General features: G+C 61.8%; 47 protein-coding genes and 5 pseudogenes (2 of these 52 cut by a window edge). 29 read left to right on the plus strand and 23 right to left on the minus strand.

Annotated elements, in window-relative coordinates:
• The 5 genes in view from bioD to bioB are tightly spaced (at most 10 nt apart) and all read right to left on the minus strand, a layout consistent with a single transcriptional unit that may run on beyond the window.
• Positions 1–554: the 5' portion of a dethiobiotin synthase gene (bioD, locus tag P3R38_RS23085; protein ID WP_023382713.1), read on the minus strand. The gene continues 127 nt to the left of window position 1, outside the view; the window shows 554 of its 681 coding nt (coding positions 1–554); the start codon lies at positions 552–554; its stop codon lies off the left edge, out of view.
• A gap of 10 nt (positions 555–564) precedes the next feature.
• Positions 565–1,383, minus strand: coding sequence for a malonyl-ACP O-methyltransferase BioC (bioC, locus tag P3R38_RS23090; RefSeq protein ID WP_277686643.1), 819 nt, complete (start codon positions 1,381–1,383; stop codon positions 565–567).
• Positions 1,376–2,107 (minus strand): alpha/beta fold hydrolase, encoded by a 732-nt coding sequence (locus tag P3R38_RS23095; protein WP_277686644.1) that lies wholly within the window; start codon positions 2,105–2,107, stop codon positions 1,376–1,378. The genes bioC and P3R38_RS23095 overlap by 8 nt, the downstream gene beginning before the upstream one ends.
• Positions 2,100–3,272 (minus strand): 8-amino-7-oxononanoate synthase, encoded by a 1,173-nt coding sequence (gene bioF / locus P3R38_RS23100; protein WP_023382716.1) that lies wholly within the window; start codon positions 3,270–3,272, stop codon positions 2,100–2,102. The genes P3R38_RS23095 and bioF overlap by 8 nt, the downstream gene beginning before the upstream one ends.
• A 2-nt stretch (positions 3,273–3,274) precedes the next feature.
• A complete protein-coding gene (gene bioB / locus P3R38_RS23105) occupies positions 3,275–4,333 on the minus strand; it encodes a biotin synthase BioB (protein WP_027907316.1) in 1,059 nt (352 codons plus the stop codon).
• Between the two features lie 90 nt (positions 4,334–4,423).
• Here bioB and P3R38_RS23110 point away from each other — a divergent pair, with 90 nt between their 5' ends.
• The 4 genes from P3R38_RS23110 to rarD all read left to right on the plus strand — a co-directional run bounded on the left by P3R38_RS23110 (position 4,424) and on the right by rarD (position 8,021).
• On the plus strand, positions 4,424–5,176 hold the full coding sequence (locus P3R38_RS23110) for a ComF family protein (protein ID WP_277686645.1): 753 nt from the start codon (positions 4,424–4,426) through the stop codon (positions 5,174–5,176).
• 55 nt (positions 5,177–5,231) lie between these two features.
• The gene (locus P3R38_RS23115; RefSeq protein ID WP_023382719.1) at positions 5,232–5,996 is read left to right on the plus strand and encodes a TOBE domain-containing protein; all 765 of its coding nucleotides are present in this window, start codon (positions 5,232–5,234) and stop codon (positions 5,994–5,996) included.
• Between the two features lie 98 nt (positions 5,997–6,094).
• Complete coding sequence (locus P3R38_RS23120; RefSeq protein ID WP_023382720.1) at positions 6,095–7,069, plus strand: serine/threonine protein kinase; 975 nt, start codon at positions 6,095–6,097, stop codon at positions 7,067–7,069.
• 64 nt (positions 7,070–7,133) lie between these two features.
• Complete coding sequence (gene rarD / locus P3R38_RS23125; protein WP_027907318.1) at positions 7,134–8,021, plus strand: EamA family transporter RarD; 888 nt, start codon at positions 7,134–7,136, stop codon at positions 8,019–8,021.
• Between the two features lie 224 nt (positions 8,022–8,245).
• Here the strand turns inward: rarD and P3R38_RS23130 are convergent, their stop codons facing one another.
• Positions 8,246–8,764: an ACT domain-containing protein gene (locus P3R38_RS23130; RefSeq protein ID WP_023382722.1), complete on the minus strand. Its 519-nt coding sequence runs from the start codon at positions 8,762–8,764 to the stop codon at positions 8,246–8,248.
• A gap of 441 nt (positions 8,765–9,205) precedes the next feature.
• On the opposite strand from P3R38_RS23130, the gene P3R38_RS23135 reads away from it, so the two are divergent.
• Positions 9,206–11,383, plus strand: a complete 2,178-nt coding sequence (locus P3R38_RS23135) for a malate synthase G (RefSeq protein WP_023382723.1) — start codon at positions 9,206–9,208, stop codon at positions 11,381–11,383.
• Between the two features lie 109 nt (positions 11,384–11,492).
• Here the strand turns inward: P3R38_RS23135 and P3R38_RS23140 are convergent, their stop codons facing one another.
• Entirely contained in the window at positions 11,493–11,936 is a 444-nt protein-coding gene (locus tag P3R38_RS23140; RefSeq protein WP_027907320.1) for a response regulator, read from the minus strand.
• A 186-nt stretch (positions 11,937–12,122) separates the two neighbouring features.
• Here P3R38_RS23140 and P3R38_RS23145 point away from each other — a divergent pair, with 186 nt between their 5' ends.
• The 8 genes from P3R38_RS23145 to P3R38_RS23180 all read left to right on the plus strand — a co-directional run bounded on the left by P3R38_RS23145 (position 12,123) and on the right by P3R38_RS23180 (position 23,317).
• The gene (locus P3R38_RS23145) at positions 12,123–14,060 is read left to right on the plus strand and encodes a putative nucleotidyltransferase substrate binding domain-containing protein (protein WP_186598912.1); all 1,938 of its coding nucleotides are present in this window, start codon (positions 12,123–12,125) and stop codon (positions 14,058–14,060) included.
• Positions 14,057–14,767 (plus strand): 3'-5' exonuclease, encoded by a 711-nt coding sequence (locus P3R38_RS23150; RefSeq protein WP_023382726.1) that lies wholly within the window; start codon positions 14,057–14,059, stop codon positions 14,765–14,767. The genes P3R38_RS23145 and P3R38_RS23150 overlap by 4 nt, the downstream gene beginning before the upstream one ends.
• 214 nt (positions 14,768–14,981) lie before the next feature.
• Positions 14,982–15,500: an RNA polymerase sigma factor gene (locus P3R38_RS23155; RefSeq protein ID WP_104881116.1), complete on the plus strand. Its 519-nt coding sequence runs from the start codon at positions 14,982–14,984 to the stop codon at positions 15,498–15,500.
• A complete protein-coding gene (locus P3R38_RS23160; protein ID WP_104883176.1) occupies positions 15,497–16,453 on the plus strand; it encodes a FecR family protein in 957 nt (318 codons plus the stop codon). The genes P3R38_RS23155 and P3R38_RS23160 overlap by 4 nt, the downstream gene beginning before the upstream one ends.
• Before the next feature lie 160 nt (positions 16,454–16,613).
• Positions 16,614–19,049, plus strand: coding sequence for a TonB-dependent siderophore receptor (locus P3R38_RS23165; RefSeq protein WP_277686646.1), 2,436 nt, complete (start codon positions 16,614–16,616; stop codon positions 19,047–19,049).
• Positions 19,050–19,155: 106 nt separating this feature from the next.
• Complete coding sequence (locus P3R38_RS23170; RefSeq protein ID WP_023382730.1) at positions 19,156–20,268, plus strand: PepSY-associated TM helix domain-containing protein; 1,113 nt, start codon at positions 19,156–19,158, stop codon at positions 20,266–20,268.
• Positions 20,265–20,438: a hypothetical protein gene (locus P3R38_RS23175; RefSeq protein ID WP_023382731.1), complete on the plus strand. Its 174-nt coding sequence runs from the start codon at positions 20,265–20,267 to the stop codon at positions 20,436–20,438. Before P3R38_RS23170 ends, P3R38_RS23175 begins: the two co-directional genes overlap by 4 nt.
• Positions 20,439–20,506: 68 nt before the next feature.
• Positions 20,507–23,317, plus strand: coding sequence for a DUF6543 domain-containing protein (locus tag P3R38_RS23180; RefSeq protein WP_277686647.1), 2,811 nt, complete (start codon positions 20,507–20,509; stop codon positions 23,315–23,317).
• On the opposite strand, the gene P3R38_RS23185 is transcribed toward P3R38_RS23180, so the two are convergent.
• The 8 genes from P3R38_RS23185 to glnE all read right to left on the minus strand — a co-directional run bounded on the left by P3R38_RS23185 (position 23,278) and on the right by glnE (position 33,311).
• Positions 23,278–24,720, minus strand: coding sequence for a lipopolysaccharide kinase InaA family protein (locus P3R38_RS23185; RefSeq protein ID WP_023382733.1), 1,443 nt, complete (start codon positions 24,718–24,720; stop codon positions 23,278–23,280). The two genes, P3R38_RS23180 and P3R38_RS23185, sit on opposite strands and share 40 nt — an antisense overlap.
• Positions 24,720–25,472 carry a lipopolysaccharide kinase InaA family protein gene (locus tag P3R38_RS23190; protein ID WP_023382734.1) on the minus strand — a complete coding sequence of 251 codons (753 nt, stop codon included), beginning with the start codon at positions 25,470–25,472 and terminating at the stop codon, positions 24,720–24,722. Before P3R38_RS23190 ends, P3R38_RS23185 begins: the two co-directional genes overlap by 1 nt.
• Positions 25,469–26,203, minus strand: coding sequence for a lipopolysaccharide kinase InaA family protein (locus tag P3R38_RS23195; RefSeq protein WP_023382735.1), 735 nt, complete (start codon positions 26,201–26,203; stop codon positions 25,469–25,471). The genes P3R38_RS23190 and P3R38_RS23195 overlap by 4 nt, the downstream gene beginning before the upstream one ends.
• A complete protein-coding gene (gene rfaP, locus P3R38_RS23200) occupies positions 26,203–27,009 on the minus strand; it encodes a lipopolysaccharide core heptose(I) kinase RfaP (protein WP_023382736.1) in 807 nt (268 codons plus the stop codon). The genes P3R38_RS23195 and rfaP overlap by 1 nt, the downstream gene beginning before the upstream one ends.
• Positions 27,006–28,130 (minus strand): glycosyltransferase family 4 protein, encoded by a 1,125-nt coding sequence (locus P3R38_RS23205; RefSeq protein WP_027907326.1) that lies wholly within the window; start codon positions 28,128–28,130, stop codon positions 27,006–27,008. Before P3R38_RS23205 ends, rfaP begins: the two co-directional genes overlap by 4 nt.
• Positions 28,130–29,188 carry a lipopolysaccharide heptosyltransferase I gene (gene waaC, locus P3R38_RS23210; RefSeq protein ID WP_027907327.1) on the minus strand — a complete coding sequence of 353 codons (1,059 nt, stop codon included), beginning with the start codon at positions 29,186–29,188 and terminating at the stop codon, positions 28,130–28,132. Before waaC ends, P3R38_RS23205 begins: the two co-directional genes overlap by 1 nt.
• Entirely contained in the window at positions 29,189–30,238 is a 1,050-nt protein-coding gene (gene waaF / locus P3R38_RS23215; RefSeq protein ID WP_023382740.1) for a lipopolysaccharide heptosyltransferase II, read from the minus strand.
• A 139-nt stretch (positions 30,239–30,377) separates the two neighbouring features.
• The gene (glnE, locus tag P3R38_RS23220; RefSeq protein WP_277686648.1) at positions 30,378–33,311 is read right to left on the minus strand and encodes a bifunctional [glutamate--ammonia ligase]-adenylyl-L-tyrosine phosphorylase/[glutamate--ammonia-ligase] adenylyltransferase; all 2,934 of its coding nucleotides are present in this window, start codon (positions 33,309–33,311) and stop codon (positions 30,378–30,380) included.
• 383 nt (positions 33,312–33,694) lie between these two features.
• Here glnE and aceE point away from each other — a divergent pair, with 383 nt between their 5' ends.
• The 5 genes from aceE (at position 33,695) to P3R38_RS23245 (ending at position 42,548) form a co-directional block, all read left to right on the plus strand.
• Positions 33,695–36,340, plus strand: a complete 2,646-nt coding sequence (gene aceE, locus P3R38_RS23225) for a pyruvate dehydrogenase (acetyl-transferring), homodimeric type (RefSeq protein WP_023382742.1) — start codon at positions 33,695–33,697, stop codon at positions 36,338–36,340.
• A gap of 13 nt (positions 36,341–36,353) precedes the next feature.
• Entirely contained in the window at positions 36,354–38,009 is a 1,656-nt protein-coding gene (gene aceF / locus P3R38_RS23230; protein ID WP_277686649.1) for a dihydrolipoyllysine-residue acetyltransferase, read from the plus strand.
• A 415-nt stretch (positions 38,010–38,424) separates the two neighbouring features.
• On the plus strand, positions 38,425–41,115 hold the full coding sequence (locus P3R38_RS23235; RefSeq protein WP_023382744.1) for a GGDEF and EAL domain-containing protein: 2,691 nt from the start codon (positions 38,425–38,427) through the stop codon (positions 41,113–41,115).
• Between the two features lie 137 nt (positions 41,116–41,252).
• Positions 41,253–41,921: a peptide-methionine (S)-S-oxide reductase MsrA gene (msrA, locus tag P3R38_RS23240; protein ID WP_023382745.1), complete on the plus strand. Its 669-nt coding sequence runs from the start codon at positions 41,253–41,255 to the stop codon at positions 41,919–41,921.
• Positions 41,922–41,924: 3 nt separating this feature from the next.
• On the plus strand, positions 41,925–42,548 hold the full coding sequence (locus P3R38_RS23245; protein ID WP_104881111.1) for a glutathione S-transferase: 624 nt from the start codon (positions 41,925–41,927) through the stop codon (positions 42,546–42,548).
• A gap of 93 nt (positions 42,549–42,641) precedes the next feature.
• Here the strand turns inward: P3R38_RS23245 and P3R38_RS23250 are convergent, their stop codons facing one another.
• The gene (locus P3R38_RS23250; RefSeq protein ID WP_023382747.1) at positions 42,642–43,142 is read right to left on the minus strand and encodes an ATP-dependent zinc protease; all 501 of its coding nucleotides are present in this window, start codon (positions 43,140–43,142) and stop codon (positions 42,642–42,644) included.
• Between the two features lie 181 nt (positions 43,143–43,323).
• On the opposite strand from P3R38_RS23250, the gene P3R38_RS23255 reads away from it, so the two are divergent.
• The 4 genes and pseudogenes from P3R38_RS23255 to P3R38_RS23270 form a co-directional block, all read left to right on the plus strand.
• Positions 43,324–44,211 carry an acyltransferase gene (locus P3R38_RS23255; protein WP_023382748.1) on the plus strand — a complete coding sequence of 296 codons (888 nt, stop codon included), beginning with the start codon at positions 43,324–43,326 and terminating at the stop codon, positions 44,209–44,211.
• Between the two features lie 180 nt (positions 44,212–44,391).
• A complete protein-coding gene (locus P3R38_RS23260; RefSeq protein WP_277686650.1) occupies positions 44,392–45,741 on the plus strand; it encodes an APC family permease in 1,350 nt (449 codons plus the stop codon).
• Between the two features lie 163 nt (positions 45,742–45,904).
• Positions 45,905–46,093 (plus strand): annotated as a pseudogene (locus P3R38_RS23265) (RHS repeat-associated core domain-containing protein); the annotation flags it as partial.
• A 596-nt stretch (positions 46,094–46,689) separates the two neighbouring features.
• Positions 46,690–46,950 (plus strand): annotated as a pseudogene (locus P3R38_RS23270) (RHS repeat-associated core domain-containing protein); the annotation flags it as partial.
• Between the two features lie 497 nt (positions 46,951–47,447).
• Here the strand turns inward: P3R38_RS23270 and P3R38_RS23275 are convergent.
• From P3R38_RS23275 to P3R38_RS23285, 3 genes and pseudogenes are all read right to left on the minus strand, one after another.
• Positions 47,448–48,029, minus strand: a complete 582-nt coding sequence (locus P3R38_RS23275) for a DUF2780 domain-containing protein (protein WP_277686651.1) — start codon at positions 48,027–48,029, stop codon at positions 47,448–47,450.
• Between the two features lie 1,262 nt (positions 48,030–49,291).
• A pseudogene (locus tag P3R38_RS23280) lies at positions 49,292–49,577 on the minus strand (IS481 family transposase); the annotation flags it as partial.
• A 58-nt stretch (positions 49,578–49,635) separates the two neighbouring features.
• Positions 49,636–49,767 (minus strand): annotated as a pseudogene (locus P3R38_RS23285) (DUF2780 domain-containing protein); the annotation flags it as partial.
• Between the two features lie 206 nt (positions 49,768–49,973).
• Between P3R38_RS23285 and P3R38_RS23290 the strand changes: the two are divergent.
• Entirely contained in the window at positions 49,974–50,741 is a 768-nt protein-coding gene (locus P3R38_RS23290; protein ID WP_277686652.1) for an RHS repeat-associated core domain-containing protein, read from the plus strand.
• Here the strand turns inward: P3R38_RS23290 and P3R38_RS23295 are convergent.
• Positions 50,711–50,890, minus strand: a pseudogene (locus P3R38_RS23295) (hypothetical protein); the annotation flags it as partial. The gene P3R38_RS23290 and the pseudogene P3R38_RS23295 sit on opposite strands and share 31 nt — an antisense overlap.
• A gap of 463 nt (positions 50,891–51,353) precedes the next feature.
• On the opposite strand from P3R38_RS23295, the gene P3R38_RS23300 reads away from it, so the two are divergent.
• The 6 genes from P3R38_RS23300 (at position 51,354) to P3R38_RS23325 (ending at position 54,718) form a co-directional block, all read left to right on the plus strand.
• Positions 51,354–51,596: a hypothetical protein gene (locus tag P3R38_RS23300; protein ID WP_277686653.1), complete on the plus strand. Its 243-nt coding sequence runs from the start codon at positions 51,354–51,356 to the stop codon at positions 51,594–51,596.
• 139 nt (positions 51,597–51,735) lie between these two features.
• A complete protein-coding gene (locus tag P3R38_RS23305) occupies positions 51,736–51,999 on the plus strand; it encodes a DUF3077 domain-containing protein (protein WP_023382755.1) in 264 nt (87 codons plus the stop codon).
• A gap of 512 nt (positions 52,000–52,511) precedes the next feature.
• Positions 52,512–52,754, plus strand: a complete 243-nt coding sequence (locus P3R38_RS23310) for a hypothetical protein (protein ID WP_023382754.1) — start codon at positions 52,512–52,514, stop codon at positions 52,752–52,754.
• A gap of 139 nt (positions 52,755–52,893) precedes the next feature.
• On the plus strand, positions 52,894–53,157 hold the full coding sequence (locus P3R38_RS23315) for a DUF3077 domain-containing protein (protein ID WP_023382755.1): 264 nt from the start codon (positions 52,894–52,896) through the stop codon (positions 53,155–53,157).
• A 256-nt stretch (positions 53,158–53,413) separates the two neighbouring features.
• Positions 53,414–54,256 carry an RHS repeat-associated core domain-containing protein gene (locus P3R38_RS23320; protein WP_277687234.1) on the plus strand — a complete coding sequence of 281 codons (843 nt, stop codon included), beginning with the start codon at positions 53,414–53,416 and terminating at the stop codon, positions 54,254–54,256.
• A 225-nt stretch (positions 54,257–54,481) separates the two neighbouring features.
• Entirely contained in the window at positions 54,482–54,718 is a 237-nt protein-coding gene (locus P3R38_RS23325) for a hypothetical protein (RefSeq protein WP_277686654.1), read from the plus strand.
• 109 nt (positions 54,719–54,827) lie between these two features.
• Here P3R38_RS23325 and fdhA read toward each other — a convergent pair whose 3' ends face one another.
• The 3 genes from fdhA to soxG all read right to left on the minus strand — a co-directional run.
• Entirely contained in the window at positions 54,828–56,027 is a 1,200-nt protein-coding gene (gene fdhA / locus P3R38_RS23330; protein WP_023382759.1) for a formaldehyde dehydrogenase, glutathione-independent, read from the minus strand.
• Positions 56,028–56,331: 304 nt separating this feature from the next.
• Positions 56,332–57,189, minus strand: coding sequence for a formyltetrahydrofolate deformylase (purU, locus tag P3R38_RS23335; RefSeq protein WP_277686655.1), 858 nt, complete (start codon positions 57,187–57,189; stop codon positions 56,332–56,334).
• Positions 57,190–57,201: 12 nt separating this feature from the next.
• Positions 57,202–57,671, minus strand: partial view of a sarcosine oxidase subunit gamma family protein gene (soxG, locus tag P3R38_RS23340; protein WP_023382761.1) — the 3' portion only. It continues 163 nt past the right edge of the window; 470 of the gene's 633 nt are visible here — the last part of the coding sequence; its start codon lies off the right edge, out of view — the gene reads right to left on this strand; its stop codon occupies positions 57,202–57,204.

A 57,671-nucleotide genomic window follows, 5' to 3' on the forward strand; every position in this document is an offset into this window, starting at 1 on the left:
CGCGATGTGCGCGGATCGATGATGTTGGCCACCCAGCCCGCCAGTTGCAGACCGTCCCGGGAGATGGCCTCGGCACTGAGCAGCGCATGATTGATGCAGCCCAGACGCACACCTACCACCAGGATCACCGGCAGTTTCAAGGCAATTGCCAGGTCCGACAGGTTGTCAAGGTTGGACAGCGGCACGCGCCATCCTCCTGCGCCTTCGATCAGGGTGAAGTCCGCCCCCTGGTCCAGCACATGGCGCATGGCCTTGAGCAACACCGGCACTTGCAGCGCAACGCCGGCCTCGCGCGCCGCTATATGTGGCGCAATGGCAGGTTCGAAGGCAAACGGGTTGACCTCTTCGTACGCCAGCTTGATCGAACTTTCGTCGATCAATGCCTGGGCGTCGGCATTGCGCAGCCCTTTGGGTGTGACGCTGCAACCAGAAGCCACCGGCTTGGCACCGAGGGTGCTCAGCCCTTGGAGACGGGCCGCGTGCAACAACCCGGCAGCAATGGTGGTCTTGCCCACATCGGTATCGGTACCGGCAATGAAATAGGCCTGGCTCATCTGGCTCCCCTTACACCTCTGGCTTGCGCAAAACACCATAGACCACCTCATAGGTGGCTGGCAGCCCCTGCGGCTGACGGAACGCTTCGTATGCCTGCAGCAGACGCTGCATGCGCGCACGACCGGTCAGGCCCGAGGGCCGGCCCGGATTGAGGTTGTGGGCGCCAAGGGCCTTGAGTTCGTGGGTCAGGCTGCGCACATCGGGGTAATGCAGTACATGCGCCCGTTGCTGCAGGCTGACTTGCTCCAGCCCGCTACTGGCACACAGGCGCTGGTAATCGGCAAAGTGGCGGAAGCGATTGACATGCACCAGGCCATCCACCGCCTGCCAGCTGGAACGCAGTTCGCCGAGCGTACCGACGCACAGGCTGCTGAAGGCCATCACCCCACCCGGACGCAGGACACGGCGAACTTCGTCCAGGACACAGGCGAACTGGTCGCACCATTGCACTGCCAGGCTGGAGAACACCAAGTCCATGCTGGTGTCTCGCAGCGGCAGTCGTTCAGCGTCGCCGGCCACGTGGTAGCACGCCCCACCCTGCTCACCACGGGCGTGGTGCACCATGCCTTCGGCGATATCCACAGCCACACCGGTTGCAGCCCGATAACGCTCGGCCAGCACGCGACTGAAATGACCCGTGCCGCTGCCCAGGTCGAGCCAGCGCGATGGGCTCAGGCCATCGGGCATCTGGTCCAGCAAGCTCACCCCCACCGCACGTTGCAGAGCCGCGACGCTGTCGTAGCTGGCCGCTGCGCGGGAGAATGAAGCCGCCACCTGACGCTTGTCGGGCAAGGCTCCTGGCAGGCTTGGATAGGAAAGGTCAGTCATCACCACTCTCATGCAGGAAACTCTTGATACCCGCCGCCAGTTCCTGTGGGTACTCCAGCAGGAATGCGTGGGAACTGTCTTCGACCAGGCCGACTTCCACGTCGGGCAGCAGTTCGCTCAGGGCTTTTGCCGCCTCGACCGGCACCAGGGCATCGCTGCCGGCGAACAGGTGCAACTGCGGGCCACCATAGGCTTCCAGTGCAACGCGGGTATCGAGCTCGGCCAGCACTTCCAGGCCACTGGCCAAGTACAACGGATCGGTATCCGGAACCCCCACGCCCAACTGGCGCAACAGCGTGCGTGGCTGCTGCGCACCCTCGCTGCACAGGCTACGGAAACGCTTTAGGGTCACCTGGGTATGGCTGCGACAGCCATCCAGAAAGGTGCCGAAGGTGTCCTTCGGCATGCCATGGGGCCAATCGGGACGCACCACGAAACTCGGGTTGCTGGCCAAGGTCAGCAACCCGCAACAATGGTCGCCTCGCTTGCATGCCAGCTCGCTGGCCAACATGCCACCGAACGACCAACCGCCCAGCCAGGTATCGGTGGGCAACTTGCGGTCGAGGTAATCGACCCATGCCTCTACGCTGGTGTCGGCCAGCTCTGGTAGCGGCATCAGTTCGACGTGCAGGCGCAGGTCCTGCGCACGCAGGCTGGCGGCCAGCGGCTCCAGGGCAGCGGTACCCAGTCCCCAGCCGGGCAGAAGAATCAGGCGATCACGCATCGGCGGCCTCCAACTGTGGATAACACTCGGCCAATGCATTCAACAATAGCTGGACCTGCGCCTGACTGTGCGCAGCGCTCAAGGTCACGCGCAGCCGGGCGCTGCCGGCCGGCACGGTGGGCGGACGAATCGCCGTCACCAGCAGGCCACGCGCTCGCAGCATGCGCGACAGGCGCAGAGCCTGGGCGCTTTCGCCGATCAGGATCGGCTGGATCGCCGTAGGGCTGTCCATTAGCGTCAGGCCGATCTGCTCGGCACCCTGGCGGAACTGACGAATCAAAGCCGCCAGGTGCTCGCGACGCCAGGTTTCGCGGCGCAGCAGCTGCAGGCTCTTGAGGGTGGCGCAGGCCAATGCGGGGGGTTGGCTGGTGGTGTAGATGTATGGGCGGGCGAACTGCACCAGCGCCTCGATCAGCGCTTCACTGCCTGCGACAAAAGCCCCAGCCGTGCCACAGGCCTTGCCCAGGGTACCGATCAACACCGGCACGTCGTCGACACCCAGCCCGAAGTGTTCGACGATACCGCCGCCTTGCTCGCCCAGCGTACCCAGGCCATGGGCGTCGTCGACCATCAGCCAGGCTCCACGGGCGCGGGCAACGTCGGCCAGCGCCGGAAGGTCGGCAAGGTCGCCATCCATGCTGAACACCCCGTCGGTCACCACCAGGGTGTTGCCGACGGCTTTGTCCAGGCGGCTGGCCAGGCTGACCGGATCGTTGTGCAGGTAGCGGTTGAAGCGGGCGCCGCTGAGCAACCCGCCATCGAGCAGCGAGGCGTGGTTCAGGCGGTCCTGCAACACCGTATCGCCCTGCCCCACCAATGCGGTGATGGTGCCAAGGTTGGCCATGTAGCCGGTGGAGAACAGCAGCGCACGCGGGCGCCCGGTCAGCTCGGCCAGGGCCTCTTCGACTTCGTGATGCGGCGTGCTGTGGCCCACCACCAGGTGCGATGCCCCGCCACCGACGCCCCAACGTTCGGCGCCAGCCTGCCATGCGGCGATCACTTCAGGATGATTGGCAAGGCCCAGGTAGTCGTTACTGCAGAAGGCCAGCAATCGCTGGCCATCGACCACTACCTCCGGCCCTTGCGGGCTTTCCAGCAATGGCCGCTGCCGATACAGGTCTGCGGCGCGCCGTTCGGCAAGGCGCGCCGCCAGATCGAAGGCCATGCTCAGGCCGACGCGGCGTTGTAGAACAGCTCGTTGCTGCGTTGTTCGACCAGCGCCTGCTCGATGGCCGCCTGGTGCACTTCGTCAGCGTGCTCTTCACGCGCTTCTGGCTTGATGCCCAGGCGGGCGAACAGCTGCATGTCCTTGTCGGCCTGCGGGTTGGCGGTGGTCAGCAGCTTCTCGCCATAGAAGATCGAGTTGGCACCGGCCATGAAGGCCAGCGCTTGCATCTGTTCGTTCATCTGCTCGCGGCCGGCGGAAAGGCGTACATGGGATTTGGGCATGAGGATACGCGCGACCGCCAGCATGCGGATGAAGTCGAACGGGTCTACGTCGTCTTCATCGGCCAGCGGGGTACCGGCGACTTTCACCAGCATGTTGATCGGCACCGATTCCGGATGCTCCGGCAGGTTGGCCAGCTGGATCAGCAGACCGGCGCGGTCGTCCAGCGACTCGCCCATGCCAAGAATGCCGCCCGAGCAGATCTTCATGCCTGCATCACGCACATAAGCCAGGGTCTGCAGACGCTCAGCGTAGGTACGGGTGGTGATGATGCTGCCGTAGAACTCCGGCGAGGTGTCGAGGTTGTGGTTGTAGTAGTCAAGGCCTGCCTCGGCCAGGGCCTTGGTCTGCTCTTGGTCGAGCTTGCCGAGGGTCATGCAGGTCTCCAGGCCCATGGCCTTGACGCCTTTGACCATCTCCAGCACGTACGGCATGTCTTTGGCCGACGGGTGCTTCCAGGCCGCGCCCATGCAGAAACGGGTCGAGCCAATGGCCTTGGCCCGAGCAGCTTCCTCCAGGACTTTCTGCACTTCCATCAGCTTCTGTTTTTCCAGCCCGGTGTTGTAGTGGCCGGACTGTGGACAATATTTGCAATCTTCAGGGCAGGCGCCGGTCTTGATCGACAACAGCGTGGAGACTTGCACGCGGTTAGGGTCGAAATGCGCGCGATGCACGGTCTGCGCCTGGAACAACAGGTCGTTGAACGGTTGCTGGAACAGCGCCTTGACCTCGGACAGGGACCAGTCGTGACGTGTTGTTGCAGTTGTGCTGGCGCTCATCGGCGTTTCCTTGTTTAGGCTGTTTCTAGCGCCGGGACAGGAACGGCCCGCCAGCGCATCACGGATAGCTCGCATAGTCACGGAAGGCCCATGTACTGTCAACCACTCATAAAACAACTGGTTTACAAGTGTCTAAATATTAACCATGCCTGTTTGCTGTGTGACGAAGCCAGTGAGCAACCCCACCCCATCTGCGTCGCCTGCGAGCACGAACTGCCTTGGCTGCACGACTGCTGTTCACGCTGCGCCCTGCCTTTGCCCATGCCGGGGCTGACCTGCGCCCAGTGCTGCCGGCGAGCTCCGGCATTCGCTCAGGTGGTTGCCTTGTGGCATTACGGCTTCCCGGTGGATACGTTGATCAGTCGCTTCAAGCACAACCAACAGTGGCCTCTAGGTCGACTGATGGCCGAACTGCTCGTCCATGGCTTGCAGCATCGCTACGACGAAGGGCTGGCAAAACCCGACCTGCTGTTGCCTGTGCCGCTGGCCAAACGTCGACAGCGCGAGCGCGGCTTCAATCAAGCCGGCATGCTGGCGCGCTGGCTGTCCGTGCCACTGGCGATTCCCTGTGACGAACGACTCCTTCAGCGGGTACGCGATACACCTGCGCAACAGCATCTGCACGCCAAGGCGCGTCGACAGAATCTGCGGGGGGCGTTCAATGTAGGGCGAGGTCGAGCGGTCGAGAACCTGCATATCGCGGTGGTCGACGACGTGTTGACCACCGGAGCCACGGCTCAAGCCATCGCGCAGTCGTTGCGCAAGTCCGGCGCGCGGCGGGTCGATGTCTACTGCCTGGCCCGCACGCCAAAGCCCGACCGAGGCTGGCAGGCGGGAACTTGACTGCTGCCGGTCCGGCAGGCAACGTCCCTTCATTGATCATCAAGCGCGTTTCGCCATGCCCCTACCTGCCCTGCTCACCCAGCACATCGCCCGGCGCCCCCAGCGCATCGCCCTGCTGCAACATATCGCCGAACAAGGCTCGATCACCCGCGCCGCCAAGGCTGCCGGTATCAGCTACAAGGCCGCCTGGGACGCCATCGATGAGCTCAACAACCTGGCCAGCCGACCGCTGGTCGAGCGCAGCACGGGTGGGCGCGGCGGCGGCGGCGCCCGCCTGTCGGCAGAAGGCGAGCGGGTGCTGCGCCTTTATCAACGCCTGCAAGCATTGCAGGCGCAGTTCCTGGAGGCAGCCGAGGACTCCGGCGACCTTGACCTGTTGGGCCGACTGATGCTGCGTACCAGTGCACGCAATCAACTGCAAGGCCAGGTCAGCGGCCTGCGCCGTGAAGGCCGGCATGACCGCGTGAGCCTGGCCCTGGGTGGGGGCTTGGAAATCGAGGCGTTGATTACCCATGACAGCACCGACCGCCTGGAGCTGACCTTGGGCACCACGGTCGTGGCGCTGCTCAAGGCTGGGTGGGTACAGTTGCTGGGTGACGAGGACAAGGTAGAAGTGGGCAGCAATTGCCTGACAGCAGTGGTCGAAGATGTGCTGACCGACGAGCAAGGCCCTTGCGAAGTACGCCTGGCACTGGGCAATGGGCAGACCTTGTGCGCCTTTGCCCAAGCGCAGTGGTTAGCGCGCCAGAAGGTGACCACAGGCAACCGGGTGCGCGTGCAATTCAAACCGTCGCATGTTCTGCTGGGCGTTCCGGTATAGCCTGCCGCGCCACAGGAAGTGTGGTGAAGCATGGAGCCGGCACTGGCCAGTGGCAGCACTGGTACTATTGCCTTACGCCGCACTCTCTCGGAGCTTTCATGTCCCACCCTTTCGACACACTCACGCCCGACCTGGTCCTGGACGCCGTGGAAAGCCTAGGCTTTCTCAGCGATGCCCGGGTGCTGGCCCTGAACAGCTACGAAAACCGCGTCTACCAAGTGGGCATCGAAGAGTCGCAACCCCTGATCGCCAAGTTCTACCGGCCAGGCCGCTGGAGCGACGATGCGATCCTCGAAGAACACCGCTTCACCGCCGAGCTCGCCGAGTGCGAGGTGCCCGTTGTCGCCCCTCTGCAACACGACGGCAAGACCTTGTTCGAACACCAGGGCTTTCGCTTTACCTTGTTCCCCCGCCGCGGCGGCCACGCCCCAGAGCCTGGCGACCTCGACCAGCTCTATCGCCTGGGCCAGTTGCTCGGCCGCCTGCACGCAGTAGGCGCAGCGCGTCCGTTCGAGCACCGCGAAGCGCTGACCGTGGACAACTTTGGCCATGCCTCGCTGAAGACGCTGCTGGACGGCAACTTCGTGCCCCGTGAGCTATTGCCCGCGTTCGAGTCCGTGGCCCGCGACCTGCTCAAGCGGGTCGAAGACATCTACGCTCGCACCCCGCACGCGTTGATTCGCCTGCACGGCGACCTGCACCCCGGCAACCTGATGCACCGCGACGATGTCTATCACGTGGTCGACCTCGACGACTGCCGCATGGGCCCGGCGGTTCAGGACCTGTGGATGATGCTCGCCGGCAGTCGCGAGGAGCGCCTGGGGCAGTTGGCCGAACTGATCGACGGCTATAACGAATTCCATGACTTCGATCCTCGCGAACTGGCGTTGATCGAGCCTTTGCGCGCCTTGCGCCAGCTGCACTACAGCGCCTGGCTGGCCCGCCGCTGGGACGATCCGGCGTTCCCGCCGAGCTTCCCCTGGTTCGGCCAACCACGTTACTGGGGCGACCAGATCCTCGCGCTGCGCGAACAGATAGCAGCGCTGGATGAACCCGTGCTGAAATTGTTCTAGATGCACAGCGGCGTCTGTCTACAATAGCCGCTGCGCTATTTAGCTACCTAAGCAAGGATTCTGCATGCACGCTGCAAACCCGCGTCGCGGGTATTTACTGGGCCTTGGTGCCTACATCATCTGGGGCCTGTTTCCACTCTACTTCAAGGCAATCCAGAGCGTTCCCGCCGTCGAGATCATCGTCCACCGGGTACTCTGGTCGGCGCTGTTCGGCTCGCTGTTGCTGCTGGTCTGGAAGCATCCAGGCTGGTGGCGCGAGCTGCGCGACAATCCGCAACGCCTGGGTATTCTCGCCGTCAGCGGGGCATTGATCGCCGCCAACTGGTTGACCTACGTGTGGTCGGTGAACAACGGGCGCATGCTCGAAGCCAGCCTGGGCTACTACATCAACCCGCTGATCAACGTGCTGCTGGGCATGCTGTTGCTGGGGGAACGCCTGAGGCGCCTGCAATGGCTGGCGGTGGGCATGGCGGCGCTGGGTGTGGCGCAACAGGTGTGGCAGGTCGGCAGCCTGCCCTGGGTGTCGTTGGCGCTGGCCCTGAGTTTCGGTTTCTATGGGCTGATCCGCAAGAAAGCCCCGGTGGCAGCGCTGCCGGGCCTGGTGGTAGAGACCTGGATGCTGGTGCCGTTGGCGCTGGGCTGGTTGCTGTTGAACCCCACGGCGATGAGCGCCCAGGGCTCGTTCTACGCCAGCAGCGAAGCCTTGTGGCTGATGGCGGCAGGCCCGGTCACGCTGGTACCGCTGGTGTGCTTCAACGCCGCTGCACGTCACCTCCCCTACACCACGCTGGGGTTCCTGCAGTACCTGGCGCCCACGCTAGTCCTGTTGCAGGCAGTACTGCTGTTCGATGAGCACCTGTCACCGAGCAACCTGATGGCGTTCGTCTGCATCTGGGCCGGTTTGGCCATCTACAGCGTCGATGCCTGGCTCAGCCTGCGCAAACGCGCCTGATCAAAAAACGATCAAAATCCTGCAGGCCTCGCCGCGCCTGGCCTGCAGAAACATCTCCAAAGGTTATCCACACCCTCGTCCCCGTGCTTTGTGCACAAGCACCTGATTATTGGGCATTTTTTGATCAAACCTGTGCAAGCCTCGGCCCGCCTGGGCCGGAGAATGATGCGCCCAGGTTATCCACAGGGCCGTCCCCGTGAAAACGGGATAACCCACAAGCCACGTCATTCCTCCGGACGCAGCTTCAACTCCACCATCAGGTCGTCGGCCAGGCTTTCCAGGCGCTGCTGCAATTCATCCAGCGACAGCGTCAACGGTAATGCCAGCAAGGCATCGGCGCGGAACAGAGGCTCACTGCTCATCGGCGCCGGATTGACCTCGGTGCTCAAGCGTTCGAGGTTCACGCCCAGCTCGGCCAGCACCTTGGTGATATCCCGCACGATCCCCGGCCGGTCGTTGCCCACAAGCTCCATGGCGATCGGCTTCCAGGTGCACGAGGGTTCGATTCCGCTTTCAGCAATCAACACGCGAATGTCGTGCTTGGCCAGCTTCTGCAGCGCCTCGACCAGCTCATCGTAATTTTCCGCCGGTACAGCCACCCGCAGAATCCCTGCGAACTGGCCCGCCATGCGCGACATGCGACTTTCCAACCAGTTGCCGCTATGGTCGGCGATGCATTTGGCGATACGTTCGACCTGGCCGGCCTTGTCAGGGGCAATCACGGTCAGTACAAGATGGTCCACAGGCCATTCCTCAGCAAAATGCCGCCGCGGGCGGCGAGAATCGGGGGGATCGACTCAGTATAGGCAAGGCGCGGCAACCTGCCGCAGGACAGTCCGACTAACAAATCGTGTACTGTTTCAAGATTTATCTGGAACAATCCACCCGTTTTTTGCGAACATACCCACTCCCAGCGTGACCCTATGCGACCAATTGGTCGCACAACGACGCTTTTAGTCTGATTTTCCCCCGTCTACTGCTTCATGTAGTATGCCGTGGCGCGGACTACAAAATGTGTTGTTTGGATGTCTGCCAAGGCGCCTGTGAAAATACGTACACTGCTTGCCAGGCTATCTGGCAGGCCGCACCCAGCCGCCTTCGGGCATGCACTGGTGCCGTGTTTAGAGAAGCGCTACAGGCTTAATAAAGAAGAGCGAAATAGCTGAGCAGAGGTGAGGCAAGCAATGACTGGATACGTTCAAGTCGGTGGCCTTCAGGTCGCCAAGGCCCTGTACGACTTCGTCAACAACGAAGCCATTCCGGGAACCGGTATCGTCGCCGAGCAGTTCTGGGCCGGTGCCGAGAAGATCATCAATGACCTCGCTCCGAAGAACAAAGCCCTGCTCGCCAAGCGTGACGAGCTGCAAGCCAAGATCGACGCCTGGCACCAGGCACGCAAAGGCCAGGCACACGACGCCGTCGCCTACAAAAGCTTCCTCCAGGAAATCGGCTACCTGCTGCCACAAGCCGACGATTTCCAGGCCACCACGCAAAACGTCGATGAAGAAATCGCCCACATGGCCGGCCCACAGCTGGTCGTGCCGGTGATGAACGCTCGCTTCGCCCTGAATGCCGCCAATGCCCGCTGGGGTTCGCTGTACGACGCGCTCTACGGCACCGATGCCATCAGCGAAGAAGGCGGTGCCGAAAAAGGCCAGGGCTACAACAAGGTCCGTGGTGACAAGGTCATCGCCTTCGCCCGCGCCTTCCTCGACGAAGCCGCGCCACTGGCTGCTGGCTCCCACGTCGACTCCACCGGTTACCGCATCGAAGGCGGCAAGCTGGTCGTTTCGCTCAAGGGCGGCAGCAACACCGGCCTGCGTGACGATGCCCAACTGATCGGCTTCCACGGCGACGCCGCGGCCCCGACCGCCGTGCTGCTCAAGCACAACGGCCTGCACTTCGAAATCCAGGTCGACGCCAGCACTCCTGTTGGCAGCACCGACGCCGCAGGCGTGAAAGACATCCTGATGGAGTCGGCACTGACCACCATCATGGACTGCGAGGACTCGGTCGCCGCCGTCGATGCCGACGACAAGGTCATCGTCTACCGCAATTGGCTGGGCCTGATGAAAGGCGACCTGGCTGAAAGCGTGACCAAGGGCGGCAAGACCTTCACGCGCACCATGAACCCGGATCGCGAGTACGCCGCGCCGAACGGTGGCAGCGTTACCCTGCACGGCCGTTCGCTGCTGTTCGTGCGCAATGTTGGTCACCTGATGACCAACCCGGCAATCCTCGATGCCCAAGGCAACGAGATTCCGGAAGGTATCCAGGACGGTCTGTTCACCAACCTGATCGCCCTGCACAACCTCAAGGGCAACACCACCCGCAAGAACACCCGCACCGGCAGCGTCTACATCGTCAAGCCGAAGATGCACGGCCCCGAAGAAGTCGCCTTCGCCGCCGAGATCTTCAGCCGTGTCGAAGACCTGCTGGGTATGCCGCGCAACACCGTCAAGGTCGGCATCATGGATGAGGAGCGCCGTACCACGGTCAACCTCAAGGCCTGCATCAAGGCGGCCGCTGAGCGTGTGGTGTTCATCAACACTGGCTTCCTCGACCGTACCGGCGACGAGATCCACACCTCCATGGAAGCCGGCGCCGTCGTGCGCAAGGGCGCCATGAAGAATGAGAAGTGGATCGGCGCCTACGAGAACAACAACGTCGACGTTGGCCTGGCTACCGGCCTGCAAGGCCGTGCGCAGATCGGCAAGGGCATGTGGGCCATGCCTGACCTGATGGCGGCCATGCTCGAGCAGAAGATCGCTCACCCGCTGGCTGGCGCCAACACCGCCTGGGTGCCTTCGCCGACCGCGGCCACCCTGCATGCGCTGCACTACCACAAGGTGGACGTTCAGGCGCGCCAACGCGAGCTGGCTTCGCGTACGCCAGCTTCGGTCGACGACATCTTGACCATCCCGCTGGCGGCCAACACCCAGTGGTCGGCCGAAGAGATCCGCAACGAGCTGGACAACAATGCCCAGGGCATCCTTGGCTACGTGGTTCGCTGGATCGACCAGGGTGTAGGCTGCTCCAAGGTGCCCGACATCAATGACGTCGGCCTGATGGAAGACCGCGCCACCCTGCGCATCTCGGCCCAGCTGCTGGCCAACTGGCTGCGCCACGGCGTGGTCAGCCAGGAACAAGTGCTGGAAAGCCTCAAGCGCATGGCCGCAGTGGTGGACAAGCAGAACGCAGGTGACGCCCAGTACCGTCCGATGGCGCCAAACTTCGATGACAACATCGCGTTCCAGGCGGCTGTCGAGCTGGTGGTTGAAGGTGCCAAGCAGCCCAACGGCTACACCGAGCCAGTGCTGCACCGTCGTCGTCGCGAGTTCAAGGCGCGTAACGGTTTGTAAGCAATAAAAGGGTTGCTTTGCAGCCCTTCGCCGGCGAGCCGGCTTCTACAGGGTCCACCGCGAACTTGTAGGAGCCGGCTCGCCGCGATTGCTTTTCACGGATGCATCATCATTCGATCCGCAGTTCTCTTTTCACCAAGTCGAGCAACTTGCCCAAGTCCACCGGCTTGAGCAGGAAATCCACCACCCCAAGGTGCATCACGTCCACTGCCTCTTTCACATCGGTGTCCCCCGAGACCACGATGATCGACAACGCCGCCCGCTCCGACTGTCGGATTTGTCGAATCAACTCCAGACCGTCCTTAGGCTTCATGCGTAAGTCGGTGATCATCAGCGCGATTCTCGGCTCGTAGTGCAGTTTGAACATCGCCTCCTGCGCACCATCGGCTTTCATGCAGTCAATGCCCCGGCTTTTCAGATAAAGGCATAGCGCCTCGCTGTTCACCGGATCGTCGTCCACGACCAGCACCACCGGCTTGGGCGCGACAGGCGCACTCAACACGGCCAGCGCTTCGCGCTCGGCGTCACTCAGGATGTCGTCATGCTCAACCATGATCATCTCGTCAGAAACATCTCGTCCCTTCGCTAGGACAACGCCTTGTGAGGTTGTTCACAAACGCTCCATAGACTTACGTCCAATGGGCACCACACCGCCGTCGGCCGACCATGGAGGCAGAGAACAACAAGGCCGACACTTATATAGATATATATAGTTCGGCGTAGCGATACGGTCAGTTTCATGAGCAAAAAGGACGCCTACAGCCAGGCGGGCAGGACGGCTGTTCTGCAGAACATTCAGGGCACGTTGCAGTTTCTGCAGCGGTTTCCCCCGTTCAACCAGATGGAACATAGCCACCTGGCCTACCTGGTGGAACAATGCCAACTGCGTTTCTATGCAGAGGGGGAGAGCATCCTCAAACCCGCCGATGGCCCCGTTGAGCATTTCTACATCGTCAAGCAGGGCCGCGTAGTGGGCGAGCGCCAGCACCTGGTCAAGCCAGGTGTGGAAACCACCTTCGAGATCACCAGCGGCGAATGCTTCCCCCTGGCTGCCCTGCTGGGCGAGCGGGCCACCCGCACCGAGCACTTGGCCGGTGAGGACACCTTCTGCCTGCAACTGAACAAAGCAGCGTTCATTCGCCTGTTCTCGCTGTCGGACGTATTCCGTGATTTTGCCCTGCGCGGCGTCAGCAGCCTGCTCGATCAGTTCAACCAGCAGGTACGTCAGCGCGCCGTGGAGACGCTGGGCACGCAGTACTCACTGAACACGCCGCTGGGCGAATTGGCCATGCGTCACCCGGTTGTCTGTCCCCCTGACACGCCCCTGCGCGATGCCGTGCGGCAGATGCACGAGCAGCAGGTCGGCAGCATCGTGGTGGTCGACCCGCAACGCTACCCGGTAGGCATTTTCACCCTGCGCGACCTGCGTCAGGTGGTGGCCGCCGCCGATGCCGACCTGGGTGCGCCGATCGATCGGCACATGACGACCAAACCGTTCTATCTCAGCCCGCAGTCCTCGGCCTTCGATGCGGCCATCGCCATGACCGAACGGCACATCGCCCATGTCTGCCTGGTGGAAAACCGTCGGCTGTGTGGCGTGGTGTCCGAGCGCGACCTGTTCTCGCTGCAACGGGTCGACCTGGTGCACCTGGCCCGGACCATTCGCCACGCACCGCGTCTTGAAACCTTGGTGTCCCTGCGCGGTGAAATCGGCCAATTGGTCGAGCGCATGCTCGCCCATGGCGCGTCGTCGACGCAGATCACCCAGATCATCACCCTGCTCAACGACCATACAGTCTGCCGAGTCATCGAACTGGCCCTGGCCGAACGCGGCGACCCCGGGGTGCCCTTCAGCTGGCTGTGCTTTGGCAGCGAGGGCCGTCGCGAGCAAACCCTGTACACCGACCAGGACAACGGCATCCTGTTCGAGGCCGCCAACAGCGCCGAGGCCGATGCCATTCGCGCCCGGCTGCTACCGTTGGCGCAATACATCAACCAGTGCCTGGCCCAGTGCGGCTTCACCCTGTGCAAAGGCAACATCATGGCCGGCAATCCCGCGCTGTGCCTGTCGCGCAGCGAGTGGGCGCGCCGCTTCGCCGGCTTCGTTCGTGAAGCCAGTCCGGAAAACCTGCTGGGTTCGAGCATCTACTTCGACCTGCGCGTGGTCTGGGGTGACGAGCAGGGCTGCGAACAGTTGCGTCAGGGCCTTCTCGAACAGGTCGCCGACAACCGTATCTTCCAACGCATGATGGCCGAAAACGCCCTTCGCCAGCGCCCGCCAGTGGGCCGTCTGCGCGAGTTCGTGCTGACTCGCCAAGGAACCGACAAAGCCGCCACCCTCGACCTCAAGGTCCAGGGACTCACGCCCTTCGTCGACGGCGCACGGCTGTTGGCGCTGGCCAATGGTATCGGCGCTTGCAATACCCTCGAGCGTCTGCGCCAGCTGGTCGACAAAGGCATCATCGAACCGCTCGATGGCGCCGCGTTCGAAGAGGCTTACCACTTCATCCAGCAAACCCGCATGCAGCAGCACCAGCGCCAGACTCGCGAAAACCTGCCGCATTCCAACCGTCTCGACCCGGACAGCCTCAACCACCTGGACCGACGCATCCTGCGCGAGTCCCTGCGCCAGGCCCAGCGCCTGCAAAGCAGCCTGGCCTTGCGGTACCAGCTATGAGCCTGTTCACCTGGTTGCGCCCCAACGCGCCCCTGCTGGAGGCCTCGCTGCGCCAGCGCCTGTCGCAGTTGCCCAAGCCTGCGCCACTGGGCGTCTGTACCCTGCGTGAGCAGCGCTGGGTGGTGCTGGACCTGGAAACCAGCGGCCTGAACACCAACCGCGATCAGGTGTTGTCGATCGGCGCGGTGGCGATCGAGGATGGCGCCATCGACTTTGCCCAACAGTTCGAGCGCACCTTGCGCCGCCCGGAGCACAAGACCAACGCCAGCGTGCTGATCCACGGCCTCGGCCCTAGCGCCCTGGCTGCCGGATGCGACCCGGCCGAAGCATTGCTCGACCTTCTCGAGTTCATTGGCGACAGCCCGGTGCTGGCTTTCCATGCGCCTTTCGATCAACGCATGTTGGCCCGCTCGCTGAAGGAAAGTCTTGGCTATCGCCTGCAGCATCCCTTCATCGACATTGCCGAACTGGCCCCCCTGCTCAACCCCGACACCGTGCTGCGCGAAGCCAGCCTGGACGACTGGTTGGCGTGCTTCGGCCTGCAAGTGGACGAACGTCATCATGCCAGTGCCGATGCCCAGGCGACGGCCGAGCTGGCCCTGATCCTGTTCAGCCAGGCCCGCCGCCAGAAATTGGATAGCCCGTTGCAATTGGAGCAGCGCTTGCGCGTGATGCGTCGGCGCAAGGCTCATCACTACGGTCTTTAGTGAGATAGCCATCGAGCCTGCACGTGCAACGCACAACACACCCGTAGGCGCGAGCCTCGCTCGCGATGCGCCGCGCAGGCGGCGCCCGACCTCACCGGCACATGACGCCCCCATACTGGCATTCCGATAAGCGTCCATTGCACCCCGCCCCTCGGCTCTGCAACAATCGCGAATAATTATCGTTAGTTAATGCATTCGTTCCGGGGGACGCTGCTTGTCGTCTGTACAGAGCCCACACGCCGAGCTGGTTGGAGCACTCTACCGCGACCATCGCGGCTGGCTGCTCGCCTGGCTGCAACGCAGCATGGCATGCCGCCAGCGTGCCGAAGACCTGAGCCAGGACACCTTCGTGCGTCTGCTGGGCCGCGAGCAACTGGACAGCCCTCGTGAACCCCGCGCCTTCCTGGCCGCCATCGCCAAAGGCCTGATGTTCGACCATTTCCGCCGCGCTGCGCTGGAACAGGCCTACCTGGCAGAGCTTGCGCGCGTGCCGGAGGCCGAGCAGCCCGCACCGGAAGTCCAGTTGCTGATCCTGGAAGACCTCAAGGCCATCGACCGCTTACTTGGCAAACTGTCGAGCAAGGCCCGCGCGGCATTCCTGCACAATCGCCTGGACGGCATGGGCCACGCCGAGATCGCCGCGCACCTGGGGGTCTCGGTGTCGCGGGTACGGCAGTACATCGCCCAAGGCATGCGCCAGTGCTATGTGGCGCTGTACGGGGAGCCGACGTGAATAACTCACCGGTTTCGGCCCGTGTTCTCGACGCCGCCATCACCTGGAAACTGAGCCTGGACAGCGGCAGCAGCACACCCGATGAACGCAATGACTTCATGCGCTGGCATGCAGCCAGCGAAGAACATGCCCGCGCCTGGCAACAGCTGGGGGCCTTGGACCAACGCGTCAGCGCCGCCGCTGGCCCCGCGCGCCAGGCCCTGGTGCAGTCGCGGGTAGGCCTCAGGCGACGTATCGGCAAGGTCGGCGGCGGCCTGGCCAGCATGTTCCTGCTCGGTTCCCTGCTGGCCTGGGCGACCGCGCCGTCGCTATCGCCACATTACTGGTTGGCCGACCAACGTACCGCCACCGGCGAGCTGCGCACCTTGCGCCTGGAAGATGGCACGCTGCTAAGCCTGAACACACATACCGCTGTGGATATCGACTTCGAAGGCGAGCAGCGCGTGCTGGTACTGCATGAAGGCGAAATTTCCGTTGAAACCGGCCACGCCGACCCTCGCCCACTGCTCGTGCGCACCGAGGATGGCCGCCTGCGCCCACTGGGCACGCGCTTTTTGGTACGCCGCGAAGCCCATGGCACACGCCTGGAGGTGCTGCAATCGTCGGTCGCGGCGATGCCACGCAACAGCGGTGACGAACACGTCCTGGCCGCAGGCCAGCAGGTGCTGATGCATGCCGATGGCCTTGGCCAGGTCGCCCCGGTGCCAGCCGGCGCCGACGCCTGGACCCGTGGCATGCTGGTGGTGGACAACGTGCGCCTGGCCGATCTGCTCGCCGAACTGGGCCACTACCGCCACGGCCACCTGGGGATGGACGACGAGGTCGCCGACCTGCGCGTGACCGGTAGCTTCCCGCTGCACGATACCGACCTGGCCCTGGCCTCGCTGATACCGGCACTGCCGGTGAAGATCGAGCGGCATACACCGTGGTGGGTGACCGTCAAAGCCAAGTAACCCTGCGCTCCCCCTGCAGACGCCGGCTTGCCGGCCATGACCCGTGGCGAGCGAAAACGATTTCTAAATAATTCTCACTTTTTTTCAGACGACCCCTGTCACTTTCCAAATCTCGCTCGGCAAGGAAGCAGTTAGCACATATTCGTCGAGGAGCCACTGCATGTCCCGTGCTGTTGATCGTTTCCTGCGCCCCAGCGTAATGGCCCTGGCCATCGGCCTGGCCGCCCCGTTGGCCAGCCCAGCCCTGTTCGCTGCCGAACAGTCCACCCTGCGTGCCTATAACCTGCCTAGCGCACCGTTGGCCACCACCCTCAACCTGATCGCCAGCCAGTCGGGCATTGCCCTGGCCATCGACCCGGCCTTGGTCAGTGGCCGCAATTCGGCTCCCGTCAGTGGCCAGTACGATGGCCTTGGCGCCCTGCAGGCCGCCCTGCGGGGTACTGGCCTGCAACTGCAGCAGAGCAGCGTCGGCAGCTACAGCCTGGTGGCCACGCCGGACGGCACCCTGGCGCTGCCGGAAACCGCCATCAATGCCAACGCCGCCTATGAAAGCGCGTGGGGCCCGGTCGATGGCTACACCGCCACCCGCACCGCAGCCGGTACCAAGACCGACACAGCCATCGCCGAACTGCCGCGTTCAGTCACGGTGATCACCCGTCAGCAGATGGAAGACCGCCCGGTGCTCAACCTTAACGACGCCCTGCGCTACACCGCCGGTGTGCAAAGCAGCGGCTATGGCTCGGATTCGCGCAGCGACTGGCTGCTGGTGCGCGGCTTCGTGCCTACCCAGTTCCTCGATGGCCTGCCCTTGCCCAAGGGCAACTACGCCACCCCCAAGATCGAACCTTGGAACCTTGAGCGTATCGCCGTACTGCGCGGTCCGGCTTCGTCGGTTTACGGCCAGACGCCACCCGGTGGCCTGCTGGACATGACCACCCGTCGCCCACAGTTCGAGAGCAGCCACGAAGTAGAGCTTCAAGCGGGTAGCAACGAACACAAGCAGATCAACTTCGACAGCACCGGCAAGATCGACGACGAAGGCCAGTTCCTTTATCGCGTCAGCGGCACCGTTCGCGACAGCAACTCGCCGGTCGATCACATTCCAGACAAGCGCTACAACATCGCCCCCAGCCTGACCTGGAACATCAACGACGATACCAAGCTGACTTTCATCACCCAGTACACCCGTGACGACACGGGCATCACCGGCCAGTTCCTGCCCCTGCAAGGCACCAAGCTCGACAGCCCGGCGGGCAAGATCTCGCACCACAAGAACCTGGGTGACCCGGACTGGGAATCCTACGACCGCACCTACTATCACCTGGGCTATGCCTTCGAAACCCGCCTGAACGACACCTGGCAGTTCCGCCAGAACCTGCGCTATGCCCGCAACGAGCTGGACTTCAAGGGCATCACCGCTGGCGGCTCGATCTGGCCAGCCGGCCCGGATGAAGCGGTCAGTGCCGACGGCACGGTGCAACGTACCGCTGGTATCGTCGAGGAAGACATCAGCCAGTTCGCGGTGGACAACAACTTCCAGGCCGACTTCCAGACGGGTGCACTGAGCCACACCGTGTTGCTCGGCCTCGACCACCAGCGTTCCGACAGCAATGCCCGCTGGCGCTGGGGGTCGAACGGCGTACCGCCGAGCAACATCCACAACCCCATCTACGGGCAGGACTTCTCGAACGTCGAGTACTTCGACATGTACGACTACGACCAGAAGACCCAGCAAACCGGCCTGTACATCCAGGACCAGATGGCCCTGGACAACTGGCGCCTGACCCTGGGTGGTCGCCAGGACTGGGTACACACCGGCACGACCTTCCACAACAAAGGCGATGCCACCAACACCCAGCGTGACAAGAAGTTCAGCAGCAACGCAGCCCTGAGCTACGTCTTCGACAACGGCATCACCCCATACTTCTCCTATGCCGAGTCGTTCCAGGCGGCCGCCGGCGCTACGGTCAACGCCACCGATGGCTTCAAGCCAACCGAAGGCAAGCAGTACGAGCTGGGTATCAAGTACCAACCCCCAGGCAGCAAGACCCTGCTCAGCGCAGCGGTGTTCGACCTGACCCAGGAAAACATGTCGGTAACCGAAGGCGGCGTAACCCGACAGGTTGGCGAAGTTCGGGTCAAAGGCCTGGAGCTGGAAGCCACCTCGGATGTCACCCGCAACCTCAAGCTGATTGGCTCCTACACCTACAACGACAGTGAAATCGTCAAAGGCAACGACGGCGAGAAAGGCAAGCGCATGGCCCAGGTTCCACGTAACCAGGCCACGGCCTGGGCTGACTACACCTGGCACGAAGGCCTGCTCGACGGCTTCGGCGTGGGCGTGGGCGTTCGCTATGTGGGCGATACCTACGGCAATACCACCAACACCGACTGGGGCCACGTAGGTTCCTACACCGTCTACGACGCCTCGGTGCACTACGACCTGGGCCGCGTGAACAGCACGCTCAAGGGCGTGACCGTGGCGGTGGATGCCAAGAACCTGTTCAACAAGGACTACCTGTCGACCTGTGACGGTTACTACTGCTACTACGGCGACGAGCGCAACGTGGTGGCAAGCGTCAATTACAAGTTCTGACCGCCCGGGGCCACCGTGCAGCCCCATCGCCCAGTAGGCGCCGGCCTGCCGGCGATTGGGCTGCAGCGCAGACCCAGGGTCCATCAGACCAAAAACCGGAACCCAGATGAAAAGCCAAACCATCCGCCGCTGGTCGGCGATCCACACCTGGAGCAGCCTGGTCTGCACCCTATTCCTGCTGCTGCTCGCGCTCACCGGTTTGCCGCTGATCTTCCACCACGACCTGGAACACCTGCTTGGCGACGCGCCTGAACTGCGCGAAATGCCAGCGGATACCCCGCACCTTGACCTGCAACAACTGGTGCTCAAGGCTGAGCAACACCGTCCCGGCGAAGTCATGCAGTACGTTGGCTACGAAGATGACGAACGCAATGGCGTGGTAGCGATCATGGCCGCCACTGCCGGGACAGAACCCAACGCGTCGCACACCTTCATGCTCGATGCACGCACCGGCGAAGCCGTGGCCATGCCCGCAGCCAATGGCGGCGTGATGATGACCCTGCTGCGCCTGCATGTGGACATGTTCGCCGGGCTTCCCGGCAAGCTGCTGCTGGCTTTCATGGGCGTGCTGTTCGTTGTCGCCATCGTTTCCGGTACCGTGCTCTACGCGCCATTCATGCGTCGCCTGGAATTCGCCACCGTACGCCACGACAAATCACGCCGCCTGCGCTGGCTCGACCTGCACAACCTGATCGGCATCGTCACCCTGGCCTGGGCACTGACGGTGGGCGTCACCGGCGTGATCAGTGCCTTGTCCGACCTGGTAATCGCCGCCTGGCGCAACGACAGCCTGGCCGCCATGGTCGCCCCGTACCGGGATGCTCCACCTCTCACCCAGCGAGCCCCGGCGACGCACCTGCTGACGATCGCCGAACAGGCCGCACCCGGCATGCGCCCGGACTTCATCGCCTTTCCCGGCACCCGCTTCTCCAGCGAACACCACTATGCAGTATTCATGAAAGGCGCGACGCATTTGACCTCGCACCTGCTCACCCCGGTGCTGATCGATGCTCAGACCCTGCAAGTGACTGCCATCGGCGAACGCCCCTGGTACATGGATGCCATGGGCCTGTCCCAACCCCTTCACTTCGGCGACTACGGTGGACGTCCGATGCAACTGCTGTGGGCTGTGCTCGATGTCCTGACCATCATCGTGCTCTGCAGCGGCCTGTACCTGTGGTGGGGCAAGCAACGCAACGGCAAGAAGGAGCGTGCATGAGCCACAAGTCGCAACCGACCCAGCGGATTTTCGCCTGGCCAAGCCTTATCGCCGCGCTGGGCGCAGCCGGGCTGTTCGCGGCGCTGCTCGGGGATGGCGCCTGGGATGCACTGTCCTGGCTGGGCCTGGGCATCCCGGCGTGGCTCGGGGTTCGTGCCCTGTGGAGGTAATCGGCTAACACGCCTGTATCGCCGGCAGGCGCCATGCTCGACGGCTCATTTATCGCGGAGCCAGTTCGATGAGCCTGCACTACTTTCAATCCTTCGACCGACACCTGGCCGCCCTGCTTGCCTCGCCTCCCCAACCTGACCGCTCGCGATCGCTGCTGCAGGCACGTCAGCACTACTTCGCCGACCTCGCTCGGTACTGGCTTGCCAGCGACGCCTCGCTAAGCCGGCGGACGCAGTTGATCGCGTTGCTCCGTCAGCAAATGCTGGCGCAGATTGCACTGCGCTGCGACGACCATACACTCGGCGACCACCATGCTGCTCTGGTCAGGTGTTGCGTGAACATGCCGCTGCCCTCGCAGCGCCAGCATCTGCCTGAGGCTGAGCGCCCGCAGGTCTACCGGCCAGTACTGGATATCGGCACACCCAACTGGCGCAGCTACCTGCCCGGCGCTTTCGTGATCGTCGAAGGCGGCCCCGAAGGCAGTAGGGCGGACCCCAGGCAAACCAGCGATTACGCGCTGCTCTGCAGCCTGTCGCATGGCATAGAGGCGTTCGACAATCTCGGCGACCTGCACACCGAACTGTGCGAGCGACTGGACGATCCTCAGCAAAGCCAGTCGCTGCTGCGGTATCTGGACAGCGACCAGGATCGAGAGCTGGCACGCAACGCCGAACGCCTGCGCTACGACTGGTTCAACGATGACCTGATCCAGACCCAGGCCCAGGCGCTGATCGATGGGCAACAAGCAGCGCTCACCCGCGTATGGCACGACGCGCTGCTGCAATCCCCGGTGGACTGGCCGATGCTCGAGGAACGCTTGCGCAAGGCCGCGGATCTGCTGCCGCTGGCCGACAGCCGATCTGCGCTGACGACACGCTACGGCCTGTTGTTGGAACGAAACGCACCGGCCTGGCTCAGAAATGCCTCGACCCAAGGCCTTACGCACATCATGCAAACCTTGCAGGAGCTGGTGATTGCCATCGACCGCGCGAGCGCCCCCGGCATCCTCAGCCACGAACAGTTCCTCGATCGCAACCATCTCAAGGCCTGGACCCGCGAGCACCTGCGCAGGGCGTTGCAGCTACGGTATCAGTTGGATGTCGATCCGCTCGATCTGTATGTCAGCATCACCAGGGCCAGGCAGGTAGGCCCGGTGTCGCACCCTGGCATCACCAGCGTCTGGATTCCTGCGGCCAGCCGTGCGCAGGCAGGCAATACCGTCGAACTGGTGCGCCAGACCTACCGCCTGGATGAGCTGGCGTTTCTCAACATCGGCGTGCTCGACATCGACTACTGGCTGACTGCACGGGTGCATGACAAGGATGAACGAACAGCCGCGGGCATCACCCCAAGCCAGGTCAAGCAGTTGGTACGCGAACTGGACGTCGGCGAACGCTACAGCCAGTACCTGCGTACCCATTTGCTGACGTCGCAGCAGGCTCAGTGGCGCCGGGAGCGCTACGTCGACATCAGCCGTGCGCGCATGCGTGCCGAGGCGGCCAAGGCACGGTACGCCGGCCATTACCTGGAGGACCCGTTCGAACGAGGCTTCGCCTGGACCACCCTGGTACTCGACCACCCAGACAGCCAGTTGCGCAAACAAGCGAACCGGGAGCGCCTGAGCGTGCGCCAACTGCTGATCGGCGGACATAGCCTGCAAGGCGTCATGCTGGTGACGCCGGACAAAGCTGGGACCACGCGGTTTCTCGCCTACACCCCAGACGCGCCCGACCGCCGTGCATGGCGGGAGTATCGCAATACCCGCCACCTGCTCAGAGCGCTGCGTGAACAGCCTGCCCTGCGCGAATACGTAAAAGACCGACTGCCGCTGGTAGCGCGTAGGCAAGTCGAACGATGGCTGACCAAGGGCGGCCTTGGCGCAAGCACCCAACGCCCAGAGATCACCGGTAACTTCCAACAGGCCCGCTATTTGGCCGAGGTGAACGCCACGCTCGCCGCTGTCGATGCCGGCACCAATACCAAGCTCGAACTGCTGGGCGAGTTGAGCCTGCACGCGTTATCGGTGCTGCTGGACCTGATCAGCCTCGTACTACCCAACCGCGCATTGGTGGCGGTGTCGCTGGGGCGCTCGGTGCTGTCGGTGATCGATGCCGGCAGGGCCTTCAGGCAAGGTGACCAGCTCGGCATTCTGAAACACATGGTCGAGGCGTTCACGCACGCCAACGACGCGGTGAACAACATCGGGGGAACCACCGTGGTGCGGCGAGCCATTCGAGCCATTCCACCAGCCCCGCCGCTGAAGTTGCCGCAGTCGTTGGCGGTGGGGGTCGATACCGACAGATTGCACTATCGCGTCGATGGCATTCACAAGGAAGGCATCTATGAACAGCCCTCGTCCTATCCCGGGCTGACCTTCTACTACATCAAGGATGCCGCCGGCACGACCTACCAGGTGTCCTTCGACGGCTACCGCTGGCGTGTCGTCGACCCCCGCATGCCGGATGCCTACACCCAGGTGCCGGTAAAACGACGCCGCGACGGAGAGTGGGTCGTGGACTCCCCGGTCCTGTGGTACGACGGCCTACCCGACCTGGGCGCATTGCTCGAAGACTGCCGACTGGCCGAGCGGCCCGCAGGGGCCGAGGTCGAAGGCGTGGACGGACTGTCTCGCCACGGACAGCGATATTACCTGCTTGCAGGTGGGCACGCCTTGCCGCTGCGCGCGCACTTGCTGGACAACCACTACCACCTGCTGATTCCCGGGCAACCGCTCAGTACCGGGGCGGCATGGGCCATCCTGCGCTGGCAGGACGACCAATGGCGCATCCGCGTGCGCCAGGCTGGACGCAGCAGCGAGTGGCTGGCGCTGCCGCCAGCTTATTCCGTCAGCCGCGGCAGCAGCCTGTCCAGCCGCTGATACAGGGCGCTGCCACTGGGCCAGTTGCGCAACAGCCGTGCACGATCACGGGCATAGGCCGGCGCGAAGCTGAGTTGAGTGGCATGCTGGCACATCGCATCGAGGTCGATCAGCGACCACTGGCCGTTGTGCCAGAACAGGTTGTGACCCTTGAAGTCACCATGGCTGATGCGCTCACGGATCAGTTGCTGCATCAGGTGCACCAGGGCGTCGACCTGCTCTTCGGGGGCTTCGCCGTTTTCCACGTAGGGCGCGAAACAGGCAGCCAGGTCCGGGCCATCGACGTACTCGGTCACCAGGTAGGCGCGGCTGCGCAGGCCCATGACCCGTTGTTCGAGCACCGCCAGGGGCTTTGGCGTGGCGATGTCGAGGAATTCCAGGCGGTGCCCTTCGATCCAGGAATGCCAGGCCCGGCTCGGGCGCCAGAAGCGCTTGAACCAGTGGGCGGTATTCTTGATGTTGTAACGTTTGACCACCAGCGGGCGGCCATTGACCTCTACGCGAGCGACGCTGGCCGCACCACCGGTCTTGTACAGGTGACCCTGGTCGATCAGCGCGTCGGCCTGTTCGAGAACCGGCAGCATGGCATCGGTTTCACTGCGCCGAATCGCCCGCAACCCGGAGAGGCTGCGCTCGACGCTGAACAACGAACATTCTCGCCCGGCCTTTTCCAGATAGTCCTTCAAACGCCAGTTGCGCACCTTGTCCACCTGCTTCTGCAACGCTTCCATCGGCAAGGCGTGTTCGGCGTTGGCGAGCAGGTAATGCACCAGCAACTCTTCGATGAACGGCTCCAGGCGCTTGGGCAACTGGGCGAAGAACACACCGAGGTTTTCCAGCACGCGAGGGCGCGAAAGCTGCTGACCGGGCGTTTCGGCCTTGATGCCGGCACCGTCGATCAGGTACAGCTTGCCGCCGTGGCGCAGCAGGTTGTCCAAGTGCAGGTCTTCCTGCCACAAGCCTTTGGCGTGCATCTGAGCAACAGCGGTCAGCGCCTCGCCCAGCACTCGGTGTTGCTCATCGGCCAGCACCGGCAAAGGCTCTACGTCGGCCCAGGCATCGGCCAGGCTTTCAGCGTCGTCGAGAAACTCGAACAACAGCCAGCCGCCCTCGCCTTCCTTGAGGCCATCGGCCAACAGCTTGGGCGTGGTGAGGCCTTGTTCGGCAAGCAGCTTCACCCCTGCCAGCTCACGCTGGAAATGGCGAGCGGCGTTGCCACCGACCAGCAACTTGGCCAATACCGGCGTGCCACGCCAGATACCCGCGCCCACGTAGCGTTGGCCGGGCAAGACACGCAACAGGCTGAGCAACTGCAAGTCAGCGCTACCGGCAGCATCGGCCAGGGTGATGGACAGGGGCAGCGAAGGGCTGCGACCTGCGTTCTTCAATTCGGACAAACGCATCAGCGGGCCTCTTTATGTCGACGGCGTTGCGTCAAGCGTTGTAACCAGGTGTCGACCCGCACGCTGTCTGCCGGCTGGCCAAGGTAGGCCGCCAACAGGGTTCGCACGTCACCCTCGGACCAGGCGCGCGCGCGGCGCAGCAAGGGCTCCAGGTCCTTGAGCCGGTCGCGCATGCCGAACAGCAGCGGCCGGGTCTTTTCCAGGTCGATCAACTGCGCGTCCCAGCCTTCACGGCGTTGGCGCAGGAAAATATGCTTGGGGTAGAAGCAGCCGTGCACCTGGCCGGCCTTGTGCAGGGTGCGCGCCAGCTGGCCACAGGCCTGGAGAATACCCTCGCGCTCATGCTCGCCCAGCTGCGACCAGCGCGCCAACAGGCTGTCCAGGTCGCTCCAGTCATCCAGCGCCCGGGTCATTAGAATGGCCCGGTGCTGACCAGCCTGTTTGCGCTCACCATAGAACACCGCCTGCAAAGCCGGTATGCGCAGTTTCTGGTAACGGCTGATGTTACGGAACTCGCGGGCGAAGGTCGGCTCGCCGAATGGCCGGTGCAAGGTACGCGTCAGGTAGTCGCTCTGGCGCTTGAGGTAGTAGCCCTTGCCTTCGAGTTCCAGGCGGAACACGCGGCTCCAGCCGCCTCGACCGGTGTTGGGCTCGTCGACGGCGTCGAGCTGCAAGGCCCACAGCGCCTCGAAATCGTTCAGGCCATGACGTTGCAGCAGCGCAAGGTCAGCGCTGGCCAGGTAATCGGTCATTCCCTTCCCTCGAAAAAGCTCAGCACCTGGCGAATGCGCCGCTTGTCGCGCAGGCTCAGGCGTTGGCGCCCACGGTATTGCAGGTAGAAACGCAAGCGCTGGGTGGCTGACAGATGATACTTGGCGACCTTGTCCAGGCACGCCAGGTCCTTGATCAGCCGGTGGCGCCACATGAAGCCGCGCCAGAAGTCGCCGGTCGGGCAGTCGATGAAGAATAGCGTGCCCTGGTCGTCGACCAACAGGTTGCGCCACTTCAGGTCGTTATGGGCGAAGCGGTGCTCATGCATGATCCGCGTGTGTCGCGCCAACTGGCGGCTGACATGCGCTACCCAGGCAGGGTCGGACAGCCGTGGATCATTACGCCTGGCCAGTTCGGACAAGTCTTCGGTACGCGGCAGCTCGCGGGTGACCATGGCCCCGCGACCAAAAGCCAGGCCCTTGCGCTCAAGCCCCCAGGCGACCACTTCGGCGGTGGGAATGCCCCACTTGGCGAACTGCTTGAGGTTCTGCCATTCGGCCTTGATGCGTGGACGGCCCAGGTAGCGACGCATGTGCTTGCCAGCGCCGGTATAGCGTTTGACGTAGTAATTGACCCCATCGCGCTCGACGCGGATCACTTCGCTGAGCGGGTCACGCGTCAGGCGCTCGCCTTGCAGGGCGAATACCGCATCGAGGCTGCCAAAATCCGCCACCAGGTGTTCATAGCCCGGCGCCAGTGTCCAACCCGCCATCAGAGTGCATCCCCATAGCGTTGCTTGCGATCGTAGAGTTTTTGCGCCTTGCGTTCGAGCCACGCCAGCAACGCGGCTTCGTCGGCCAGGACCTGGCGCAGTGGCCGCTGGAAGTAGCCACGCAGAAAGCGCAGTTTGTCGCGCCGGGTCAGGCCGATGTCCAGCGCCGAGAAGTACAACGCAGCCAGGTCCTTGTTGCGCCAGCGCCGGCTGATTGTCGCCCGGGTCTGGGCACGATGCAGGTCGATGACCGACAGTTTGAAGTCATCGGGCGTCACCGGACGGTCGGTGTGCAGCAGGAAATGACAGATGTAGCAGTCGCGGTGATTGACCCCGGCGCGGTGCATGCCGCCGGTCATCTTCGCCACCTCGGCGATCAGCGCGCGCTTGAGGCGGGGCGCAGGTGGCTGCTTGACCCAGTCGATGCTGAAGTCTTCGAGACTGATGGTCGGTGCCAGCTCTTCGGTGACAATGAACGAATGCTGCGCAGCCGGGTTGCTGCCGCGCTCGCCATAGGCGACCGCCGTCATGGTCGGCACACCGGCCTCATGCAGTCGCTGGATCGCCTGCCATTCCTGGCCAGCGCCCAGCACAGGCAGCTTGGCGGTCAGCAGGTTCTTGAAGATCTCGCCCCAACCGATGCCACGGTGGATCTTGACGAAGAAGCCCTCGCCATCGACCTCGGTACGCAGCGTGCGGCGGCCTTCGAGCTCGCGGTATACCTCGCCTTGCAGCGCTTCCACGGCCTCGAAGGCGTCACGCCCGGCCCACAGGTGCTTGAACGGTTCGGCCAGAATCAGCTTCATGCGGTCTCCTGCCCCAGGATCACGTCAGCGGCATGTTGCGGCATGCTGTAAAGGTCGGCGGTTTCCGCGAACGCCAGGCCGTTGCGCGACCAGTCGGCGCGGGCCTGCGGCTCTTCGAGCATGCGTTGCAGGTAGCGGTTGAGCTGCTCCTGCTCGAAAGGCTCGTCCAGCACCAGGCCGCTGTCGGCCTCGGCGATGTAATGGGCGTAGCCGCACACCTGCGAGACCAGCACCGGCAACCCCGCCACCAGGGCTTCGAGCAGCACGGTACCCGTATTCTCGTTGTATGCCGGGTGGATCAGCAGGTCGGCGCCCAGCAGGAAGCGCGGGATATCACTGCGTCCCTTGAGGAACTGTACCTGCTCGCCAAGGCCCAGCGCGGCACTTTGCAACTGGAACACCTTGGGGTCGTCCTGGCCGATGACCATCAACCGGGTACGCTTGCGCAACGCCGACGGCAGCGCGGCCAGGGCCTTGAGGCTGCGGTCCACGCCCTTGGTCTTGAAGCCAGAGCCGATCTGCACCAGCAGCAGGTCGTCGTCACCCAAGTCGAACTCCTTGCGGAAGTCGGCGCGGATCTCGGCGGCGTTGGCCGGAGCCCGGCGATCCTGGGAAATCCCCGGTGGCAGCAAGTGAAAGCGCTCCACCGGCGTGCCGTAATGCTTGATGAACAGCGGTTGCTGCACCTCGGAAATCATCAGCACCTCGGTATGGGCGTCCTTGGCGAACACCGCCCGCTCGTACTCGGCAAAATGCCGGTAGCGCCCCCAACGGCGGTACAAGCCACCGCGCAGGGTCTGCGCCTTGTCTTCGAAGCAGCCGTCGGCAGCGTAATACACATCCAGACCCGGCATCTTGTTGAAGCCGATCAGACGATCGACCGGGCGCTTGGCCAGGTCGGCGGCCATCCAGGCACTGAGCTTCTCGTTGCGACGGTGGTTGAACAGCGCCTTGACCGGCGCCACCAGCACCTCGAAACCCGGTGGAATATCACCCTCCCAGATCAACGTGTAGACACGGATCTGGTGGCCCCGCTTCTGGCATTCCAGGGCAATGCGCATGAAATCACGCTGCAGCCCGCCGAAGGGGAAATACTTGTAAAGCACAAAAGCCAGTTGCATCAACGGACATCCTCAGCCAGCAGCAACGCGCTCAAGCGGCTCGCCACATGCTCGGGATTCAGGCGAGTGAAGCACAGCGGCCACTCGCGTTTGAGATCGAACCGGCGCAGGTCCTCGGCGCTCGGCTTATAGGTGCACTTCTTCTGCAGGCAGGGCGCGCAGGGGAAATTGCTGGCCTGATGAACCTGAGCCCGACCATAGGCCCCGGTGAGGCCCGGATTGGTCGGGCCGAACAGCGAAATGGTCGGCACATCCAGTGCCGCGGCGAGGTGGCCCAGGCCAGTATCCACCGCCACGCACGCCTTGGCGGCCGCCAGTACACGGGCGACGCCGGCAAGGTTCAACTTGGGCAGCACCTGACAGTTTTTCAAGCCTTGGGCGATACGCTCGGCGCGAGCCTTCTCCTGCGGGTTGCCCCATGGCAGGCGCACCTGCAGGTTGCGCTGGCCCATGCGCTCTGCCAGTTCGCGCCAGTAGGCCTCGGGCCAATGCTTGGTGGCCCAGGTGGTACCGTGCAGGAACACCACGTAGGGCGCGGCTGGGGGCAGCTGCAGGCGGTCCAGGTCCAGGCCATAGTTGCCGATGCCTTCGGGCAAGTCGTAGGCCAGGGCCATGGCGAACAACTGACGCACACGCTCCACCGCATGCTGGCCAACGGCGACCGACAGGCGTCGGTCATAGAAGCGACTGGCCCAGCCCTCACGCGCCGAATAGCGGTCCAGGCCGGCCACCGGCGCCTTGACGTAGCGGGTCAGCCAGGCCGATTTGACCAGGCCCTGGGCATCGATCACCAGGTCGTACTTGCGCTCGCGAACGCGTTGCTTGAACGCCTTCCACTCGCCGCTCTTGAAAGTCTGCCAGAGGTTTTTGCGCCAGCGGCGAATCGCCACCGGAATCACCTGGTCGACCGCAGGGTGCCAACTGGGGATCTCGGCGAAACCTTCCTCCACCACCCAGTCGAAGCGAATGCCTGGCATGGCATGGGCGGCATCGGTAAGCGCAGGCAGGGTGTGGATCACATCCCCTAGCGATGAGGTCTTGATGATCAGTACCCGCACTTAGTCGACCTCGGCCACGGTATCGATCAGGTTCGGACCACCCAGGCGGTGCAGGGCGGCGATGACGTTGCCAGGCTCCAGCAGGCGCAGGCAGTTGTAGTGACCGAAGCGGCAGGTGCGGTCGAAGCACGGGCTGCATTCGATGCCGGTGCGCACGATCTCGACGTGCTCGGCCAGTGGCGGGGTGAAGCCCGGCGAGGTCGAACCATAGACGGCGACCAGCGGACGGTTCAGCGCAGCGGCCACATGCATCAAGCCCGAGTCGTTGGACACCACGGCGTCGGCGCAGGACATCAGGTCGATGGCTTCGGCCAAGGAAGTTTCACCGGCCAGGTTGTACGACTCTTCACGCAACCCCGGAATCAGACGGTCGCGGATCTGCTCGCCCACCGGGTGGTCGTTCTTCGAACCGAACAGCCATACCTGCCAGCCCTGGCGGATCATCGCGTCGGCAACCTCGGCGTAGTGCTCGGCGGGCCAGCGCTTGGCCTCGCCAAACTCGGCACCTGGGCACAGCGCCAGCACCGGCCGGTCCAGCTCCAGGCCGAACTTGGCCAGGGCGGCTTCGCGGCTGGCTGCCTCGATCTGCAGGCTGGGCCGTGGGTAAGGCTGCGGCAGCTCGGCACCGGGCGCATAGGCCAGGGCCATGAAGCGTTCGATCATCAGTGGGTAGCGGGCCTTGTCCAGCGTGCGCACATCGTTGAGCAGGCCGAAGCGCATTTCGCCGCGCCAGCCGGTGCGCTTGGGGATACCGGCGAAGAAGGGCACCAGCGCCGACTTCAGCGAGTTCGGCAGCAGGATGGCCTGGTCGTACTGGCCCGCCAAAGACTTGCCAATACGCCGCCGCGTGGCCAGTTCCAGGGCGCCATGGCCGAGCGGAAAGCTCAAGGCCTTGCGCACTTCGGGCATCCGTTCGAGGATCGGCCGGCTCCACTCGGGTGCCAGCACGTCGATCACGCAGTCGGGGTGCTGCTGTTTCAGGCACTGGAACAGGGTCTGCGCCATCACCATGTCGCCGACCCAGCTGGGGCCAATGATCAGTATTCTCATGCTTAGTCCAGAAACGCTCGGGGAGGCTGCAGACTGCGGTACAGCCTGGCCTCCCCTCTTTATATTCAGGCTATTTGGCGGACAGTGTACCACTCAGGCCCATCCGTCGCTGATCGCAGCCCCTGTGGCAGCGGGGCCTTCAGCTCAAACCCAGCTCAGCCCAGATCCGCCGCACCTCGCGTCGTTCATCGGCAAACTGCGCCGCGTCGATCACTCCAGCCTGCTTCTGCAAGGCCTGGCGGTGCGAAGCCGAACGAAACGCCTTGTACACTTCACGCAACAGCACCGCGTCACTGGCCGGCATCAACCCTGCCTGTTCCAGCTCTTCCAGAATGCGGATGTTATCGGTCCATCGCAGTATGGCCGGATGGTCGTGAGACCAAGCCAAAGCGGCGTATTGCACCATAAATTCGATATCGACGATACCGCCTGCATCCTGCTTGATATCGAATGGAACCCCCGCATCGAAAGCGTTGGCCGCCGTGCCCGCGACGGTCGCCTTGGTGCCGAGGTTGTCGCGCATCTTGGCGCGCATCTCGCTGACCTCGGTGCGCAGCTTGTCCAGGTCGCGAGCCTGGCCTAGCACCCTGGCGCGCACGCCTTCGAATGCCGCCGCCACCTGCTTGCATCCCACCAGTACGCGGGCGCGCACCAGGGCCTGGTGCTCCCAGGTCCAAGCCTCGCTCTGCTGGTAGCGCTCGAACGCCCCCAGCGAGCTGACCAGCAGCCCGGAGGCACCGGACGGGCGCAGGCGCATGTCGACGTCATAGAGCTGGCCAGAGTTGGTCTGAGTGGTCAACAGGTGAATGATCCGCTGGCCCAGGCGGGTGAAGAACTGGGCGCTGTCGATGGGCTTGGCGCCGTCGGTCTCGGCTTGAGGGTCGCCATCATGGATGAACACCAGGTCCAGGTCCGAGCCATGGCCCAGCTCCAGGCCTCCGACCTTGCCGTAGCCAATGATGACGAAGCCCGGATCGCACAAGCTGCCATCGCTGCGCTTGGGCTGGCCGTGGCGCGACACGGTCTGGCGCCAGGCCAGGGCCAGTACCTGGTCGAGAATCGCCTCGGCCAGCCAGGTCAGGTAATCGCTGACTTTCATCAAAGGCAGGTTGCCACTGATTTCAGAGGCGGCCACCCGCAGGCTGTGGGCCAGTTTGAAGTGGCGCAACGCTTCCATCTGCTGCTCCAGGTCATCCTCGGGAATGCGCGTCAACCGCTCGCGCAACTCACTGGCAAGTTCAGGCGCCAGCGGTGGGCTGAACAAGCGCCCTTCGTTGAGCAGCTCGTCGAGCAACAACGGGTAACGAGCGATCTGCTCGGCGATCCAAGGGCTGGCCGCGCACAATGTCAGCAGCCGGCGCAGGGCACCTGGGTTCTCGGTCAACAGTACCAGGTAGGCCGAACGCCGGGCCACGGCCTCTACCAAGGGCAAGACGCGTTCGAGCACCAGGTCGGGGTTGTCATGCTCCACCGTCTGCGCCATCAGGCGCGGCACGAAAGCATCGAGGCGCTCACGACCGATACGCTGCATCGACCGCAGCTGGGGGCTTGCGCGCAGGCCAGACAGACGACGCAGCGCCTCGGCAGGTTGCTTGAAGCCTGCTTCTTCCAACTGCCGGCTTGCAGCGTCTTCGTCCAGCGCCTGCTCCCACAGTGGCAACCACTCGCCCCCGACCACCAGCTCGCCCTCGCCTTCTTCATCGTCCGGGTCGGCGATGACCTGGCGGAAGTGCCAGTCGACCCGGCCGCGCCAGTACATCAGCTGGTCGTGGAAGCTCTGCCAGTCGGCAAAGCCAAGGATGTACGCCACCCGCTCACGGTCGGTCTCGCTGTCTGGCAGCATCTGGGTCTGGCGGTCGGCGATGGCCTGCAGGGCATGTTCGGCGTAACGCAGGAATTCGTAGCCTTCGCGTAGCTCTGCAACCACGGCCGGTGGCAGGTAGCCCTGGCCTTCGAGGGTCGCCAGCACCTTTAGCAGCGGCCGCTGTTGCAGGCTCAGGTCACGTCCACCGTGAATCAGCTGGAAGGCCTGGGCGATGAACTCCACCTCGCGGATGCCCCCGGCACCGAGCTTGATGTTGTCGGCCATGCCCTTACGTCGCACTTCCTGCTGGATCAGCTGCTTCATGGTGCGCAGCGCTTCGATCGCCGAAAAATCCAGGTAACGCCGGTAAACGAAGGGACGCAGCATTTCCTGCAACTGGGCACCGGCGTGCTGGTCGCCCGCTACCACGCGGGCCTTGATCATGGCGTAACGCTCCCAATCGCGGCCCTGGTCCTGGTAATACTGCTCCAGGGCGTTGAAGCTGAGCACCAGTGCACCTGCCGAACCATAAGGACGCAGGCGCATGTCGACACGGAAGACGAAACCGTCGACGGTCACCGGGTCCAGGGCCTTGATCAGGCGCTGGCCCAGCCGGGTGAAGAACTCCTGGTTGTCCAGCGAGCGCTTGACCCCTTCGGTCTCGCCGCCTTCGGGGAATGCGAAGATCAGGTCGATGTCCGACGACAGGTTCAGCTCCACCGCACCGAGCTTGCCCATGCCCAGCACCACCATATGTTGCGGCTGGCCACTGCGATTGCCGATGGGCGTACCGAACTGCTGGCAATGGCGCGGGTACAGCCATTGATAGGCCTGGTCGATGGCGGCGTCGGCAAGGTCGGACAAGTCTCGGCAGGTTTCGCCCAGTTCGGCTTGGCGGGTGATGTCGCGCCAGATGATGCGCAGTTGCTGGCGGTTGCGTTCACGGCGCAGATTGCGCGCCAGCTCGTCCTCGGTCTGCGCCGCCTGGGCAGCGGCGGCGATATGCGCGCACAGATCGCCCGGGCCATAGCGACGGTCCAGCTCACCGCTGGCGACCAGTTCGAACAGCATGGCCGGTTCGCGCTGGGCCAGGCCCAGGACGAAGTCACTGGCCGCGGCTACCTGATCGAACTGTTGCCGATGGGCCAGGCTCCAAGCGTGCAAGTCCAGCTCAGGGTGACCGGCGATGGCATCGAGCAGGAACTGCTGGTTGCGAGCGACCAGCGGTTGCAGGGTAGCGGGCAGATCGAGCGGCAAAGGCAGGCGCATGGACTATCCTTGATCGGCGAGAAAGTGAGGGGTAGAGGCGGCCAAGGGGAAGCCCGACCACGGTTGGACTGTCATACAAAAGTTGGAAATAGCTGAAAAAAACGAATCACTGGCAAAAAACATCAAGAACCACCTGTTTTCGGCACAACGCCAACCAACATGAACGTTTTTCCTCACAACGCAGGGTGCGACCAAACGTCGCATTTCTGTAGTATTACTACTACCCCGACCGTGTAAAAGCATGAAATGCGAAAGCTTTTGTAGTAAAACTACACGGCGCCGGATGAGACCCCGGTAATCCAAGAATTCACGACGTCTGCCCATAAGGCCAGTCGCAAACTCAGGCCACCGATTCTGGTGGCCTTTCCGCCCTGGAGCAAGCCATGCAAGACCTCGATCCAATCGAAACCCAGGAATGGCTGGATGCCCTGGAGTCGGTCCTCGACAAAGAAGGCGAAGACCGCGCTCATTACCTGATGACCCGTATGGGCGAGCTGGCCACCCGTAGTGGCTCCCAGCTGCCGTATGCGATCACCACGCCATACCGCAACACCATCCCTGTCACCCACGAAGCACGCATGCCTGGCGACCTGTTCATGGAACGCCGCATTCGCTCGATGGTACGTTGGAACGCCCTGGCCATGGTCATGCGTACCAACCTGAAAGACTCGGACCTGGGCGGACACATCTCCAGCTTCGCCTCCAGCGCCACCCTGTACGACATCGGCTTCAACTACTTCTTCCAAGCCCCGACCGAAGAGCACGGCGGCGACCTGATCTTCTTCCAGGGCCACGCCTCGCCAGGCGTCTATGCCCGCGCCTTCATGGAAGGCCGCATCAGCGAAGAACAGATGAACAACTTCCGTCAGGAAGTGGACGGCAACGGCCTGTCTTCGTACCCGCACCCTTGGCTGATGCCTGACTTCTGGCAGTTCCCGACCGTTTCCATGGGTCTGGGCCCGATCCAGGCGATCTACCAGGCGCGCTTCATGAAGTACCTGGAAGCCCGTGGCTTCATCCCGGCCGGCAAGCAGAAGGTCTGGTGCTTCATGGGCGACGGCGAGTGCGACGAGCCGGAATCCCTGGGTGCAATCGCCCTGGCTGGCCGCGAGAAGCTGGACAACCTGATCTTCGTCATCAACTGCAACCTGCAGCGCCTCGACGGCCCGGTTCGCGGCAACGGCAAGATCATCCAGGAACTCGAAGGCGTGTTCCGTGGCGGCGGCTGGAACGTCAACAAGGTCGTCTGGGGCCGTTTCTGGGACCCACTGTTCGCCAAGGACACCAACGGTGCCCTGCAGCGTCGCATGGACGAAGTCATCGACGGCGAGTACCAGAACTACAAGGCCAAGGACGGTGCGTACGTCCGTCAGCACTTCTTCAACACCCCAGAGCTCAAGGCCATGGTCGAAGACCTGTCCGACGAGGAAATCTGGAAGCTCAACCGTGGCGGCCACGACCCGTACAAGGTCTATGCGGCCTACCACCAGGCGGTCAACCACAAGGACCAGCCTACCGTCATCCTGGCCAAGACCATCAAGGGTTACGGTACCGGTGCTGGCGAAGCCAAGAACACCGCGCACAACACCAAGAAGGTCGACGTCGACAGCCTGCGTCACTTCCGTGATCGCTTCGACATCCCGGTCAAGGATGCCGACCTCGAGAACCTGCCGTTCTTCAAGCCCGAAGAAGGCTCCGCCGAAGCCAAGTACCTGGCCGAGCGCCGTGCTGCCCTGGGTGGCTTCGTGCCACAGCGCCGCAGCAAGAGCTTCAGCGTGCCGACCCCGCCACTGGAAACCCTGAAGGCGATCCTGGACGGCTCGGGCGACCGCGAAATTTCCACCACCATGGCCTTCGTGCGTATTCTGGCGCAGCTGGTCAAGGACAAGGAAATCGGCCAGCGTATCGTGCCGATCATCCCGGACGAAGCCCGTACCTTCGGTATGGAAGGCATGTTCCGTCAGTTGGGCATCTACTCGTCGGTCGGCCAGCTCTACGAGCCCGTCGATAAAGACCAGGTGATGTTCTACCGCGAAGACAAGAAGGGCCAGATCCTCGAGGAAGGCATCAACGAAGCCGGCGCCATGTCGTCGTTCATCGCTGCCGGTACCTCGTACAGCTGCCACAACCAGCCGATGCTGCCGTTCTACATCTTCTACTCGATGTTCGGCTTCCAGCGTATCGGCGACCTGGCCTGGGCCGCTGGCGACAGCCGCACCCGTGGTTTCCTGATCGGCGGTACCGCCGGCCGTACCACCCTCAACGGTGAAGGCCTGCAGCACGAAGACGGTCACAGCCACATGATGGCGGGCACCATCCCGAACTGCCGCACCTACGATCCGACCTACGGCTACGAGCTGGCGGTGATCATCCAGGACGGCATGAAGAAGATGACCGAAGAGCAACAGGACATCTTCTACTACATCACCGTGATGAACGAATCCTACCAGCAGCCAGCCATGCCGGCCGGTGTCGAGGAAGGCATCATCAAGGGTATGTACCTGCTCGAAGAAGACACCCGCGAAGCCGCGCACCACGTACAGCTGATGGGCTCCGGCACCATCCTGCGCGAAGTCCGCGAAGCCGCGAAGATCCTGCGTGACGAGTTCAACGTCGGTGCCGACGTATGGAGCGTCACCAGCTTCAACGAACTGCGTCGCGACGGCCTGGCCGTGGAACGCGCCAACCGCCTCAAGCCTGGCCAGAAGCCTCAGAAGACCTACGTCGAAGAGTGCCTGTCCGGTCGCAAGGGCCCGGTCATCGCGTCCACCGACTACATGAAGCTGTTCGCCGAGCAGATTCGCCAGTGGGTACCGAGCAAAGAGTTCAAAGTCCTGGGTACCGATGGCTACGGTCGCAGCGACAGCCGCAAGAAGCTGCGTCACTTCTTCGAAGTCGACCGTCACTTCGTCGTGCTGGCTGCCCTGGAAGCCTTGGCTGACCGTGGCGAGATCGAACCCAAGGTGGTGGCAGACGCTATCGTCAAGTTCGGTATCGACCCGGACAAGCGCAACCCACTGGACTGCTGAGGAGTATTTTTAAGTGAGCGAACTCATTCGCGTACCTGACATCGGCAGCGGTGAAGGTGAAATCATCGAGCTGTTCGTCAAGGTCGGTGACCGCATCGAGGCCGACCAGAGCCTGCTGACCCTGGAGTCCGACAAGGCCTCCATGGAGATTCCAGCGCCCAAGGCCGGTGTCATCAAGGAACTGAAGGTCAAGCTGGGCGATCGCCTGAAAGAAGGCGACGAGCTGCTGGTCCTGGAAGCCGAGGGCGCCGCTGCGGCGCCCGAGGCTCCGGCCGCGGCCGCTCCGGCTCCAGCGGCTGCCGCTCCGGCGCCGGCTGCCGACGCCGCCCCTGCTCCGGCTGCAGCCCCCGCTGCCGCCAGCGTTCAGGACATCCACGTGCCGGACATCGGTTCGTCGGGCAAGGCCAAGATCATCGAAGTGCTGGTCAAGGTCGGCGACACCGTCGAGGCTGACCAGTCGCTGATCACCCTCGAGTCCGACAAGGCCTCGATGGAGATTCCATCGCCTGCCGCTGGCGTGGTCGAAGAAGTGCTGTGCAAGCTGGAAGATGAAGTCGGCACTGGCGACCTGATCTTCAAGCTGAAAGTCGCTGGCGCCACGCCTGCTCCGGCTCCGGCTCCGGCTCCGGCCGCTGCCGCTCCAGCTGCTGCTCCAGCCCCGGCCGCCGCTCCGGCAGCCGCCCCGGCGCCGGTCGCCGCTGCGGCAGCCGCCCCGGCGCTGGTCGCCACCGCACCGGCTGCCGGCAGCAATGCCAAGGTTCACGCAGGCCCGGCCGTTCGCCAGTTGGCGCGTGAGTTCGGTGTCGACCTGGGCGCGGTCGCCGCGACCGGTCCGCACGGCCGCATCCTCAAAGAAGACGTACAGGTCTACGTCAAGGCCATGATGCAGAAGGCCAAGGAAGCCCCGGCAGCCGCCGGTGCGACTGGCGGCGCTGGCATCCCGCCGATTCCTGCCGTGGACTTCAGCAAGTTCGGTGAAGTGGAAGAAGTCGCCCTGACCCGCCTGATGCAGGTCGGTGCCGCCAACCTGCACCGCAGCTGGCTGAATGTGCCGCACGTCACCCAGTTCGACTCCGCCGACATCACCGAGCTGGAAGCCTTCCGCGTTGCACAGAAGGCCGTGGCCGAGAAGGCTGGTGTCAAGCTCACCGTGCTGCCACTGCTGCTCAAGGCCTGTGCCTTCCTGCTCAAGGAACTGCCAGACTTCAACAGCTCGCTGGCCCCCAGCGGCAAGGCCATCATCCGCAAGAAGTACGTGCACATCGGCTTCGCCGTGGACACGCCGGACGGCCTGCTGGTGCCTGTGATCAAGAACGTCGACCAGAAGAGCCTGCTGCAACTGGCTGCCGAAGCCGCTTCGCTGGCCGAAAAAGCCCGCACCAAGAAGCTGTCGGCAGACGAGATGCAGGGCGCCTGCTTCACCATCTCCAGCCTCGGCCACATTGGCGGCACCGGCTTCACGCCGATCGTCAACGCGCCTGAGGTGGCGATCCTGGGTGTCTCCAAGGCAACCATGCAGCCGGTCTGGGATGGCAAGGCCTTCCAGCCGAAGCTGATGCTGCCGCTGTCGCTGTCCTACGATCACCGTGTGATCAACGGCGCTGCCGCCGCGCGCTTCACCAAGCGTCTGGGCGACGTGCTGGGCGATATCCGCACCATGCTGCTGTAACACGCAGCCAGCCTGCCTCCCGTCGCGGAGGCAGGTACCCTTTTCGAGCTGCCACGCTCGTACCTCAACCCCGTCGATTGGCGGGGCTTTTTTTTTGTTCGCCGATAGGATTTTGCGATCGAGCGCCGCCTGCGCGACGCATCGCGAGCAAGGCTCGCTCCTACGGTTGTTTCACGCCAATCAAGGTAGCGAGCCTTGCTCGCGATGCGTCGCGCAGGCGGCGCTCGATTTCACAAACACCAAAAACCTCTCGTCGAACAGCCCCCAAACTCATCAGCCAAACTAAGGATTTCCCCCCCGCAGCCGAAAACATATACATGACAGCCCCCTAGCCGCTTGCCAGCCTCGGGGACATGATGCAACCTTGCCAGATGCGCCGCTCAAGGCAGCGTCATCCTCTTCAAGCGAGTCTTCGATGAAAAGCCAACCCGATGCCACCAGTCGTGTGGTGGCCGAGGTCGTCACGCAGCTTCCCGTGCCTTCGCGGCTCGGCATGCTGCGTTTCGAAAGGCTGAACGAAGCCACCTGGTCGCTGCTTTACCTGGACCCCGCCTGCGAGCGTCAATTCGGCTTGCCCGCATCCGAACTGTGCGCGCTCATCGGCTCGCCCTATGCAAGCCTGATGGCACCCGAGATCCGCTACAAGCTGCATGACGAGATCCAGGCACAGCTGGCCCACCGTGGCTACTACCGAGTGCGCTACACCCTGCATGCGCAACAGGCGCCACTGCGCCTGCTGGAGGTCGGCGAGGCCTACAAACAGCACAACCGCCAGTTGCTGCGCGGCTACCTGACCGTGCTCGACGACCAGGCAGACGACCTCTCGGAGTTGGACGCAAACGATCTCGAATCGCGCAACAACCGCCTGCAACTGGCCCTGCAGTTGAACCAGCGTGCACAACAGGAACAGCTCGAACACCTGGAACGGGTACGTGGCCAGCAAGACCTGATCCTGCGCCTGGCACGCCAACGCTACAGTGCAGAGAACTCGTTGCTCGAGGCCGCCGAGCTGATTACCCGCAGCGCCTGTGAAATCTACAAGGTCGACAACGCCAGCATCTGGCATCTGGAAGAGCAGCGTCTGGTACCGATAAGCGCCTGGTACCGACACGAGCAGCAACACCAACTGCCCGAGCCGATCGATGCCAGCCGCTTCCCGGACTACCTCGAAGCCCTGCATGCCAGCCGCGCCATCGATGCTCATAACGCCAGCCACGACCCACGCACCCGTGAGCTCGCCAACAGTCTTTTACCGGCCAACAACGCCATGCTCGACGCCAGTATTCGCGTCGACGGCCAGGTGGTCGGCGTGCTATGCCTGGAACAGACCGGGCAGCCAAGGGCCTGGCAGTCCGACGAGATTGCCTTTGCCGGCGAGCTGGCCGATCAGTTCGCCCAGGTCATCACCAACCACAACCGGCGTACCGCGGCCAGCGCCCTGCACCTGTTCCAGCGGGCGGTCGAGCAAAGCGCCAACGCCTTCCTGCTGGTCAACCGCGACGGGGTGGTGGAATACGTCAACCCCAGCTTCACCGCCATCACCCAATACAGCACCGAAGAGGTCCAGGGCCACCATCTGGCCGAGTTGCCGGCGCTGGAGAATCTCAGCGAACTGCTGTTCGACTCGCCGTCGAGCCTGGAAATGGGCAACAGCTGGCAAGGAGAATTCAAGAGCCGGCGCAAGAACCTCGAACCCTACTGGGGGCAGCTGTCGATCTCCAAGGTATATGGCGATAACCGAGAGCTGACCCACTACATCGGTATCTACGAGGACGTCACCCAGTCCAAACTGGCCCAGCAGCGCATCGAGCGCCTGGCCTATACCGACAACCTGACCAACCTGGGCAACCGCCCAGCGTTCATCCGCAACCTCGATACCCACTTCACCCGCGACGGTGACAGCCCGATCTGCCTGCTGCTGGTGGACATCGACAACTTCAAGCGGATCAACGACAGCCTCGGCCACCAGACCGGCGACAAGCTGCTGGTGAGCCTGGCCCGACGCCTGCGCAACAGCCTCAGCCCCAATGACATCCTTGCCCGCTTCGCCAGCAACGAGTTCGCTGTGCTGCTCAACGGCACCAGCCTGGAGGATGGCCAGGGCGTCGCCCTCCAACTGCTGCGCACCCTCGACAAACCGATGTTCGTCGACAACCAGCTGATCAACGTCACCGCGTCGGTGGGCTTGGCCTGCGCGCCCATGCACGGCAGCGACCCGACCACCCTGATGAAGAATGCAGGCCTTGCCCTGCACAAGGCCAAGGCCAACGGCAAGCATCAGGTGCAAGTGTTCACCGAGGTGCTAAACGCCGAGGCCAGCTACAAGCTGTTCGTCGAGAACAACCTGCGCCGCGCCCTGACCCAGAACGAGCTGGAGGTGTTCTACCAGCCCAAGCTGTGCCTGCGCAGCGGCCGTTTACTCGGCCTGGAAGCACTGCTGCGCTGGAACCACCCCGAGCGCGGCATGATTCGCCCGGACCAGTTCATCAGCGTGGCCGAGGAAACCGGCCTGATCATCCCCATCGGCAAATGGGTGGTGCGCCAGTCGTGCCGCATGAGCCAGCAACTGCGCGAGGCCGGCATGGGCAACCTGCACGTGGCCATCAACCTGTCGCCAAAGCAGTTCTCCGACCCCGACCTGGTCGCCTCGATCAGCTCGATCCTCAAGGAAGAAGAACTGCCACCGCACCTGCTGGAGCTGGAACTTACCGAAGGCCTGCTGCTGGAGGCCACCGAAGACACCCACCGCCAGCTCGATGAGCTCAAGGCCCTGGGCCTGACTCTGGCCATGGACGACTTCGGCACCGGTTACTCATCGCTGAGCTACCTGAAGAAGTTTCCGATCGACATCATCAAGATCGACCGCAGCTTCATCAATGAAATCCCGGACAACCAGGACGACATGGAGATCACCTCGGCGGTGGTGGCCATGGCCCACAACCTCAAGCTCAAGGTAGTGGCCGAAGGGATCGAAACTCCAGAACAGCTGGCGTTCCTGCGCAGGCACCGTTGCGATGTCGGCCAGGGCTACCTGTTCGACCGGCCCATTCCGGGCCGGGAGCTGGCGGAAAAACTCAAGCGCTACCCGCGCGGTCCAATGGACTGACAGCAGCCTCAACCTCGGGCACTATAGAACCCATTCGGCCTCATCGCCGGCAATCCCCAGTACCTGCGGAACGACCCTGTAGGCGCCGGCTTGCCGGTGATCGAGCCTCCATCTATCTGACACACAGAGGAACGGCCATGGTCCTGCGTTCGGAAATCCTGGTGAACAAAAACGTCATGCCTACTGCGGAACAGGCCCTGCCTGGACGCGAAACCCCAATGGCCCTGCCCGAATTCCACTATGTCTTCAAAGACACCCCACTGCTGGGCCCCTTCTTCGAGGGCAGTATCGACTTCGCCATCTTCGGCCTGGGCTGCTTCTGGGGTGCCGAGCGCCGCTTCTGGCAGCGTGAAGGCGTGGTCAGCACCGTGGTCGGCTATGCCGGTGGCTTCACGCCAAACCCCACCTACGAAGAAGTCTGCTCGGGCCTGACCGGCCATACCGAAGTGGTGCTGGTGGTGTTCGACAAGGATAAGGTGAGCTACCGCGAACTGCTGGCGATGTTCTGGGAACTGCACAACCCGACCCAAGGCATGCGCCAGGGCAACGACATCGGCACCCAGTACCGCTCGGCGATCTACTGCACCAGCCCAGAACAGCTGGAGCAGGCCAAGGCCAGCCGTGATGCGTTCCAGGCAGAACTGACCAAGGCAGGCTTCGGTGAAATCACCACCGAAATCGACCAGGCCCCGACCGTGTACTTCGCCGAAGCGTACCACCAGCAGTACCTGGCCAAGAACCCCGATGGCTATTGCGGCATCGGCGGTACTGGCGTGTGCCTGCCACCCAGCCTGCAGGGCAACTGAGCCATGAGCACGATGACCCTTTTCCACGGGCCGCTTTCGCCTTTCGTGCGCAAAGTCATGGTGGTGCTGCACGAAACCGCCCAGCTTGACCGCGTGGCCCTGCAGCCCGTGAACATCAGCCCAGTGAACGGCGACGAGCAACTCAACCAGGGCAACCCCATCGGCAAGATCCCGGCACTGCGCCTGGAAGATGGCACCGTGCTGCACGACAGCCGCGTCATTTGCGAGTACCTGGACTGCCAGCACGTCGGCACTCCGCTGATTCCCCGGGAAGGCTCGGCGCGCTGGCGGCGCATGACCCTGGCCTCCCAGGCCGATGCGATCATGGATGCGGCGGTATCGACCCGCTACGAGACCTTCCTGCGACCGCAAGACAAGCGTTGGGATGGCTGGGTGGCCGCGCAAAGCGAGAAGATTCGGCGCAGCCTGGCCAACCTGGAACGCGAGCACCTGGCCGAGTTGGCATCGGGGTTCGACATCGCGGCGATTGGTGTGGCCTGTGCGCTGGGTTACCTGGACTTGCGTCAGCCTGAGTTCGGCTGGCGGGCGCAACAGCCCGGACTCGCGGCGTGGTATGCCGAGGTGATCAAGCGGCCGTCGATGGTAGCGACGGCGCCGGCTGCCTGATCAGGCGCATCGCCGGCAAGCAGGCTCCCACAGGGGTGTGAAATCTGTAGGAGCCGGCATGCCGGCGATGCCGCCATCACAGCCAAAACCGAATCAGCAGTCCGGTTTGCCCGCCGTGAACCGCTTGGCCGGGTTGACCGCGGCCTTGAACTCGCGCAGCGCCTTGGCGCCCACCAGCAATGGGTAGTTGAAGCTGCTGCGGTCGACCAGATTGACCTCCACCGTGCGCTTCACATCACCCAGACACAGTTCCAGGTCGACCACCGGCCGTTTCGAGAGCTCCGGTGCATCGCCCTCCTCCTCTTCGTCAGCACGGTTCTTGATCTTGCTGATGCGCGCCAGCTTGTGCTCATAGACCTTGCCGTCGGCGTCCTTGGTCGCCAGGCGGAAGCGGACCCACTCCTCGCCATCGCGGGTGAACAGCTCGATATCCTTGGCCGACAGCGACGCGGTGTAGGCACCGGTATCCATCTTGGCTTTCAGGGTTTCGCCAATCTCAGGCAGGGCGATGTATTCGTAGCGACCGTATAGGGTGGGCTCGGCAGCCATCACCGGCAACGCCAACAGCGACAACAGGGCAAGCAGAGGTTTCACAGGCAAACTTCCTTGAGAAGAGTCAGTGCTTAGACTGCGCAAGCAGGATAGGTTCGTTGTCACACCTTAAACAACACAATGTGAAACATTTGTACCAACCGTCGAGCATTCGACGTTTGGCGTATGGCACAGCCCTGCTTATCATTGCCACCCGCAAAATTCACACAACAAGAGTCTGCTTATGCGTCGCCTGTTTACCGGCATTCTTACGACCACCCTGCTGCTGCTCAACACCCTGGTGCTGATCGGCCCGCTGCTGGTCTTCGCCCTGCTAAAACTGGTGTTGCCAGGCCGTGGGCGAGACTACGCCTCGTGGGCGGTGATGTGGATTGCCGAAACCTGGTCGGAGATCGACAAGATGATCTTCGCCCTGTGCATCCCGACCCAATGGGACATTCGCGGCATCGAGAAGCTGCGTCAGGACACCTCGTACCTGGCCGTCAGCAACCACCAGACCTGGGTCGATATTCCGGCGCTGATCGAAAGCCTCAACCGTCGTACGCCGTTCTTCAAGTTCTTCCTCAAGAAGGAGCTGATCTGGGTGCCCCTGCTGGGCCTGGCCTGGTGGGGGCTGGATTACCCCTTCATGAAGCGCTACAGCAAGGCCTTCCTGGAAAAACACCCCGAGCTCAAGGGCAAGGACCTGGAGATCACCAAGGCGGCCTGCGAGCTGTTCAAGCGCCAGCCGGTGACCGTGGTCAACTACCTGGAAGGCACCCGTTTCAGCGAGGCCAAGCGCCAGGCGCAGCAGTCGCCGTACCGCCACCTGCTCAAGCCCAAGGCCGGCGGCGTGGCGTTCGTGCTGGCGGCGCTGGGCGAGCAGCTCGATGCACTGCTGGACGTGACCATCGTCTACCCCGGCAACCAGGCGCCTGGGTTCTGGGCGTTGCTCAATGGCAGCATTAGTCGGGTGATTATCGACATTCGGGTGCGCGAGCTGGACCCGGTATTGTGGTCGGGGGACTACGAGAACGACCCCGCGTTTCGCCAGACCATACAGGCCTGGGTAAACCAGTTGTGGGTGGAGAAGGACCAGCGGATTGAACAATTGCGCGCCGAGATGAACTGAATTGATTGCCTGTATTGGCCTCTGCACGGGTTTACCCGCGAAGAGGCCGGCACAGGGTTAGGCGTAACCCCGATTAAAAACGAGGCTAATAATTAGAATAAGTAATACTTTTTTGTCATTACCTACCTAAGTGGATAAAAATCGACCAAAGCACAACTACAAAAAGCCTGGATCGAGTCGATGGCCAATCAACCTAGCTCCGCCCCCGCCCAACTGCGCCGTGTCCTAGGGCTGCCCGCCCTGGTGTTCTTCGGCCTTGTGTACATGGTCCCGCTGACCATCTTCACCACCTACGGCATCGTCACTGAACTCACCGGTGGCCGCACTGCCGGCGCCTACCTCGTCACCCTCGTAGCCATGCTGTTTACCGCTGCGTCCTACAGTTTCATGGTCAAGCGCTTCCCAGTCGCGGGCTCGGCGTACTCGTACACCAACATGGCCTTCGGCCCCAATGCGGGCTTCCTCGCAGGCTGGTCGCTGCTGCTCGACTACCTGTTCCTGCCGATGATCAACTACCTGCTGATTGGCCTGTTCCTCAACATTGCTTTCCCGGCCGTTCCCGCCTGGGCCTTCGTGCTTGGCTCGATCGCACTGGTGACAGTGCTCAATGTGGTCGGCATCAACTCGGTGGCCAAGACCAGCAACCTGATCGTCGGTGCGCAGATCGTCTTCATTGGCGTGTTCATCGGTCTATCCTGCAAGACCTTGGCGGGCCAGCCGCTCGACCTGCTGTCGCCGCTGCTGGGTGACGGCACCAAGCCAGGCTTCGGCCCCCTGATGGCCGGCGCGGCGGTACTGTGCCTGTCGTTCCTCGGCTTCGATGCCGTCTCGACCCTGGCCGAGGAGTGCCGCGACGCCCGCCGCGATGTACCCCGGGCGATCATCCTCACCACCCTGTTTGCCGGGTTGCTGTTCACTGTGTTGGCCTATGCCAGCCAGCTGGTGTTACCAGGCAGCAGCTTCGCCAACGCCGATGCGGCGGCCAATGAAGTGATGTTCAAGGCCGGGGGCCAGTTCCTGACCAACTTCTTCACTGCCGCCTATGTCGCCGGCAGCCTGGGCTCGGCGCTGGCCTCGCAGGCGGCGGTGTCGCGCATCCTGTTCACCATGGGACGGGACAACGTGCTGCCGCAGCGCACGTTCGGCTACCTGTCGCCACGCTTCGGCACGCCAGTGTTCGCCATTGCCCTGGTGTCTGCGTTCTCGCTGCTGGCGTTGGTGATCGACCTGTCGACCCTCGCTTCGCTGATCAGCTTCGGGGCGCTGGTAGCGTTTTCGGCGGTAAACCTGGCGGTGGTGAAGACGCACCTGATGAACGATGGGGCTCAGCGTCACCTCGTAGGGCTGCTGCGCTATGGCGTGGTGCCGTTGGTGGGGTTGGGGCTGACCTTGTGGCTGTGGACCAGCCTGTCGGCACTGACGCTGGTGATCGGGTTGTGCTGGTTTGCACTGGGGTTAGCCTACCTGGCGGTGCTTACAGCCGGCTTCCGTCGTCCAGTCAGTTTGGTGGATTTCTCCGAAGCAGACTGAGACCTCTCGCGGATACTGATAAATCTGCCAGTTGTGCGTGTCTTGGATTTACAAAAGACTGTAGCCATACCGTCTTTACGCGAGGGGCCCCATGCCAACAATCCAATTTGCATATGGCCCTTATGAGCAGCGTGACAGCTACACTAGCCAAGCGCCGACGCTCGGTTTCAATGCTGAATGGGATGACACGCTCTCGGGCACCTACCTGCTAGGCAATGGTTATCGAGCGTACAGCCCATCGCTGATGCGATTTCTTGCACCTGATAACTGGAGCCCTTTTGACGCAGGTGGCCTAAATGCCTACGGCTACTGCTCAGGAAATCCGGTGATGGGGCGGGACCCAAGTGGGCACGCGGATTTAAGCCAGCTACGCAAAGTTCCGCAGAGACTGTTGGCCGATGCACGGACTGAACGAGCACGTCAGACTCCGCAACAGACCGCTCAGCAGCGTGTTGATGCGCTGCGTGCCAGACTACGCCAACGCCAAGGTGATCGGGCGGGAGAGCAACGATTTAGAAACCCCATGGCTCAGCAGGGCACCCAGTATCTCCCCCGCCCAAGATCAGCAACAACAACCCCCACAGTTACACAGACGTTACCGACCAACCCGGATCGAGCCTTGGCCCATTCACCTGAAATACAGCCACTCAGCCTCGACCAAGCAAATGCGCTCTACGAACAGCTAATGACTGCAAACGGGCACGAACAGACTTACATCAACAATCTTTCTTACTTGGCAGAGGGTACTGAGATACGTCGCGAGTATGACAGCGCCCTGACCAGGATCAGGGCAGAAATGGACCGGATTCGTAACCTAATTGGAGTTGAAACGCTCCAGTGGTTTCACTTCTAAATGGACTCTGCACGGTTGCTGATAATGGGGCCTACCGGATAGCGATATCGTAGCGGCACGCCCTTGACGCTAAACGCGCCCTTAAGGAAATATTTATGATGATTGGGAGGTTTACCTATGGACCGTATGGGCAGCATTACTGCCAGACGGGCTTGCCCCCCCTGCTTGGCTTTAATGGCCAACGGTACGACCCGGTTGCCCTGACATACGCATTAGGCATGGGCTATCGCAGCTATAGCCCGACCTTGATGCGCTTTCAGGGGCCGGATGATCTCAGCCCGTTTGCAGAAGGAGGGCTGAATGCCTATGCCTATTGTTTAAACGACCCCGTGAACCTGTTAGACACTACAGGACATGCTCCCACCGCTGCGCAACTGCAAGCGAGAATGAAGCAGATGGGCCTGAAGACAGCCTCGTATGCCTCTGGAATCCAACACGGTGCAAACGCACCAAAAAGAAAGGATCTTCTGCGCCCCCATTCGGCTCCAAGAGACGTCAAGCCGAAAAAGACGATCAGCTTCAACGAAACCACAGAGAATTTTTTCTACAAGAAAGAGCAGTTAAAATCCAAGCGCCAGCTCTTCCAAGAGCGCAAGGCACTCATCAGTTATATGGGAAGGGAATACAGGATCTTTGAACTCTACCGAGGCGAATTTGACGAGCTGCTGACCCCCTCTACCGAAGCCATGTTCAAACAGCTCAAAAGCCCCCATATACAACTGGCGCTGATCACCGTGATCCAAAGCCAGTTAGATGATATCCGTGAGCGTTTCAGACGGTTCGACAAGACGCTCAAAAGTATCCGCCTATAAAATCCGGCTTGCGGTAATGAGAATTTCGGTGCGCAATTGACTCATACCGACGGTATAGGTGCGGCCGCTGGGGTGGTCCACAGGCTACCCAAATTCTGCAATAACGATCCGGCAATGCCCTGCTGCCCCAGATACTGCAGAATCAAAGGCGCAAACTGCCCGATCATCCCGGTATCCATCCCCAGCGCCTTGAACGCAGTGTCCAGGTCGCTGCGGTTCTCCACGTTGTTGCCCAGCGCGTTACTCAGCGCCGACTGGCTTTCGCTGTTCTTGCCCAACAAATCCCCCAACCCACTTAACCCGCCCAGCGCATTAGCTCCAGCCAGCAGGTCCAGCCCTGGCACGGCCTTGGTCAGCTGGCCATAGTCGTCGCTGCTCAGGTTGTTACGCGCCAGCCCCAACATCGCCCCTGCCCCGCCGATGGCCTGTTCCGGGGTGATGTTCAGTTCGCTGCCCAAGGTATTGAGCAAACTGGCCTGCGCTTCGGGCGCCTGTACCTGGCCTTGCTGGCTCTGATTCTGGTTCTGCATGGCCGACACGGCATTGGCGGCGTCGCTGAGGTTGAAGGCGAACACCGGGCTTGCGGCCAGGGTCATCAGGGTTGCCAGGGTGAATGCTTTCATCGGGAGGGACCTCGTGGGCCGGAATGGCCGGGGAAACGAGGCGTTGGACTCGAGGTTTTGGAGTTTGTTCCAGGCCGAGTATCGGGCTCTCTGCCTACTGCGTTGGACTGTACAAGATGTGACAGCCTGTCATTTTTGCTAGTTGCATGTTACTCCCCCCACACACAGACTGAGACAATTGCTGTAAATCAACGGAAATAAAAGGACAACCCCGGAGATTGCCATGAGATTTTTCTATCAAAAAGACAAAATCCTGACAACAGGAACCGCTACGCGAAGCAAGACGATATTTCGAACTACGAACTATCTCCTGGCGGAACGTAGCCTGCATGAAAAACCTGATACTTGTCTATTGGCGACGAATGTTAACAACTCGGTACTACTTGGACAGATCGATGATTATGGCACACCCCATGCGTACTCCGCTTTTGGCCACACCCATACGCTACCTTCAGCAAATACGACACTGGGGTTTAACGGCGAGCTTATTCAAGCAGTCACTAACAATTACGCCCTTGGATCCGGCTATAGAACATTCAGCCCTATCTTGATGCGTTTTCTATCCGCAGACAGCCTAAGTCCATTTTCGGAGGGAGGGATAAACGCCTATTGTTATTGCAGCGGGGATCCCATTAACTACGCTGACCCTTCTGGCCATGCGACGGTCAGCATACTACTATCAAGGCGCCGCACACTTCCAACACGATCCAAATTACTGCTTAGCTTCGACAGCCCCGCCCAAGTTAACACCTCGTATAATAGAGATGCCCCGCCGTATTTCAGCTCCAGCCCCAATGTATTTTCAACAGCAGGCACACCGCCACCCTATAGACTAGGAAAGCTTCCTAGTTACTCTAAGTCACTACCAAAAGGCCACAAAAAAGTAGTTACCCCTAGTATTTCACCTGAAAAAAGACCGCTACCAATACTGCCCAAGTATAGTAAGCTCAACAACCAGCCTCCTCGAAGCGCGCTTTCACCTGAACAAGCTTCCGCTTACCATGAAAGACTCGAAGAAATAGCTGGCCAATATGAGCGTGTAGCACGAAATGTCCGGGAACTTAGACACAGAAATATGGTGGTGCCAGTGAGCCAACAACGAACCCTAGAGAACCTTAGCAACGAGCAAGACCATATTCGAGGCCTGTTGAATAGCTAATAGCCGACGACAGGGCACTGATGAGGAGGCATGGGCGAGAACGACTACCAGCACGGACCTTATTACTGCATCCGACACACGCCGCAGCGCTGCGGCTCAGTTATGGAAAGTAATCAAGGAGGTGGCCCAGCATGTCGCCCAGGGGGGGCATCATGGTCCTCTGTCGGAACTCGACAACCATTGCCTCCTCGGTGGCTGTCAGCTTGGCACTAGATGGTTTGGCAGGCCCCACCGAGAATGCTGCGTGGTGGCTCGTGATCGCCATTTGATGACGGTCTTCATGTTCAGTCGGTAGCGGGCGGCGAGCTTCGATTCGACTCTTTCGACGCTTGGAGCTCGGCTCGTATTCTCGGCGTCGTGCGGGCTGAGCCATGGATACGTCCTTCCAAAATGCATCCGCCTCATGAGGCGTCAAGGATGCACCATGACTCTCTTGGCCTGAACACCTAGCCCCAGCATCGCCCTTGCCCCACTGATGTCCTGTTCCGGGGTGATGTTCAGTTCGCTGCCCAAGGTATTGAGCAAACTGGCCTGCGCTTCGGGCGCCTGCACCTCGCCCTGTTGCCTCTGGTTCTGCATGAACGGGGAAACGAAGGGTTGGACTGGAGACTCTGGAATTTGTTTTGCGGCACTTATCGAAGTGCACCCCATAGCAATCACAATTGATGAAAATCCAGTTCCACCTAGCATTTCTAACAGTTGCGGAAAATCTCAAATCTCTCGAATCTAAGCATTGATGCTAGCCGAATCTTAGTGAAGACCGCCAATCCAGGAGAGTGCTCCAAATGACAGATAAGCTACCAGCCATAACCTACACGGTTTATGGATATCAGCATAATGACTACTTGAACAAGGCTTTCTCAGGCTTCAACGGTGGGATATGGCACTCGGAACTCGACGGATACTTCATGGGTAACGGCCATCGTACCTTCAGCACTGTACGCATGCGCTTTAATTCCCCAGACAGCTTAAGTCCTTTCGATGAGGGTGGCATCAATAGCTACGTATACTGCGGAGATGACCCTGTAAATTTCACTGACCCAACCGGGATGAGTAGAGTCTACTTCCTACATCGCTTCATGCCGAAGCAGCAAAAAGTTTCTCCATCGCAACATTTTCAATCCGCCATGGCGGACGACTTATTATTTCAACCAGGCAAAGCCAAAAAACCCCGAAAGCACTTACGCCTGGAAGACTTATCAGCCCAAACTGATTACAATCATTACAACGACTACTCCGACCAGCAACTAAAACAAAAAGCTCGCCGTTTCAATGAACTACTTTCCAAAGAAGACGCTCGTCCAAAAAGAACCTCCCATGAAACCTCAAAGTATTTCCAAGCCTCTACCAGATACCGGAGCAACCTTAACGCAATAGTAGAACAATATAGTATGCGCTATCCCGACCACGCTCTTAGCCTCTCCGACCAAGGAAGAAACTTCTGGGAGAGCTCAGACAGTGGAATGTCTATTTACTCCACTGCAAGCACCAGCTCCCCTACTGCAAGCACCGGCGTGCTTAGTCATAACAATAAAACCGTAAGATCCGGATAACTGGCTCGCTCATTCCAGACATGAGTCCGTTCCACCGCCCAGCGCTTTTGGCATGACCACAAAGCCGCTCACAACCGGCCTGCCATGAACAAATCGCCTTACTCTGAATGCCATTTCCCGGTACGGCGATTGTTCGGTCCTTGTATCATCATATTTGATACAGGCGAAAGCGCACCGGGCTTACAGCCCTTGCCTTAGGGTATTATTTTCGCTTTATAGCTTTACCCTCTTTGGCCAAAGTGGGATTAAGGCATAGGCTTACTGCAGGTGCCATCACCCACCAACCACAACGTATTCCCACCTACCTCCGGCAAGACATTTAAGAATTCACCTATTCCGTGTAGGACGTTTCCGAAACATACTCGCAATCCCCCAAAGCCATTGCAGTGACCTGGGTCGCGCTCTAGTCTCGGGCGGTCGTTACTAATCAACGACCGGCTTTGACAGGCCGATTTCGACGGACGCATTGTGGCTTGCCTTTTATGGTGGCTGTGCGTGGGGCACCTCGTGTGCGCCGGGTTTACTCTGTCGACCGGTCTGTCAACCCGCGTACAGCCGCCACCCATATGTTTGACAGCAAGGGCGTCGGCACAACCGACAGAGGTTTACACCATGCTCAAGATCGTCCCCGATCCACCCCACACCTCCCCTTCCCTCGAAGACACCCTCATCCAGGCCACCGACTATGCCCTGTGCGCCCAAACCGTCGCGCACCAGGCCATTCTGCTGCAGCCCAAGTCACCGACCTCGATCCTCATCATGGCCACGATGCATGAGCTTGAAGCGCTGCGCGTACTGCTGGAGACGGCGTTGATCCAGATGCAGATGCCAGCGGAACCGCGAACGCTGCATTAAGGCGTGAGACTTGTGTTGGCTGGGCTGGCCCTATCGCGGCTAAAGCCGCTCCTACAAGTATTGCGCTGGGCCTGTAGGAGCGGCTTTAGCCGCGATAGGGCCGGGCCTGGCAGTCGAGAAACTGCAGGGAGGTTGAATGATGACCAGCGACGACACCAAGACCACCGTCGGCAAGACCTTTTTCTACCAGGCCGAAGGCCACAACCACCCGTTGTTCTGCATTGCACCGGGCATTCCCTGCCAGAGTGCCCGGGAACAGGCTTCGGAACTGATGGGCTATGTGCGGGATTTGACCATTGACGGGCTGATGGACAACAAGCCGCAGTTGCTCTGGGCTTCACATTATCTGAGCGCATTGGCCAAGGCGCTGCTGGATGATGCCGAGCTGGGGATGATGCGCTGAGCCACGGGTTGGCAGGGCTGGCCTCTTCGCGGGGCAAGCCCGTTGCGATAAGCCCCAACCCCACTCTTTTTTGCGCACGCCATCGCTGTACGTCCTGTATCCAACTGAAAACAGGTTTTTTAGAGGTGCCCTTTGGCCAAAGTGGGATTAAGGCATAGGCTCACTGCAGGTGCCATCCCCCATCAACCACAACGTATTCCCACCTACCTCCGGCAAGACATTTAAGAATTTACCTATTCCGTGTAGGACGTTTCCGAAACATACTCGCAATCCCCCAAAGCCATTGCAGTGACCTGGGTCGCGCTCTAGTCTCGGGCGGTCGTTACTGATCAACGACCGGCTTTGACAGGCCGATTTCGTCAACCACATGGCTTTGCCTCTATGGCAGCTGTGCATGGGGCACTCACGTGCGCCGGGTTTTGGTTGACCTACCGGTCTGTCAACCCATGTACAGCTGCCGCCTTCTTGTTTGACAGCAGGCTGGTGGTGGCACCATTAGAGGTCAATCCATCATGCTCAAGATCGTCCCCGATCCACCCCACAATTCCCCTTCCCTCGAAGACACCCTCATCCAGGCCACGGACTATGCCCTGTGCGCCCAAACCGTCGCGCACCAGGTCATTCTGCTGCAGCCCAAGTCGCCGACCTCGATCCTCATCATGGCCACGATGCATGAGCTTGAAGCGCTGCGCGTACTGCTGGAGACGGCGTTGATCCAGGTGCAGATGCCAGCGGAACCGCGAACGCTGCATTAAGGCGTGAGACTTGTGTTGGCTGGGCTGGCCCTATCGCGGCTAAAGCCGCTCCTACAAGAATTGCGCTGGGCCTGTAGGAGCGGCTTTAGCCGCGATAGGGCCGGGCCTGGCAGTCGAGAAACTGCAGGGAGGTTGAATGATGACCAGCGATGACACCAAGACCACCGTCGGCAAGACCTTTTTCTACCAGGCCGAAGGCCACAACCACCCGTTGTTCTGCATTGCACCGGGCATTCCCTGCCAGAGTGCCCGCGAACAGGCTTCGGAACTGATGGGCTATGTGCGGGATTTGACCATTGACGGGCTGATGGACAACAAGCCGCAGTTGCTCTGGGCTTCACATTATCTGAGCGCATTGGCCAAGGCGCTGCTGGATGATGCCGAACTGGGGATGATGCGCTGAGCCATGGGTCGCCAGGGCTGGCCTCTTCGCGGGGCAAGCCACAGGTTCCGCGTGAGATGTTAAAACTGTTAATTCTGCCAGTATCAAAATTTCTGCGGCTGTTCAAAATGGCTCTTGATAGCCCCATTCATTCGGTGCAGCAGAGATTTGCGTCATGACTACAGAATCAACCTGTTCGCTTTACTTCTACCAAGCCACCAGGCTCATCGCGATAAAACAGGGCAACCAGCACCGCACAATCTTCCGCACCGTCGACATGCCATTAGCCCAACAGCAATCCGATAGCCATAAGCCTGGCCTGCTGGCGATAGATGGCAAGGGTAAGGTATTGCAGGTCCAACAGAATGGCCAAGGCGAAACTCACAGGTACTCCGCCTACGGCCATGACCCAAGACTGCCATCATTGCTGACACTGCTTGGGTTCAATGGCGAAGCCTCCACCTCATTACAGTCCGACTACGCATTGGGCAATGGCCATCGATCGTTCAGCCCTGCGAGGATGCGCTTCAATTCACCGGACAGTTTGAGCCCATTCGGAAGAGGTGGGCTCAACGCGTATTGCTATTGCATGGGTGATCCTGTGAACAATATAGATCCTAGCGGGCGCTCCCTTGTTTTCCTGCCAAACGGCCAGATAATGCGGCGCAGTCGAAATATGGCAACCCCGGCAGGCCACTGGATGAGCCCTTCAACTCTCACGAGAACCGCTTCGCTCAAGACGTTGAACCTCTCCCCACCTTCAAACCAAACCAGGCGAGCGTCATTCTCAGGTGCCAGCCCTATGTCCGAGCAAGCCGCCACTCCTTCAACACCCACAAAAAAGATACCCCTCCAGCGTGTATCGCCATACCGTCCTGACACCCCCCAACACTTAGTCGAGTGGGTAATCCGGGATGCAAGGCACGAACCTCTTTTGCCTAGATCAACTGCTGGTGGTAAACCCACGGCCACCATCAAGGCTATGCCATCCACGCAAGAGTCGAGCTGGCAACTACGCTCGGATCCACCCGAGCCATCGTCATCTGATACGTCCAGGGACTCGACTCCGCGTAGCAGCCGATCAGCCAGCCCTACTCAGACTCCAAATCAGCCCTACTAGGTGCAGACCACCGCCGACTTTAGTAACAGTCAAAGCTACAGCCGCAGATATGATCCGCAAGGACATACCAGAGACCTCCATTGCAAAGCGCCCCGAGCGAGCAATTTCGTGCAGGCCCGCGAACGCATAAAAAACTGTTAATTCTGCCAGTATCAAAATTCCTGCGGCTGTTCAAAATGGGCTTCGAGCAGCCTCCATTCAACCGATACGGCAGGGACTGGAATCATGAGCAAATCATCAAAACGCAGGCTTTTCTTCTATAACACCGACAAGCCAACTACCGTAAAAGAAGGCGACTACTACCACACCATCATTCGACATGCCGATATGCCCTTGGCCGAGCAGCGAGTAGACGGGGTATCGAGCACAGGGTTGCTGGCAACCGATGACAAAGGTTCTGTGTTCGTGGTGCAAGGCAAAGAAGGCGAAAGCTCCACCACCCGCAATGACCAGGCGAACTGACCCGCTCCACCGCTGACCGATTCGCCCATTGGCATTTCGCTCCACCGCCCTCGGACAACCCAGAAAAAACAAAGCCCCTCACGGGAGGGGCTTTGTCTTGTCAGTCACTTCACGCCGCGCCCCACATCTTGTGTGGGTCGATCACGAATTTCTTCGGCGCACCGGCATCGAACTCGCCGTAGCCTTCCGGCGCCTGATCCAGGTTGATCACCTGCACGCCCACCACTTCGGCAATATTGATGCGGTCCCACATGATCGCCTGCATCAGCTGGCGGTTGTACTTCATGGTCGGGGTCTGGCCGGTGTGGAAGCTGTGCGACTTGGCCCAGCCCAGGCCGAAGCGGATGCTCAGCGCACCGATCTTGGCAGCGGCATCTACCGCGCCCGGGTCTTCGGTCACGTACAGGCCCGGGATACCGATGTTGCCGGCGACGCGGGTAACCTGCATCAGCGAGTTCAGCACCGTGGCCGGGGCTTCGTGCTTGGCACCTTCGTGGCCATGGCCACGTGCCTCGAAGCCTACGGCGTCGACGGCGCAGTCCACTTCCGGCTCGCCGAGGATGTCGACGATCTGCTCGTGCAGCGGGGTGTCCTTGGACAGATCGACCACTTCAAAGCCCTGGGACTTGGCGTGGGCCAGGCGGGCTGGGTTGAGGTCGCCGACAATGACGCAAGCAGCGCCCAGCAGGCGTGCCGAGGCTGCAGCAGCCAGGCCGACCGGGCCGGCACCGGCAACGTAGACGGTGCTGCCTGGGCCTACGCCGGCAGTCACGGCACCGTGGTAGCCGGTTGGCAGGATGTCGGACAGGCAGGTCAGGTCACGGATCTTCTCCATCGCCTTGTCGCGCTGTGGCAGTTTCAACAAGTTGAAGTCGGCGTAGGGCACCAGCACGTACTCAGCCTGGCCGCCGGTCCAGTCGCCCATGTCGACGTAGCCGTAGGCACCGCCGGCGCGGGCCGGGTTGACGGTAAGGCAGACACCGGTGTGCATCTCTTTGCAGGAGCGGCAGCGACCACAGGCAACGTTGAACGGTACCGAGACCAGGTCGCCGATCTGCATGCGCTCGACGTCGCGGCCCTTCTCGACGATTTCACCGGTGATTTCGTGGCCCAGAACCAGGCCGACCTGGGCAGTCGTGCGGCCACGGACCATGTGCTGGTCGGAGCCGCAGATGTTGGTGGAAACCACCTTGAGGATCACGCCGTGCTCGATCTTCTTGCCGCGTGGGTCTTGCATTTTCGGGTAGTCGATCTTCTGTACTTCGACCTTGCCAGCGCCGAGATACACCACTCCACGATTGCCAGACATGCTCTTACCTCGCTTGATTTGTATTTATGCAGCGTTGGTTGAAGCGCCACCATCCATGGGCGGCTTGTGTTACTGGAATGCAGAGAATTGTGGGCCTGATACCGCAGGGTGCACTGACTGGGAGCGACAAGCAGATGCCTTTTAGCGGCAGCAGTGTCGCGGGGAAACCGGCGGGATGAAACCGAGGGGGTGAACTGTTCGGGCCTCTTCGCGGCCAAGGCCGCTCCTACAGGTACCACGTTGCCCCTGAAGGCATGATATCCGTGCGGGAGCGGCGTCAGTCGGGAAGAAGCTGGAACAGCCGTTAGAGAACGACAGTCCGATTGGCGTTCAGGAACACCCGCCGCTCGATGTGATAGCCCACCGCTCGCGCCAGGGTCAGGCACTCGATATCACGCCCTTTGGCGATCAGGTCTTCCGGGTAATGGCTGTGGTCCACCACTTCGACGCCCTGGGCGATGATCGGCCCCTCGTCGAGGTCGTTGTTGATGTAGTGCGCGGTGGCACCCACCATCTTCACGCCCTTGTTGTAGGCCTGGTGGTACGGCTTTGCGCCTTTGAAACCAGGCAACAACGAGTGGTGGATATTGATCGCCCAGCCATCCAGGCGCCGGCACAGTTCAGGCGACAGTACCTGCATGTAACGGGCAAGAATGACCAGCTCGGCACCAGTTTCCTCGATCACGTTCAACACCTTGCGCTCTTGCGCTGGCTTGTCCTTGGGGTCGAGGGCGAAATGGTAGTAGGGAATCTTGTACCACTGCGCGAGCGGTTCGAGGTCGGGGTGGTTGGACACCACCGCGACCACGTCCATGCCCAACTGGCCGATGCGCTGGCGATACAGCAGGTCGTTCAGGCAGTGGTCGGCCTTGGACACCATGATCACCACCTTGGGGCGGTGATTCGGCGCGGTCAGCTCGAACGTCATGCCGAACGCATCGCTACGCTCGGCAAGGCCGGCACGGAAACCGGCTTCGTCGAAATCGTCCGGCTGGCGGAACTCGACGCGAATGAAAAAGCGCCCCGACAGCCGATCATCGAAGGAGTGGTGCTCCGTGACATAGCAACGCTGCTCGAAGAGGTAACGCGTCACCACATCGACGGTGCCGAGCATGCTCGGGCAGTCGGCGGTGAGAATCCAAGTATCCGGTGCCCGACTCATGTTCAGTTCTCCTTAGGCTTCGATGCTCAGGCCATACTCGGCCGAAGCGTCCTGCAGCCACAGCCACCAGTAGTCGGAGAAGCTGCGGCGAACCACCAGTTCCCAGGTGTCCTCGGCAGTACGGCGGATCACCAGTTGCGACTTGGCGAACACGGTACCGACCGCCTTGCCCACCGGGAAGTTGTTCGGGTGAACATCGTAGCTGGTTGACTTCATCAGCACGTCGCGCACGTTCGGGCCGCGTAGCTCCAGCACGCTCTGTCCGCCGCTGACGTTGACCACTTGAATGTGCTGGCCTTCGAGGGCCGCACGCAGTTTCTGCTCGGTTGCGAACTCCTGGCCGCCTGGGACGATCAGTAGCCACTCATCTGGGCCCATCCATTGCAGCGACATTTCGCCATTGGCGACCACGGTCAGCGCCACCGGCAGCTCCAGGCCCAGGGCCTTGTGCACGCCTGCGGCGAATTCTGGGTCATGGCCAT

Origin of the sequence: Pseudomonas sp. NyZ480 (genome assembly GCF_029537255.1) — a bacterium.
GTDB classification, from domain to species: Bacteria; Pseudomonadota; Gammaproteobacteria; order Pseudomonadales; family Pseudomonadaceae; genus Aquipseudomonas; species Aquipseudomonas taiwanensis.

What these genes read in the sequence shown, in the direction of transcription:
- bioC (WP_277686643.1), bottom strand. Translation starts at nt 1,383, where the DNA reads ATGACTGACCTTTCCTATCCAAGCCTGCCAGGAGCCTTGCCCGACAAG.
- P3R38_RS23095 (WP_277686644.1), bottom strand. Translation starts at nt 2,107, where the DNA reads ATGCGTGATCGCCTGATTCTTCTGCCCGGCTGGGGACTGGGTACCGCT.
- bioF (WP_023382716.1), bottom strand. Translation starts at nt 3,272, where the DNA reads ATGGCCTTCGATCTGGCGGCGCGCCTTGCCGAACGGCGCGCCGCAGAC.
- bioB (WP_027907316.1), bottom strand. Translation starts at nt 4,333, where the DNA reads ATGAGCGCCAGCACAACTGCAACAACACGTCACGACTGGTCCCTGTCC.
- P3R38_RS23110 (WP_277686645.1), top strand. Translation starts at nt 4,424, where the DNA reads ATGTACTGTCAACCACTCATAAAACAACTGGTTTACAAGTGTCTAAAT.
- P3R38_RS23115 (WP_023382719.1), top strand. Translation starts at nt 5,232, where the DNA reads ATGCCCCTACCTGCCCTGCTCACCCAGCACATCGCCCGGCGCCCCCAG.
- P3R38_RS23120 (WP_023382720.1), top strand. Translation starts at nt 6,095, where the DNA reads ATGTCCCACCCTTTCGACACACTCACGCCCGACCTGGTCCTGGACGCC.
- rarD (WP_027907318.1), top strand. Translation starts at nt 7,134, where the DNA reads ATGCACGCTGCAAACCCGCGTCGCGGGTATTTACTGGGCCTTGGTGCC.
- P3R38_RS23135 (WP_023382723.1), top strand. Translation starts at nt 9,206, where the DNA reads ATGACTGGATACGTTCAAGTCGGTGGCCTTCAGGTCGCCAAGGCCCTG.
- P3R38_RS23140 (WP_027907320.1), bottom strand. Translation starts at nt 11,936, where the DNA reads ATGGTTGAGCATGACGACATCCTGAGTGACGCCGAGCGCGAAGCGCTG.
- P3R38_RS23145 (WP_186598912.1), top strand. Translation starts at nt 12,123, where the DNA reads ATGAGCAAAAAGGACGCCTACAGCCAGGCGGGCAGGACGGCTGTTCTG.
- P3R38_RS23150 (WP_023382726.1), top strand. Translation starts at nt 14,057, where the DNA reads ATGAGCCTGTTCACCTGGTTGCGCCCCAACGCGCCCCTGCTGGAGGCC.
- P3R38_RS23165 (WP_277686646.1), top strand. Translation starts at nt 16,614, where the DNA reads ATGTCCCGTGCTGTTGATCGTTTCCTGCGCCCCAGCGTAATGGCCCTG.
- P3R38_RS23170 (WP_023382730.1), top strand. Translation starts at nt 19,156, where the DNA reads ATGAAAAGCCAAACCATCCGCCGCTGGTCGGCGATCCACACCTGGAGC.
- P3R38_RS23175 (WP_023382731.1), top strand. Translation starts at nt 20,265, where the DNA reads ATGAGCCACAAGTCGCAACCGACCCAGCGGATTTTCGCCTGGCCAAGC.
- P3R38_RS23180 (WP_277686647.1), top strand. Translation starts at nt 20,507, where the DNA reads ATGAGCCTGCACTACTTTCAATCCTTCGACCGACACCTGGCCGCCCTG.
- P3R38_RS23185 (WP_023382733.1), bottom strand. Translation starts at nt 24,720, where the DNA reads ATGCGTTTGTCCGAATTGAAGAACGCAGGTCGCAGCCCTTCGCTGCCC.
- P3R38_RS23190 (WP_023382734.1), bottom strand. Translation starts at nt 25,472, where the DNA reads ATGACCGATTACCTGGCCAGCGCTGACCTTGCGCTGCTGCAACGTCAT.
- P3R38_RS23195 (WP_023382735.1), bottom strand. Translation starts at nt 26,203, where the DNA reads ATGGCGGGTTGGACACTGGCGCCGGGCTATGAACACCTGGTGGCGGAT.
- rfaP (WP_023382736.1), bottom strand. Translation starts at nt 27,009, where the DNA reads ATGAAGCTGATTCTGGCCGAACCGTTCAAGCACCTGTGGGCCGGGCGT.
- P3R38_RS23205 (WP_027907326.1), bottom strand. Translation starts at nt 28,130, where the DNA reads ATGCAACTGGCTTTTGTGCTTTACAAGTATTTCCCCTTCGGCGGGCTG.
- waaF (WP_023382740.1), bottom strand. Translation starts at nt 30,238, where the DNA reads ATGAGAATACTGATCATTGGCCCCAGCTGGGTCGGCGACATGGTGATG.
- glnE (WP_277686648.1), bottom strand. Translation starts at nt 33,311, where the DNA reads ATGCGCCTGCCTTTGCCGCTCGATCTGCCCGCTACCCTGCAACCGCTG.
- aceE (WP_023382742.1), top strand. Translation starts at nt 33,695, where the DNA reads ATGCAAGACCTCGATCCAATCGAAACCCAGGAATGGCTGGATGCCCTG.
- P3R38_RS23235 (WP_023382744.1), top strand. Translation starts at nt 38,425, where the DNA reads ATGAAAAGCCAACCCGATGCCACCAGTCGTGTGGTGGCCGAGGTCGTC.
- msrA (WP_023382745.1), top strand. Translation starts at nt 41,253, where the DNA reads ATGGTCCTGCGTTCGGAAATCCTGGTGAACAAAAACGTCATGCCTACT.
- P3R38_RS23245 (WP_104881111.1), top strand. Translation starts at nt 41,925, where the DNA reads ATGAGCACGATGACCCTTTTCCACGGGCCGCTTTCGCCTTTCGTGCGC.
- P3R38_RS23255 (WP_023382748.1), top strand. Translation starts at nt 43,324, where the DNA reads ATGCGTCGCCTGTTTACCGGCATTCTTACGACCACCCTGCTGCTGCTC.
- P3R38_RS23260 (WP_277686650.1), top strand. Translation starts at nt 44,392, where the DNA reads ATGGCCAATCAACCTAGCTCCGCCCCCGCCCAACTGCGCCGTGTCCTA.
- P3R38_RS23275 (WP_277686651.1), bottom strand. Translation starts at nt 48,029, where the DNA reads ATGAAAGCATTCACCCTGGCAACCCTGATGACCCTGGCCGCAAGCCCG.
- P3R38_RS23290 (WP_277686652.1), top strand. Translation starts at nt 49,974, where the DNA reads ATGACAGATAAGCTACCAGCCATAACCTACACGGTTTATGGATATCAG.
- P3R38_RS23300 (WP_277686653.1), top strand. Translation starts at nt 51,354, where the DNA reads ATGCTCAAGATCGTCCCCGATCCACCCCACACCTCCCCTTCCCTCGAA.
- P3R38_RS23305 (WP_023382755.1), top strand. Translation starts at nt 51,736, where the DNA reads ATGACCAGCGACGACACCAAGACCACCGTCGGCAAGACCTTTTTCTAC.
- P3R38_RS23310 (WP_023382754.1), top strand. Translation starts at nt 52,512, where the DNA reads ATGCTCAAGATCGTCCCCGATCCACCCCACAATTCCCCTTCCCTCGAA.
- P3R38_RS23315 (WP_023382755.1), top strand. Translation starts at nt 52,894, where the DNA reads ATGACCAGCGATGACACCAAGACCACCGTCGGCAAGACCTTTTTCTAC.
- P3R38_RS23320 (WP_277687234.1), top strand. Translation starts at nt 53,414, where the DNA reads ATGCCATTAGCCCAACAGCAATCCGATAGCCATAAGCCTGGCCTGCTG.
- P3R38_RS23325 (WP_277686654.1), top strand. Translation starts at nt 54,482, where the DNA reads ATGAGCAAATCATCAAAACGCAGGCTTTTCTTCTATAACACCGACAAG.
- fdhA (WP_023382759.1), bottom strand. Translation starts at nt 56,027, where the DNA reads ATGTCTGGCAATCGTGGAGTGGTGTATCTCGGCGCTGGCAAGGTCGAA.
- purU (WP_277686655.1), bottom strand. Translation starts at nt 57,189, where the DNA reads ATGAGTCGGGCACCGGATACTTGGATTCTCACCGCCGACTGCCCGAGC.